The sequence below is a fragment of the Streptomyces sp. NPDC049813 genome (assembly GCF_044465085.1).
Classification (GTDB): domain Bacteria; phylum Actinomycetota; class Actinomycetes; order Streptomycetales; family Streptomycetaceae; genus Streptomyces.
In genome coordinates, this window is the sequence record NZ_JBITLI010000004.1 from 235071 (window position 1) to 290902 (window position 55832).

Consider the following 55832-nt stretch of genomic DNA (forward strand, 5'->3'; position numbering starts at 1 on the left):
CGAGGGTCATGCCGTGGTCTGGCGCATCGCCCCCGCCTCGCTGCGCCGCGCCCTCGACACCGGATGGAGTGCCGACGACATCCTCGAACGCCTCCAAGCCGTGTGCGCGAACGGCACCCGCCTCCCCCAGCCGCTCACATACACGATCAAGGACACGGCACGCACGCACGGCCGGCTCCGCGTCGTACGCAGCGCCTGCTGCATCCGCTCCGACGACACCGCACTGATCACCGAAATCACCCGGGCCAAAAGCCTTACCGCACTCGCACTGCGACGCATCGCACCCACCGTGGCCATCTCCACGGCCCCGCCGGAAACGACACTCAGCGCACTGCGCAAGGCCGGATACGCGCCCGTCCTCGAAGCGGAAACCGGCACCACGGTGATCGAACGCCCCCCGGCCGACCGCGCCACCAGCACCGTCCCGACCCTCGACCAGGCACACCCGCAATACGGGCAGCACGCGAAGGGGCTGCCGTCCAGTGCGGCAGGACTCACCCAGCAACTCATGGAGGTCACGGCTCGCCGGTGACACACGTACACGGCCTGGCCGGGGGGAATCACACCGCCACGAGCCGGACCCGCTCGCCGCACAGCTTGGCCATGTCGTCCCCATCGGAAGTCAGCATGACCACGGGGCGGTGCTGCCGCAGCGCGGCCTCGGCGACGGCCGCGTCGATCGCGTACTTGTGTCCGTGTAACCCGGCTTTCATCAGCACCTTCGAGGCAGCCCTCGCCTCCTCGTCACCGACCGGGACGACCCGCAGCCCGGAAAGCACCCGGTTCAGGCGTGACTTGTTCGTACGGGCGTGGACGGCCTCGATGACGGTGAGCGCACTGATCACGACCTCCATGCCGCGCGAGCGCGCCTCAGCGATCAGGGCCACCACCTGTTCTTCGTCAGCGAGCAGCTGCGAGAGTCCCTCGCCGTCGAGGACGAGCGTCCCCTCGTGACTCAGCCTGCGGCGGGCCACTCGGCCTCCTCGGCGAACACCTCGTCGAAGGCCTGCCGCGCCCGCTGACGAGCCGGCTCGGAGACCGGCCCCTTGCGGCTCTCGTAGTCCGCCAGGTACTCGTCCAGGACCTGCCCGCGTAGCTCACGCTCGACCGCCTCGGCGATGAACGCGGAGAACTCCCGCTTGCCCACCCGAGCCCGGATCGCCTCCGCGGTCCCCTCCGGCAGCGACAGGCTCACCCGCGTCGCCGGCCCTTCCCCGATGCTGTACGTCGCCTCGCCTATGCCCCCGATTGTGTCAAACGAGTAGGAAAAGCGCCACGTCCGCCTGCCTTCACAGCTCGGCCAGCGCCCCGCTCACACAAATCCCGGCACGGGCCCCCATCCCATCCCAAACGATCTCAGCTCGGTACGGATAACCAGGGATGGCGACAGGTGACGAGGGGTCAGCTATCCCAGCACCATCCCAGCACGGGATTCCCTGCAAAGTACAAGAAGTTCCAGAAGCGCCAAGGCTACGCATCACCGCCCGCTCCGGATACAGGCCGCGCAGCACTCCAGACGCTGTAATAGTTTCTGTACTAGACTTGCAGCCATGAAGTCACCCCGCCCCGGAGGCACGGAGAACATCTCCGTCTCGATGCCCGCGGAACTCCTAGGTGCTCTGCGCACACGTACCGGCAAGCGCGGCGTGTCCGCGTACGTTACGGCGGCGGTCCGGCATCAGCTCGCCATGGACGGCCTCGCCGAGATCGTGGCCGCCTACGAAGCCGAGCACGAGCCGCTGAGCGAGGCCGAAGTCCAGGCCGCGCAGAGCGAACTGTTCGGTGATGCACCGGCGCCCTATGCGTCGAACGACAGCGCAGCATGAAGGAGCCCGCGGCCAGGACCCTAGTCCTGGACTCCCAGGCGCTGTCGCTGCTCCTGCGCAACGACCGTCAGATGGTGACCCGAATCGAGGCCGCTCGGCGCGTGGGCGTGCCCGTCCTCGTGTCCGCCCTGACGGTCGTGGAGGCCGTCTACGGCAAAGCGGACACCGCCCGGCTGCGCTGGCTGCTCTCCCGCCTCCAGGTCCAGGACGTCACCCAGGCGGACAGCCTCACCGCGGTGCAGCTGCTGAGCGACGCCGGCGGCCTGCACGGCCACAAGTACGCCATCGACGCCCTCGTCGCCGCGATGGCACTTCGCTCCCCGGCGCCCGTCCTCGTACTGACCTCGGACCGCGACGACTGGTCGAAACTGTGCGGCGACCGCGTACAGATCAAGGACGTCTGACCTCGGCGTCTGCTCCGGTTAATTGTCTGCCACTGCCTCCGTGACGGCGGCCTGGAAGTCCTGTGGCTCCAGGAACTGCTTCTTGGAGTTCACCTTGGTTTGCTGGACCAGGGTCGGGTCAGCGAGCAGCAACTGCACGAGACCGGGTTCGGGTTCTCGTGCTTCGCAGCCAGCTCCCGTACCACCGCGCGGTCCGGCTCAAGTACGCAGTCGAGCCGCCGCAGGATCGTGACGGGAGGACCACAGTCCCTTACAGGTTGGGGCGATAAGGGCCCCGAAGCTGGTCAGCAATGGCCCAAATGAAGCTACCGAGCGCGCTCACTAGTTCCTCACGAGAATCGTCTAGCAGTACCGATCAATTTGCCAGAGCCAGCAGCCACCGTCCCACGGTTCAGCCACTCACCCGAGCAGAACCCAGCACCGGCACCACATCCACGTCCCAGCACAATCCCAGCACGGTACGGATGACCAGGGATGACGACAGGTGACGAGGGATCAGCTATCCCAGCACCATCCCAGCACGGGAAAGAACGAAGGGCCCGACTCCGAAGAGCCGGACCCCATCTGACCTGCACGTTTACCAGATCAGCGACGCGGTGTCGTATCACCCGTCACGCGTTGAAGCGGAACTCCACCACAACCCGTCTGACCTGCGGTTATATGGGCACATCCCAGCACCATCCCAGCACGGGATTCACTGCAATGCACAAGAAGATCCGGAAGCACCAAGACTACGCATCTCCGCCCGCCCCGGATACCGGCCGCGCAGCACTCCAGGCACTGTAATAGTTCCTGTACTAGACTTGTACCCATGAAGTCACCCCGCCCCGGCGGCACGGAGAACATCTCCGTCTCGATACCCTCGGAACTCCTCGGTGCTCTGCGCACACGTACCGGCAAGCGCGGCGTGTCCGCGTACGTGACGGCGGCGGTCCGGCATCAGCTCGCCATGGACGGCCTCGCCGAGATCGTGGCCGCCTACGAAGCCGAGCACGAGCCGCTGAGCGAGGCCGAAGTCCAGGCCGCGCAGAGCGAACTGTTCGGTGACGCACCGGCGCCCTACGCGTCGAACGACAGCGCAGCATGAAGGAGCCCGCGGCCAGGTCCCTGGTGCTCGACTCCCAGGCGCTGTCGCTGCTGCTGCGCAACGATCGCCAGATGATCACCCGGATCGAGGCCGCTCGGCGCGTAGGCGTGCCCGTCCTCGTATCGGCCCTGACTGTGGTGGAGGCCGTTTACGGGAAGACAGATACCGCCCGGCTGCGCTGGGTGCTCTCCCGCCTTCAAGTCCAAGACGTCACCCAGGCGGACAGTCTCACTGCGGTGCAGCTCCTAAGCGACGCTGGCGGCCTGCACGGCCACAAGTACGCCATCGACGCCCTCGTAGCCGCGATGGCGCTCCGCTCCCCGGCACCCGTCCTCGTACTGACCTCGGATCGCGACGACTGGTCGAAACTGTGCGGCGACCAAGTGCAGATCAAAGACGTCTGACCTCGGCGTTTACTCAGCTTAAATCCACCTGCTGATCGACTGCTGCTTCGTAGAAGGCATCCGCGAGGGCGACGATGATCGCGTTGATGGCTGGCCCGTCGGTGAAGAAGTAGTCGGCCATCGTGTTGTGGGCGTCCTGGTTATCTGCGACTGCCTCCGTGACGGCCGCTTGAAAGTCTGGTGACTCCAGGAACTGCTTCTTGGAGTTCGCCTTGGTCTGCTTGACCAGGTTTGCGTCATCGAGCAAGCGCTCGACGAGACCCTGCACGAACTCCCTGATCTGCGATGCGGTGAACGACTCGGCGCCGAAGAGGTCGTTCATCTTGTCTATGACGACCTGGAGCGCAACGTACTTCGGATCCTTCTTCGCACCTGTGCCGGCGGCGCTGATGCCCTTCAGTTGCCCGTCACCCACGAGTGAGATGTCGACCGCGATCGCCTTGTTGTGCTTGACCCCGACCAGCACCACGTCGGAAAGGTCTACGTCGGCCGCCCAAGCAGACTCGGCGATTACCTTCTCCAGCAGGCGCAGGAAGATCGAGAGCATCTCCATGTAGGGATCGCCGTAGTCGACGATCTGCGACATGAAGTCATAGAGACGTACGTAGGTGGCGACGTCCTTACGGAACAGGTCGAGCGCCTGGAGCGTGACCTTGTCCTCATCCTCGATCGCTCGCGCGTAGCGGCGCCGGAAGTCGTGCTGCGCCGGGCTGATCGCCGCCGAGAGCGCGTTGTTACCCTTCCGCGTCACCCACAGCTCGGCGACCTTGCGCACTTCGTCCTCGGTGTAGATCCCGGCCTGAGCAAGCTTGTTGGCCAGGTGGACGACGACGTACGGGTCGGTCTCGGTCTCCAGCGTCGCGTTCTTGAAGTACGGCTCAAAGGCCGCCTTGATGTCCTCGGGCTTGTTGGCGAAGTCGATGACGAACGTCTTGCGTTTCTGCTCCCCACCCGCGGTGCGGTGCGTACGGTTGAGCCGCGAGAGCGTCTGCACCGCGGCGACCCCTGACAGCTTCTTGTCGACGTACATCGCCGAGAGCAGGGGCTGATCAAAGCCGGTCTGGAACTTGTTGGCGACCAGCATGATTTTGTACGTATCGCCCTTGAACGCAGCCGCCAGATCAGCCCCGGAGCCGGGGTTCATGTTGGCCTCGGTGAACTCGTCATCCTTCGACGGCTGCGAGCCCCAGTCGCTGTGCCAGGTCTCGTCCTCTGCCATCGCTACCCCGGAGGAGAAGGCGACCAGGGTGCGGTAGTTGTACGAGGCGTCCTCGGCGCGACGCTTGGCGATGTAGGCGTCGATGGCCAGCTTGTACTTCACCGCGGACTTGCGCGAGTCGGTCACGACGATCGCCTTCGCCTTGCCTTCGAGGAGGTAGGCGACGTTGGCGTGGAAGTGCTCCACGATGATCTGCACCTTCTGGCTGATGTTCGTCGGGTGGAGCTGCACCCACCGCATCAGACCCTTGCGGGCGGCACCCTCCTCGACCTCCCCTCCGTCACCGCTCTCGGCCTTGCCGGCGATCTTCAACGCGGTGTCGTAGGACTGATAGCCCTTGAGCACGTCGAGGATGTAGCCCTCCTCGATCGCCTGCTTCATCGAGTACAGGTGGAACTCGCGCGGCTTTCCGTCGACCCCCTTGCGACCGAACAGCTCCAGCGTCTTGTTCTTCGGCGTCGCGGTGAAGGCGAAGTAGGAGATGTTCTCCGACTCGGCCCGCTCGGTCATCTCCGAGGCCAGCACCGCCTCCACATCGACCTCGCCGCCCTCCTCGATCTCCTTAATCTCTTCGGCCGTCAGCACCTGCTTCAGCTTCGAGGAGATCTGACCCGACTGGGAGGAGTGCGCCTCATCGGCGATGACAGCGAACCGCTTGCCCTTCAGGCCGGCGTCGGTGCGTATCTCGTCCAACGCATGCGGGAAGGTCTGCACCGTCACCGCGATGATCAGCTCACCGTTTTTCAAAGCCTGCGCCAACAGACCCGACTTCGACTTCGCACCGGCCTTGCGGACGTCTTCGGGGCTGATCGTCGCGACGATCTTGCCGGTGCCGTCGATCTGTCGGATCGCATCCTGCAGCTGTGAGTCGAGCACGGTGCGGTCCACAACCACGATGACCGAGTCGAAGACCTTCTTGTCCTCGACATGCAGCCGCGCCAGCCGGTGTGCCGTCCAGGCGATGGTGTTCGTCTTTCCCGACCCAGCCGAGTGCTCGATTAGGTACCGCTGCCCAACCCCCTCCTTCTTCACCGCCTCGACGATGCTCGTGACGGCCTCCCATTGGTGGAACCGCGGGAAGAGCATGCTCGTACGCCGCACCGATGTGCCGGTGGTGACGTCCCACTCCTCCTTGGTCTGCACGATCATCAGCCGCCCGATGATGTTCAGCCAGGCCTGCTTCTCCCAGACTCGTTCCCACAGGTACGCCGTGGCCGACCGTCCGTCCGCGCCGGGTGGGTTGCCAGCACCGTTGTCGAAGCCGACGTTGAACGGCAGGAAGTGGGTCTTCTTCCCTTCTAGCCTCGTGGTCATTGCCGCCAGGTCGTTCGAGACCGCGAAGTGCACCAGAGCCCTGTGACCGAACGACAGCAAGGGCTCCGGCCGCCCGTTCGTCAACGGATTGCGATCCTGCTTGTACTGGTTGACCGCTTTATCCAGCGACTGTTTGAACTCAGTCTTCAGCTCTACCGTGGCCACTGGGAGCCCGTTGACGAAGAACACCAGATCGATCTTGCGCTGGTCGGCAGTCGAGAAGTACACCTGTCGCACCACCCGCACCTGCATCGCCTCATAGTGCGTCGTGATGGCCGCGTTGAGCGAGGTCTCGGGACGGAACTGCGCCATCTTCAACCGGCCGCCACCGATGTACTGCACTCCGTTGCGGAGGATGTTCAGCGTCCCGCCGCCATGTTCCAGCGGCCTGTCGAGCGCTGCGGTCAGTACGTCGAGGAACTTCGCCTGCGATCCTGCTGCCTTCAACGCCTTCTCATACGCCGACTTCTGAGTCGCTTCCAGCCATGCGAACAGATCAGCGGGAAACAATGCCCGCTCCCGGTCGTATTTACCACCGTCACGGTCATTCTTCGAGTACAGCCAGCCGTTATCCCGCAGGTACTCGCAGATCTCCCTCTCGAAGGCGTCCTCATCGTCGTCGGCCATCACGCGACCCCTCGTACGTCGATCTGTCCCGTCACTGCCGCCGTGATCAACGCCGATCGGCGCTCCCGCGCCAGCTCGATGAACCGCTCGGTCTCACCGATCAGCATGTCAATCTTCGCAGTCTGCTCATCCAAGAAGGCTGCGACGCGACGCTGCTCATCGAGAGCAGGCATAGGCACAGGCATTCCCGCAATCATGGGTCGCCGCACTGAGGGCACCGTTGCCTGCGCTCCACCGTCACCTACTACGCGGATGAAGAAGGTCGAAAAGTACCAGAAGAGATAACGTGGATAGACGCCCTTGAAGTCACGCAAGACATACACACGCTGGTGGGCAGCGAACTTGCCCCGGTAGTGGTGAAACGAGCGACCGACCATCGCGCCGTCACCAGCAGTGATGATGGCCTCAGTTTCGAACTCGTAGTGGTCGAGCGCCAGAGGCTGATCTCCGCGGACGAAGAATGGATACCCCTCGTCCGCAGCGTCGGCTGAGTCGCTTGAACCGGTACCAATCGCGCAAACATGGCGCATCTGCACTCGCTTGATTCGCAGTTCGGGCAACCAAGGAATCGGCTCGTACGCGTCCTCGAGGCCCTCGCCATCGCCGCTCAGCGATGCGAACGCTTCAACCGCCGCAGCGGCGCGCCGCTCGCGAAGCATCTCGATCAGCTGCTGCTGCTCTTCGATGAGCATGTCAATGCGGGCTGTCTCGCGGTCGAGATAGGAGGCAATGGTTCGCTGCTCCTCGGCCGGGGGCAGTACTAGGGGAATACGAGCGAAGGTGTTCCAGTTGCGGAAGTCAACGCTGCGCTCGCGGACGTTCGGCGCCTGGGTGGCAAGGAAACCGGAGGTACCAAGATGGCGTAGCAGGCGAGCAAGGTAGGCAGGATGGTCGCCCGCCACAGGCTCACAGACGTGATAGACGGGCGAACCGTTGCCATGGCTATCCGAGACGCCGACGGCGCCGGCAAAACCGTCAAGAGCGTGGAAAACCAGGTCGCCGGGACAGATCTCCTGATACCCGTTCTCAGTATCAGAAAAAGTGTAGCCATCCTCACGTCGGTTCGAGCGCAGAGTGACTGCGCCATCTCGATAGGTGGTGATAACGCCGAGCCCCGACCGAGCAGGTCGGTCCAACTGTCGCAACACTCGCCGCACCGTTGTCTTACGCCAGTTGGGCGGTGGCGTGGCAATCACTGCTCCACCTCCCGCAGGAGATCGAGGATCTTGGCGACCTGTTTCTCCAGATCGGCATCGATCTCGGCGAGCGGGCGAAGCGGAACGTACTTGTAGAAGTGGCGCGTGAAGGGGATCTCGTAACCGGTCTTGGTCTTGGCCCAGTCGATCCAGGCATTAGGTACGTGCGGCTTCACCTCCGCATCGAAGTACGTCCGGATGACCTCCCGCTCCCCTGCCGCACCAGCGGTTGAGCCGCCGTAGGTGAACGGGACGTTCTCGGTGTCACGCTTCTTCGAGTTGGGCTTCGGGTTGCCCTTGCGGTCGACGATAGGGTTCCCGTCCTCGTCGAGCAGGGGACGCTCGACGGTGATGGTCCAGTAGCCGAACTCGTCGTTGCGCAGCACCTTCGAGAAGTCAGGATCGGCGTCCTCGAAGTCGGCGTACAGCCTCACGATCTCGGCGCGGTCATGGTCGCTGATCTCGCGTCCCTTGGACCCGAGGTTCTTGCGCATCTTGGTCCAGAACGACGTGCCGTCGATGAGCTGGACCTTGCTCTGGCGGTCGGGGTGCTTGGTGTTGTCGAGGATCCAGATGTAGGTGGCGATGCCGGTGTTGAAGAACATGTTGGTCGGCAGCGCGACGATCGCCTCGACCAGGTCGTTCTCTAGCAGCCACCTGCGGATGTTGGAGGGGCCGGATTCGGCGGCGCCGTTGAACAGCGGCGAGCCGTTCATGATGATGCCCACGCGACCACCGCCGTCCTCCGGAGCACGCATCTTGTGGGCCAAGTGGAGCAGGAAGAGCATCTGGCCGTCCGAGGTCGCGGGAAGTCCCGGCGCGAAGCGGCCGTAGGGGCCGGCGGAGTCACGCTCCGCCTTGACTGCCTTGGCGTACTGCTTCCAGTCCACCCCATAGGGCGGGTTGGACATGCAGTAGTCGAACTGGCGACCTTTGAAGGCGTCATCGGTGAGCGTGTTACCGAAGGCGATGTTGGTCGTGTCGTGGCCCTTGGCGAGCAGGTCAGACTTGCAGATGGCGTATGACTGCGGGTTGTACTCCTGGCCATACAGGGTCAACCTCGCATCAGGTTTCTGCTTGAGGAGGTGCTCCTCTGCCAGGGACAGCATGCCACCGGTGCCGGCCGTGGGGTCGTACAGCGTCCGGATGATCTCTTCTCCGGGGAACTCGACGCCCTTCTCCGCGAAGAGGAGATCAACCAGCAGCCGGATCGCGTCGCGCGGCGTGTAGTGGTCTCCAGAGGTCTCGTTCGCGGCCTCATTGAACTTGCGGATGATGTACTCGAACGCATCCCCCATGTCTGCGTTGGACACCACGTTGGGATGCAGGTCAACGGCGCCGAAGGACTTGACGATCTCGCGCAGGAGCCCGGACTTCTCCAGCGCCAGGGTCTCCTTCTTGAAGTCGAAGTATTCGAAGACGTCCACGTCGGGGGAGAACCGGTCGATGTACTCGGCGAGGTTGTCCGCCAGCCCGTCCGCATCGGCCAGTAGGTTCGCGAACTCGTAGTTGGAGGTGTTGTAGAACGTCCGCCCCGTGGCCTTCTTGACCTCAACCTTGAGCCGGTTCGGATTCTCGTGCCTCGCAGCCAGCTCCCGTACCACCGCGCGGTCCGGCTCGAGGATGCAGTCGAGCCGCCTCAAGATGGTGAACGGGAGAATCACAGTCCCGTACTGGTTGGGGCGGTAGGGGCCCCGAAGCTGGTCAGCGATTGACCAGATGAAGCTACCGAGCGTGCTCACAGGTTCCTCACGAGAATCGTCTAGCAGTAGCGATCACTTTGGCAGAGACAGCAGCCGCCGTCCCACGGTTCAGCCACGGCCCCTCGATCTGCTCTTCCGATCAGCCCGCCTGGCTGCCGGGCGCGGCAGACTGCGCTCCCCCCGGCGATCGAATCGTGATCACGGGCGATCACCGCAGTGGAATCCAGCACCGGCAGCCCATCCACATCCCAGCGCAATCCCAGCACGGTAGGGGTGATCAGGGGTGATGACAGGTGACGAGGGGTCAGTCATCCCAGCACCATCCCAGCACGGGAAAAACCAAGGGGTTCGACTCAAGAGAGTCGAACCCCTCCTGACCTGCATGTTTGTCAGATCAGCGACGTGGTGATATGTCAGCCGCTACACGTTGAAGCGGAACTCCACCACATCCCCGTCCTGCATCACATACTCCTTACCCTCCATGCGCGCCTTCCCCGCCGAGCGGGCCTCCGCGACCGAGCCCGTCTCCACCAGGTCGGCGAAGGAGATGACCTCCGCCTTGATGAAGCCCTTCTGGAAGTCGGTGTGAATGACGCCGGCCGCCTCGGGAGCCGTGGCGCCCTTCTTGATGGTCCAGGCGCGGGATTCCTTGGGGCCGGCCGTCAGGTAGGTCTGCAGGCCCAGGGTGTCGAAGCCGACGCGGGCCAGGGTCGCGAGGCCCGGCTCCTCGGCGCCGACCGACTCCAGGAGCTCCATGGCGTCGGCCTCGTCGAGCTCGGCGAGGTCCTGCTCCAGCTTGGCGTTGAGGAAGATCGCCTCGGCCGGGGCGACCAGCGCGCGCTGCTCGGCCTTGAAGGCGTCGTCCGTCAGCTCGTCCTCGTCGACGTTGAAGACGTAGAGGAACGGCTTGGTCGTCAGGAGGTGCAGGTCGTGCAGGAGCTCCTCGTTGCCGGAGCCCTGGACGATGCCCTTCGAGAAGAGGGTGTCGCCCTTCTCCAGGATCGCCTGGGCCTCCTCGATCGCCTTGACCTTCGGCAGGACGTCCTTCTTGATCCGCGACTCCTTCTGCAGGCGCGGCAGGACCTTCTCGATGGTCTGGAGGTCGGCGAGGATCAGCTCGGTGTTGATCGTCTCGATGTCGTCCTTGGGCGAGACCTTGCCGTCGACGTGTACGACGTTCTCGTCCTTGAAGGCGCGGATGACCTGGCAGATGGCGTCCGACTCGCGGATGTTCGCCAGGAACTTGTTGCCCAGGCCCTCGCCCTCGGACGCGCCCCGCACGATGCCCGCGATGTCGACGAAGTCGACCGTCGCCGGGAGGACCTTCTGCGAGCTGAAAATCTCCGCCAGCTTGGTGAGGCGGGTGTCGGGGACGCCGACCACGCCGACGTTCGGCTCGATCGTGGCGAACGGGTAGTTGGCCGCCAGCACGTCGTTCTTGGTCAGGGCGTTGAACAGGGTCGACTTGCCGACATTCGGCAGACCGACGATTCCGATCGTGAGCGACACGTTGCGACTTCCCGTACGAGAGGAGAGGTGGGGGCGGTCCACCAGTCTACGGCCTGGCCCCGCCCCGCCCGGCGACCTGTCGAACACCCGACCGCACCCGGCCGCCGCCGGACCAGAGACACCCGTGCCACCGGACCCGCCCACCGGCCCCGCCCGACAGTCAAGCTCGGCCAAAGTGCGTGTCCCACGGCCTATTCCGCACATAAGCCCACCTATGTTGGGCGGGTGGAGCAACCCAGGACGCGTCCCCCGCAGCCCCGCCCCCGCCGCACGGCCCCGCTGCCGCCGCAGGCGCAGGGCGGCAGAGCCGTGCGCGCCCGGGCCGGGACCGTCTACCGGGCCGCCCGGACCGGCCGCCGGGTGCCGCCTGTCCTGGTGGCGCTGCGCCGTTTCCCGAACCCGCGGCTGACCGGCCTGGGCAGTGGGCTCTTCTGCACGGCCGCGATGCTGGTGCTCGGCTTCCTGGACCAGCTGCTGCTCGACGGGGCCGCCGCCGTGTACGGCGTGCTCTTCGTCGTCGTCAGCGGCCTGACCGCGGGATGGGTGCGCAAGGCCGACCTCGTGACGGCGCCGGTCGCGCTGCCGATCGCGTTCGCCGTCGGCGCGCTGTCGATCGCCGACGGCGGGGGGCTCGGCGCGCGCCTGATGGGGGTCTTCACGGCGCTCGCCCTGAACGCCGGCTGGCTCTACGCCGGCACGCTCCTCGCCGCCCTGATCGTGGCCGCCCGCCGGGCCCGGCTGCTGCTGCGCCGAGCCGCCCAGCGCCGCGCCGGGCGGTCCAGGGGCCCGGCCGCCTCCCCCCGCGGCCGCACCGCGTAGAGAGAGCACCGACGGGTACGGAAGAAACCTGCGGCGGCGCGTGTCCTAGCCGCGCGACGCCGCCCTGGCCGCTCCCACGATCCCCGCGTTGTTCTGCAGCTGCGCCGGCACGATCTCCGCCTTGATGCCCTCGATCAGCGGCAGGAACTTATGGGCCTTGCGGCTGACGCCGCCGCCGATGACGAACAGGTCCGGGGAGAAGAGCATCTCGACGTGGGCCAGGTACTTCTGGACGCGGTGCGCCCAGTGCTCCCAGGACATGTCGTGGTCCTCCTTGACCTTCGTGGAGGCGCGGCGCTCGGCGTCGTGGCCGTCGAGTTCGAGGTGGCCCAGCTCCGTGTTGGGGACCAGGACGCCCTCGCTGAACAGGGCGCTGCCGATACCGGTGCCGAAGGTCAGCATGAGCACCGTGTCCTTGCGGCCGCGGCCCGCGCCGAACTCCATCTCGGCGACGCCCGCCGCGTCCGCGTCGTTCAGGACCGTGACGGGCAGCCCGTCCAGCTCCGCGCCGAGCAGGGCGCGCGCGTCGACGTCGACCCAGCTCTTGTCGACGTTGGCGGCGGTCCGGATCGTCGAACCGCCGGTGACGACGCCCGGGAACGTGATGCCGACCCGGTCGGGGCGGGCGCCGAAGCTGTCGACGACCTCCTTGACGCCCTTCGCGACCGCCTCGGGGGTGGCCGGGTGCGGGGTCAGCACCTTGTACCGCTCCTGGGCGAGATCGCCGCGCTCCAGATCGACCGGGGCGCCCTTGATCCCGGAACCGCCGATGTCCACACCGAAGATCTCCATGGGCACCACCGTACGACGACGGCGGCCGGGTTCACTTGCCGACGCGGGAACCTTCCAGCAGCGCGGCGGCCTCGGCGCGCAGGTCGCGGCGGAGCTCCTTGGGCAGCGAGAAGGTGATGGACTCCTCGGCCGCCTTGACGATCTCCACGTCCGCGAAGCCGCGCTGCGCCAGGTACTCCAGGACCTCCTCGACGAGGACGTCGGGGACGGAGGCACCGGAGGTCACGCCGACCGTGGTGACGCCCTCCAGCCAGGCCTCGTCGATCTCGGAGGCGTAGTCCACCAGGTGCGCGTCCTTCGCGCCGGCCAGCTTGGCGACCTCGACGAGCCGGACGGAGTTCGAGGAGTTGCGCGAGCCGACGACGATGACCAGCTCGGACTCGGCGCCCATCTGCTTCACGGCGAGCTGACGGTTCTGCGTGGCGTAGCAGATGTCGTCGCTGGGCGGCGAGACGAGGCCGGGGAACTTGGTCTTCAGGGCGTCGACCGTCTCCATCGTCTCGTCCACGGAGAGCGTGGTCTGGGAGAGCCAGACGACCTTGGAGGGGTCGCGGACCTCGACCTTGTCGACGTCCTCGGGGCCGTCCACCAGCGTGATGTGGTCGGGGGCCTCGCCGGAGGTGCCGATGACCTCCTCGTGGCCCTCGTGGCCGATCAGGAGGATGTCGAAGTCGTCGTTGGCGTAGCGGATCGCTTCCTTGTGGACCTTGGTGACCAGCGGGCAGGTCGCGTCGATGGTGGCGAGCTTGCCGCGCTCGGCCTCCTCGTGGACGGTCGGGGCGACGCCGTGCGCGGAGAACATCACGATGGCGCCCTCGGGGACCTCCTCCGTCCGCTCGACGAAGACGGCGCCCTTCCGCTCCAGGGTCTGCACGACGTACTTGTTGTGCACGATCTCGTGGCGGACGTAGATGGGCGCGCCGTACTGCTCCAGGGCTTTCTCGACGGCGATCACGGCACGGTCCACACCGGCGCAGTAGCCACGGGGGGCGGCGAGCAGGACGCGGCGGGAGCCAGTCGTAGCAGTCATGCCCCCATCGTAAGGCCGCATCCAGGAGGCCGGAGATCCCCCACATGGGGAGACTGGAGGCCCGCGTTCTACGGAGGCACGATGTCCGCACCAGCCGCCCCCGAGGTCCCGGACGGCGCGCTCCGCCGGGACCTGGGCTTCCGGGACCTTGTCGTCTACGGGCTGCTCTTCATCGCCCCCATGGCGCCGGTCGGCGTCTTCGGCACCCTGGACGCGAAGTCGCACGGCGCGGTCGCGCTCGTCTATCTCGTGGCGACGGTCGCCATGGCCTTCACTGCGTTCAGCTACGCGCAGATGGTGCGGGTCGCTCCCCGGGCGGGGTCGGTGTACGCCTACGCGCGCGTGGGGCTCGGGAAGGGGCCCGGGTTCATCGCGGGCTGGATGGCGATGCTCGACTACCTGCTGATCCCGGCGGTGGCGTACCTCTTCTCGGGGATCGCCATGAACGCGCTGGTGCCCTCGGTGTCGCGCTGGGTGTGGACGGCGCTCGCGGTGCTGATCACGACGCTGCTGAACCTGTGGGGCGTGCGCGCCGCGGCCCGGGTCGGTTTCGCGGTCCTCGCGCTGGAGATCGTGGTGCTGCTGGTCTTCGTGGTCTCGGCGGTCGTGGTGCTGGCGCGGGACGGCGCGCAGCGGGACTGGCTGTCGCCGCTGACCGGGGACGGCACGCAGGGCGCGTTCGCGCTGTCGGCGGTGGTCGGCGCGGTGTCGGTGGCCGTGCTGTCGTACCTGGGCTTCGACGCCATCGCCACGTTCGCGGAGGAGGTGACGGGCGGCTCGGCGAAGGTGGCGCGGGCGGTGCTGTTCTGCCTGGCGTTCACGGGTGTGCTGTTCGTGGTGCAGACGTACCTGGTGGCGCTGCTGGAGCCGACGACGTCGGCGCAGCTGGCGGCCGATCCCGGCAAGCAGGGGTCCGCGTTCTACGACGCCGTGGACGCGTCGGTCGGCGGGTGGCTGCACGACCTGGTGGCGGTGAGCAAGGCGATCGGCGCGGCGTTCGCGGCGCTGGCCGGGCAGGCCGCGGCGGGCCGGCTGCTGTTCGCGATGGCCCGGGACCGGCGGCTGCCGAAGGCGCTGTCGCGGACGAACGCGGGGGTGCCGCGCGCGGCGCTGCTCATCGCCGCGGTGATCACGCTGGTCGCGGCGGTGTGGGCGGCGCGGCGCGACGACGGGATGGACCACCTGGTGTCGGTCGTCGACATCGGCGCGCTGACGGCGTTCACGCTGCTGCACGCCAGCGTGGTCGGCTATTTCGCGGTACGCCGCCGGGGCGAGGCGCTGAGCTGGTGGCGGCACCTGCTGGTACCGGTGCTGGGCGCGGCGATCACGGTCGCGGTGATCGTGGAGGCGTCGGGCGCGGCGCAGGTGGTGGGCGCGGTGTGGCTGGTCGTGGGGCTCGTGGTGCTGGTGGCGCAGCGGGGGCGGGCGGCGGACCCGGCGTGAGGGAGCCGCGGCCCGCCCCGGGGGGGGCTGCGTGTCAGCGGTGAGGTCCCGGCCCGGACTGGGCTGGGACGGTCCTGGCCGGGGTCAGCGGTGGCGGCCGTTCCTGCGCAGGCGGGTGAGGGCGACGATGCCGGTGCCGGTGGCGACGAGGGCCGCCGCGATGCCGCCGAGGATCTGCGTGGCGTGCCGGTCGGCGCCGGTGTCGGCGAGTCCGGGGCCGGTCGGGCTGGGGCTGCCGGGCCTGGTGGGGGCCGGGCGCGTGGGCGTGCCCGTGTGGCCGGTCGGTGTCGGCTCGGTGGGCGTCGGCGTGGGGGTCGCCGTCCAGTCGTCCGACGATTTCGTGGGGGTGGGGGTCGGCGTCGGCGTGGGCGTCGGTTCGTCCTCGCACCGGACATTCCCGTCGAACGGGTGGTAGTGGATCTCCCCCGCGTTCGTCGTGTTGCCCCCGACGGCCGCGGTCGAGCCCTGGACCAGGGACTTCACGATGACGTCGCCCTCGATGTTCGACGGGTCCAGGTCGATGAACTCCGCGCTGGGCGCGTAGATGGTGCCCTCGATCTCGTCGCCGTCGGGGTTGGTGATCCGGGTGGCGTCCGGGAAGTCCCACAGGATGTGCGTCTGGGAGTTCCCGACCCCGGCCATGGTCGGCGCGTGCCACGTGTAGTCGCCGCCCTCCGCGTCGGTGTCCACGACGAACACCAGCGGCGCGGCGGCCGTGGGCTGGTTGAGCAGCGTCAGGGTGGAGATGTTGTCGAGCATCTCGCCGGTGAGGTGCAGCACGTTGGTACGGCCGGGGTCGAGCCGCAGTTTGATCTGGGAGCCCGGGGCGATGGTGGTCTGGTCGGGCAGCGGATCGCCGTTGCCGTCGAGCAGGGTGACGTTGTTCGCGCAGGTTGCCATCGCGTGGGCGCGGTCCCGGTACGTGCTGAAGAGGCCGGGGAAGTCCATCAGGTTCGCGGGGCCGACCTTCGCCGCGGCCTCGTGCGTCGTCAGTTCGATCCGGGGTGTGGCGTCGTAGGGGTCGCCGGCGGCGTCGACGTGCGTGTTGACGGAGGCTCCGTTGGAATCGGTGTCCAGGGCGTGGCCGCCGGTCATGTCGCCGATCTTCACGTAGCCGTTCTGGAGGACCTTGAGGACACCGGCCGGGTCGCTCTCGTCGTAGCGCACCTGGCCGCCGACGAGCAGGGCCGTGGGGCGAGAGTCGCCGGGGGCGGTGAAGGTGCCGGGGGTGTTCAGGGAGACGTTGTAGCCCGCGCCGAAGCGCAGGTCGCCGCCGACGGCGACGGGGCCCTCGGACTCGGTGCTGCCGAGGTAGGCGTCCTCCTCGGTGACGACGCCGAAGCTGTTGTTGCCGGCGACCGGGTTGCCCAGCGAGACGGCGGCCCGCGGGGCGGCGACGGGCGCGGAGTTCACCGGCCCCGCGGTCAGCAGCAGTCCGCCCGCGCAGACGGCGCAGGTCGCCGCGACCGGAATTGCTGTTCTGATCACTTTTGTCATACCGGCAGACGCTAGGGACGTCGTCGCCTCGGGCCGGGGAGTCACGCCGCGGACCGGGGCCAGAAGTACCCGAGTGCCCCACATGGCCGCCGAGTGCCCCGCCTGGCTGTCGGTGGCGGCGACTACCCTCGCGGCATGGCTGCCAACACGTCCCCGGACGCCCCGCTCCCCGTGGGCGAGGTCTCCCGTCTCATCGGCGGATGGATCGACCGGCTCGGCGCCGTGTGGGTCGAGGGCCAGATCACCCAGCTGTCCCGCCGGCCCGGCGCCGGTGTGGTGTTCCTGACGCTGCGCGATCCGTCGTACGACATCTCGGTCGCGGTCACCTGCTACCGGCAGGTGTTCGACGCGGTGGCGGACGTGGTGCGGGAGGGTTCCCGGGTCGTCGTGCACGCGAAGCCGGAGTGGTACGCGCCGCGGGGGCAGCTCTCCCTGCGCGCCGCCGAGCTCCGCCCGGTCGGCGTCGGCGAGCTGCTCGCGCGGCTGGAGCAGCTGAAGAGGTCGCTGGGCCAGGAGGGGCTCTTCGCCGCCGACCGCAAGAAGGCGCTGCCGTTCCTGCCGCAGCTCATCGGCCTGGTCTGCGGCCGCGCGTCGGCCGCCGAGCGGGACGTGCTGGAGAACGCGCGGCACCGCTGGCCCGCCGTCCGCTTCGAGGTGCGCAACGTGCCGGTGCAGGGGGTGCACGCCGTGCCGCAGGTCGTCCAGGCCGTCAAGGAGCTGGACGCGCTCGACGACGTCGACGTGATCGTCGTCGCGCGGGGCGGCGGCAGCGTGGAGGATCTGCTGCCCTTCTCCGACGAGCAGCTGATCCGGGCGGTCGCCGCGTGCCGGACGCCGGTGGTCTCCGCGATCGGCCACGAGCCGGACACGCCGCTGCTCGACCTGGTCGCCGACCTGCGCGCCTCGACGCCGACCGACGCGGCGAAGAAGGTGGTGCCGGACGTCGGCGAGGAGTACGAGCGGGTGCGCTGGCTGCGCGACCGGGCCCGGCGCAGTGTCGAGGGGTTCCTCGACCGTGAGGAGCGCGGGCTGACCGCGGCGCTGTCGCGGCCGTCGATACAGGACCCGCACCGCATGGTCGAGGCGCGCGAGGAGCAGGTCGCGGCGCTCGCCGGACGGGCCCGCCGCACCCTCGGCCACCTGCTGGACCGCGCCGAGTCCGACCTGACGCACACGCACGCGCGCGTGGTCGCCCTCTCCCCCGCGGCCACGCTCCAGCGCGGGTACGCGGTCCTGCAGAAGGCGGACGGCCACGTGGTCCGCGCCCCGTCCGAGGCCCCGCCCGGCGAGCGGCTGCGGGCCCGGGTCGCGGAGGGCGAGCTGACGGTGGAGGTGACGGACCACGACGATGCCGCCCTGCCGGGCGCCGATCCCGGGACGACCGCCACCACGGCCCCGAAGGTCGGCGCGCCCTCGGCACCCGGCACCGCCACGCCGGAGGCCGGCGCACCCGTCGAGGCCGACACCACCACGACGGACGACGGCACGCCCGTCGAGGCCGACACCGCCACGACGGATGACGGCATCCCGGAGGGCGCCGTAGCCCCGGCGGGCGACGTCGCTACCGGAGACGGCGCCGACCCGGCCGACGGCACCACCCCGGAAGGCGCCGCAGCCACGGCGGACGACATCGCCACGGGGCACGGCGCCAACCCGGCGAACGGCACCACCACGCCGGAGGCCGGCACGCCCGTCGAGGCCGACACCGCCACGACGGATGACGGCATCCCGGAGGGCGCCGTAGCCCCGGCGGACGACGTCGCTACCGGAGACGGCACCAACCCGGCGAACGGCACCACCCCTGAAAGCGCCGCAGCCCAGGAGGGCGGCGTCGCCGCAGGAGACGACGCCACTCCGCCGGACGGCGCCGCCAGGACCGATCACGGCACCACCCCGGCGGACACCCCCGTCGCGCCCCCCGGCGGAGACCCAGCAGACCCCACCGGCACCCCCGCGCAGGAGCGCGTGGGTGCCGGTGCCGACGAGATCCGGCACGACCGGGCGTGAGGACGGACGACACCACGATGGCGACGACGAAGACGGCCGACGAGGCCCTCGGCTACGAGCAGGCGCGGGACGAACTGATCGAGGTCGTCCGGCGGCTGGAGACCGGCGGCACCTCCCTGGAGGAGTCGCTCGCCCTGTGGGAGCGGGGCGAGGAGCTGGCGAAGGTGTGCCGGCGCTGGCTGGACGGCGCGCGGGCCCGGCTCGACGCGGCGCTGGCCCAGGAGGGCGACGGTGAGGCGGCCCCCGAGGAGGAGTGAGGCGGGAGTGAAGAGGGTCACCCAGGGTTTGGTTGAAAGTTGAACCTCATCCGCGTACTGTCGTCCCAGCGGCCGATCCGGACGGATCGGATCACCCCGGCCGCCACGTCCGTACCGAGAAGGTTGATCGATGTCCCTCGTTCTTGACCCCGCCGCCCAGGACCTGCTCTTCCGCGAGGCCCGCACCGCGAACACGTTCACCGACGAGCCGGTGACCGACGAGCAGGTCCAGGCGATCTACGACCTGGTCAAGTTCGGCCCGACCGCCTTCAACCAGTCGCCGCTGCGCGTCACGCTGGTCCGCTCCCCCGAGGCCCGCGAGCGCCTCGTGCCGCTCATGGCCGAGGGCAACCGGCCGAAGACCGCCGCCGCCCCGCTGGTCGCGATCCTCTCCGCGGACAACGAGTTCCACGAGGAGCTCCCGGCCCTGCTCCCGCACTTCCCGGCCGCCAAGGACGCCTTCTTCTCCGAGCGCCCGGTCCGCGAGCAGGCCGCGCTGGTCAACGCCACGCTCCAGGCCGGCTACTTCATCGTCGGCGTGCGCGCCGCCGGTCTGGCCGCGGGCCCGATGACCGGGTTCGACTTCGCCGGCGTCCAGAAGGAGTTCCTGGACGACGACCACACCCCGCTGATGATCATCAACATCGGCAAGCCGGGCGAGGACGCCTGGTTCCCGCGCTCCCCGCGCCTGGAGCTCGACCAGGTCATCACGACCGTCTGAGGTCCCCCGCACACGAGAAGGCCCCGGCAGCGACCGCCGGGGCCTTTCCCGTGCGCCCGCGGCTCCACAGGAGCCGCGAGGGCCCGCCACGGCTACGAGGCGTCGCCGCCCGCGTCCCGCTTCAGCTCCAGCGCCTCGGCCATCTTCGTCAGCTGACCGAAGCCCGCCGTGCCGGTCACCAGCGTCGTGGAGCCCTTGCTCTTCAGTACCAGCGCGTCGTACTTGTCGCCCTCGTAGCGCTGCCACGTACGGCCGTCGATGGTCTGCGTGCGGCTGGTCTCCTCGGCGCCCTGGCTGGCGTCGTCGATGAACCGGACCGGCTTGTCGGTCGACTGCTCGATCGCGACGTACTCGGTGTCCGGGTCGAGGAAGCCGAGGTGCCAGGCCTCGTTCGGCTCGCCCTGGTAGCGCACGGACGTCGGCTTCCAGCTCTTCGGCAGCCCCGTGGGGGCGGCCACCGGGTACGAGGCCGCGCGCCGGGCCGTCAGCAGCTCGATGCGGTAGTCCACGCGCTTGACCGGCGTCTCCTTGGAGGCGTCGTGCGGGATGAACGCGTACGCGACTCCGGCCGCGACGACGCAGACGCCGAGCGAGAGGACCAGGCTGCCGACCGTCTTCTTGCCATTTCTTCCTGCCACGCGCCCCATCGTCGCAGGTGTCCCGACGATCAGTGGCGGGAGGTCCCGGAACCCGCCGCCGGGCCCGCACCGGTCCGCTCATCCGTGGGGTGGTCTGCTCAGATTGTCATACGGACGATAGAGTCCCCTCCATAACCCTCATCCGGCCGTCGTCGTATCCCGGTGGAACGCCGGAACAGAAAGGTGCGTCTCGATGACCGAGCAACACCAGCTTCCGTCCGAACTCGAGGTCCCCTCGGAGGCCCCGGACCGCAACCTCGCCCTGGAGCTCGTCCGCGTCACCGAGGCCGCGGCGATGGCCGCCGGCCGCTGGGTCGGGCGCGGCGACAAGAACGGCGCGGACGGCGCGGCCGTGCGGGCCATGCGCACCCTCGTCTCCACCGTGTCGATGGACGGCGTCGTCGTCATCGGCGAGGGCGAGAAGGACGAGGCGCCGATGCTGTTCAACGGCGAGCGGGTGGGGGACGGGACGGGCGCCGAGTGCGACATCGCCGTCGACCCGATCGACGGCACGACGCTCTGCGCGAAGGGCATGCCGAACGCGATCGCGGTGCTCGCCGCCGCCGACCGCGGCACGATGTTCGACCCGTCGGCCGTCTTCTACATGGACAAGCTGGTGGCCGGGCCCGAGGCCGCCGACTACGTCGACATCAACGCGCCGGTCTCGGTCAACATCCGCCGGGTCGCCAAGGCGAAGAAGGCCTCGCCCGAGGACGTCACCGTCGTCATCCTGGACCGGCCGCGCCACGAGGGCATCATCAAGGAGGTCCGGGAGACCGGCGCCCGGATCAAGCTGATCTCCGACGGCGACGTCGCGGGTTCGGTGCTCGCGGTGCGCGAGGACTCCGGCGTCGACCTGCTCCTGGGCATCGGCGGCACCCCCGAGGGGATCATCTCGGCCTGCGCGATCAAGTGCCTGGGCGGCACGATCCAGGGCAAGCTGTGGCCGAAGGACGACGCGGAGCGGCAGCGGGCGCTCGACGCCGGGCACGACCTGGACCGGGTGCTCTCCACGGACGACCTGGTCTCCGGGGAGAACGTGTTCTTCGTCGCCACCGGCATCACCGACGGCGAGCTGCTGCGCGGGGTGCGCTACAGCTCCGAGACGGCGACCACGTCGTCCCTGGTGATGCGCTCCAAGTCCGGCACGATCCGGCAGATCGACTCCCAGCACCGGCTGAGCAAGCTCCGGGCGTACAGCGCGGTCGACTTCGACCGGGCCAAGTAGGACGCCTCCGACGCCGCCACGCGCGTACGTGATCGGCGCCGCCACGCGCAGACGTGATCGGGGGCGCCCCGGCCCAGGGCGCCCCCGATCACGTACGCGTACCGGCTATCCGGCGGCCGCCACCGTGGGGGCCGCCGCCTTCTGCAGTTCGACCTCGCGGCGGCGCCTGCGGGCCAGGACGACGCGGCGCTCGGCGGCGGTGAGGCCGCCCCACACACCGTACGGCTCCGGCTGGAGCAGGGCGTGCTCGCGGCACTCGACCAGGACCGGGCAGCGGGCGCAGACCCGCTTGGCCGCCTCCTCGCGGGAGAGCCGCGCGGCGGTCGGCTCCTTGGACGGGGCGAAGAAGAGGCCCGCCTCGTCGCGCCTGCACACGGCCTCCGTGTGCCACGGTGCGTCCTGGTCCCTGTCCCCCACGGGCACTCGCTGGGGCGGTACGGCGGCGACCTGCAGGGACTGATGCGGCGGATGCAGCACGGTCTACTCCTGACGACGGCTTACGACGGCTTTCGCGAGCGAGAGACGATGCAGCAAGCTCTACCCGCTGTGTCGGCGCCTATGCACTGAGTTCCGAAGCGCGGAAGTACGCACGTGCACAGGGGAGTTGCACAGGGGAGTTCGCCGTCGGCGCGGTCCGGTCAGTCGAGGTGCTTGCGCAGCTGCTTGTCGACATACCGGCCGACGTAGCGGTGCAGATCCTGGATGATCTTCCCGCGCTTGGGGCGCGCCTCGATGTTGCCGAGGACGGCGACGCCCTCGACGTGGACGACCGGTGCCGCGGGGTCCGCCGCCTCCAGGGTGTCCACCTCGAAGTTCCCGAGGACGCCGCCGCCGCTGCCGCGCAGCGAGATGTTCTGGGGGACGCGGATCTCCACGTTCCCGAAGACCGAGACCGCGCGGATGTAGACCTGCGGGTGCTCGAAGATGGCCTCGCTGAGGTCGATCTCGATGTTGCCGAACACGGCGTACGCGTGCGTGCGGCGGCCCACCCGCCAGCGGCCCTTGCGGGTGGTGGCGCTGAACACCGCCACCAGGTTCTCGCCGGGGACGGCCGGGATCGTGCCGGGCGCCGCCGGGCGGGGCGCGGGGCCGGCCGCCGCGGAGCGGGCCGCGTGCGCGCCGGGCAGGTCCCGGACCAGGGGCTCCAGCTCGCCCAGCGTCTTGGCACGGTAGACGCCGTCGATCCGCTCGGCGTGCTCCTGGGCGTCGAGCCGGCCCTCGGCGAGCGCCTCGCGCAGGATGTCCGCGATGCGGTCGCGGTCGGCGTCGGAGGCGCGCAGGTCGGTCGGCTCCGCCGCGGGGGCGCTTGGCTGGGGGCGCTTCTCAAGGTCCACGACAGCAGCGTACCCAAACGCGATAGATCGCGACTAGGGGCCGTGGCGTTCGATCCGGGTCGACTGAGCCTTACCTCACAGACCCGGCGCTCCGGCCGGGTTCTACGCTGGACGCGCGCTGCCGATGAATGCCAGCCGCTGTCTGCCGAGTGAGGAATGGGCGAGATGCCTGAGTTCGCGTACACCGATCTGCTCCCCCAGGGCGAGGACACCACGCCCTACCGCCTGGTGACCGCCCAGGGCGTCACCACCGCCGAGGGGCCGGACGGCCGTACGTTCCTGAAGGTCGAGCCGGAGGCGCTGCGCAAGCTCGCCGAGGAGGCCGTCCACGACATCCAGCACTACCTGCGCCCGGCCCACCTCGCGCAGCTGCGCCGCATCGTGGACGACCCGGAGGCGTCGGGCAACGACAAGTTCGTCGCGCTGGACCTGCTGAAGAACGCCAACATCGCGGCGGCCGGCGTGCTCCCGATGTGCCAGGACACCGGCACCGCCATCGTGATGGGCAAGCGCGGCCAGAACGTGCTCACCGAGGGCGAGGACGAGAAGGCGCTCTCCAAGGGCATCTACGACGCCTATCAGAACCTGAACCTGCGCTACTCGCAGATGGCCCCGCTGACCATGTGGGACGAGAAGAACACCGGCTCGAACCTGCCCGCGCAGATCGAGCTGTACGCGACCGACGGCGGCGCCTACAAGTTCCTCTTCATGGCCAAGGGCGGCGGCTCGGCCAACAAGTCGTTCCTGTACCAGGAGACGAAGGCCGTCCTGAACGAGGCCTCCATGATGAAGTTTCTGGAGCAGAAGATCCGTTCGCTCGGCACGGCCGCCTGCCCGCCGTACCACCTGGCGATCGTCGTCGGCGGGACGAGCGCCGAGTACGCGCTGAAGACCGCCAAGTACGCCTCCGCGCACTACCTGGACAACGTCCCGGCCGAGGGCTCCGAGCTGGGCCACGGCTTCCGCGACAAGGAGCTGGAGGAGAAGGTCTTCGAGCTGACGCAGAAGATCGGGATCGGCGCGCAGTTCGGCGGCAAGTACTTCTGCCACGACGTGCGCGTGGTGCGCCTGCCCCGGCACGGCGCCTCCTGCCCGGTCGCCATCGCCGTCTCCTGCTCGGCCGACCGCCAGGCCGTCGCGAAGATCACCGCAGAGGGCGTCTTCCTGGAGCAGCTGGAGACGGACCCGGCGCGCTTCCTGCCGGAGACCACCGACGAGCACCTCGACGAAGCGGGCGACGTCGTCTCCATCGACCTCAACCAGCCGATGGACGCCATCCTCGCCGAGCTGACCAAGCACCCCGTCAAGACCCGGCTCTCCCTGACCGGCCCGCTGGTCGTGGCCCGCGACATCGCGCACGCCAAGATCAAGGAGCGCCTCGACGCGGGCGAGGAGATGCCGCAGTACCTGAAGGACCACCCGGTGTACTACGCGGGCCCGGCCAAGACGCCCGAGGGCTACGCCTCGGGCTCCTTCGGGCCGACCACGGCCGGCCGCATGGACTCCTACGTCGAGCAGTTCCAGGCCGCCGGTGGCTCCAAGGTGATGCTCGCCAAGGGCAACCGCTCGCAGCAGGTCACCGACGCCTGCGCCGCGCACGGCGGCTTCTACCTCGGCTCCATCGGCGGCCCGGCCGCCCGCCTCGCGCAGGACTGCATCAAGAAGGTCGAGGTCGTCGAGTACGAGGAGCTCGGCATGGAGGCCGTCTGGAAGATCGAGGTCGAGGACTTCCCGGCGTTCGTCGTCGTCGACGACAAGGGCAACGACTTCTTCCAGAACCCGGCGCCCGAGCCGACGTTCACGCACATCCCGGTGCGCGGCCCCGGCCTCGCCTGACCGCGGCCGGACGGGTCCCGCGGCGCGGGACCCGTCCGGCGCAGCTCCGGGAACACCTCGCCGCGGCCCCGTGCTGTACGAGGTATGACTGACTACCGGATCGAGCACGACTCCATGGGCGAGGTGCGGGTGCCCGCCGACGCGAAGTGGCGGGCCCAGACCCAGCGCGCCGTGGAGAACTTCCCCGTCTCGGGGCAGCGCCTGGAGCGCGCCCACATCGAGGCGCTGGCCCGCATCAAGGCGGCGGCCGCCCAGGTCAACGCGGAGCTCGGCGTCCTGGACGAGGACATCGCGCGGGCCATCGCGGAGGCAGCCGCCGAGGTCGCCGAGGGGCGCTGGGACGAGCAGTTCCCGGTAGACGTTTTTCAGACAGGATCCGGCACCTCGTCCAACATGAACACCAACGAGGTGCTCGCCACGCTGGCCACCGAGCGCCTCGGCCGGGACGTCCACCCGAACGACCACGTCAACGCCTCGCAGTCGTCGAACGACGTCTTCCCGTCGTCGATCCACATCGCGGCGACCGCCGCCGTGACCCACGACCTGATCCCCGCCCTGGAGCACCTGGCCGCCGCCCTGGAGCGCAAGGCGGCCGAGTTCGCGGACGTGGTGAAGTCCGGGCGTACGCACCTGATGGACGCCACGCCGGTGACGCTCGGCCAGGAGTTCGGCGGATACGCGGCGCAGGTCCGCTACGGCGTGGAGCGGCTCACCGCGTCCCTGCCCCGGCTGGCCGAACTCCCGCTGGGCGGCACGGCGGTCGGCACCGGGATCAACACCCCGGCCGGTTTCTCCGCCGCCGTCATCGCCGAGGTCGCGCGGGCCACGGGCCTGCCGCTGACCGAGGCCCGCGACCACTTCGAGGCGCAGGGCGCGCGCGACGGGATCGTGGAGACCAGCGGGCAGCTGCGCACCATCGCGGTCGGCCTGACGAAGATCGCCAACGATCTGCGCTGGGCGGCGTCCGGCCCGCGCACCGGGCTCGCCGAGATCAGCCTGCCGGACCTGCAGCCCGGTTCGTCGATCATGCCGGGCAAGGTCAACCCGGTCATCCCCGAGGCCACGCTGATGGTCGCCGCGCAGGTCATCGGGAACGACGCGACGGTCGCCACGGCGGGCGCCGCCGGCAACTTCGAGCTGAACGTGATGCTGCCGGTCATCGCGAAGAACGTCCTGGAGTCGGTCCGGCTGCTCGCGAACGTGACCCGGCTGCTCGCCGACCGCACCGTCGACGGCATCACCGCCAACCGCGAACGGGCCCGCGAGTACGCCGAGTCCTCCCCGTCCGTCGTCACGCCGCTCAACAAGTACATCGGCTACGAGGAGGCCGCCAAGGTCGCCAAGAAGTCGCTCGCCGAGCGCCGCACGATCCGCGAGGTCGTCCTGGAGGGCGGGTACGTGGAGCGCGGCGACCTGACCGAGGAGCAGCTCGACGAGGCGCTGGACGTGCTGCGGATGACCCGCCCGTGACCCCGGGGGCACCGGGTGGCCGGATGACGTGTTTCGTGACCCGGACCGCAGCGTCGTATGCCAACGGCACCTAATATCTGCCCATGACAGACGCGGGCCGGACCGACGGCGAGGGTGGCGGGCGATGGGTGCCCGGGAAGCCGATCCTGTGGCGCTATCGCGCCAACGGGAGCACGGACTTCCACATCTGTCGGCCCGTCACGGTCGTCCAGGACACCGCCGACCTGCTCGCCGTGTGGATGGCGCCGGGCACCGAGTGCGTGAAGCCGGTCATGGCCGACGGCTCCCCGGTGCACCGCGAGCCGCTCGCCACCCGCTACACCCGGCCGCGCGCCCTGCGCCGCGGCCGCTGGGCCGGGGCCGGGGTGCTCAAGCTGGCGCGGCCCGGCGAGCCCTGGTCGGTGTGGCTCTTCTGGGAGCCGGACTGGTCCTTCCGCAACTGGTACGTGAACCTGGAGGAGCCGCGCACCCGGTGGTCGGGGGGCGTCGACTCCGAGGACCACTTCCTCGACCTGTCGGTGTACCAGGACCGCAGCTGGCGCTGGCACGACGAGGACGAGTTCGCCCAGGCGCAGGCGGTTGGGCTGATGAGCGCCGAGCGGGCCGCCGGGGTGCGGGCGGCGGGGCGCCGGGCGGTCGCGGTGATCGAGGCGTGGGGGCAGCCGTTCTCGGACGGCTGGGAGCACTGGCGGCCCGATCCGGCGTGGCCGGTCCCCGAACTGCCCACCGACTGGGACCGTACGCCCGCGCACGTGTCCTCATGAGACCCTTGATGCGCCCCCGGGGGGAAAACGTAGGATCGTCCTCCGCAACAGCGCACAGTGCCGCGAAGAGATGCAGGAAAACGCTGTCCGACCGCAACTCTTCGCGTCTCCAATACGTCTGACATAGGTCTGACACGATGTCACCGAGGTCATCGAGGGGCGGCTGGACCGTGAACGTGGGTGGAGCGCACAGGCCGGGCGGGGCGGACGGGTCCGGACCCGCGCGTCCCGCGGCCGCCGTGCCCACCGCCGCCGGCCGGTGGCCGGTTGCCGCTGCCCCCGGCCGGGACCGGACCGGCCGACCGGGAAATTCCGTTCCCGGGGCACAGGATGCGGGTATCCGGTCTCCTGCGGGACGAACCGCGCCAGGTCGTGCGCGACGCGGACTTCGAGATCACCGGGGAGGAGACGGACGCGTACGCTCCCGCGAGCGCCGACGCCTCACCCGAGCACGAGCTGTTCCTCAACTGCCGACGCACCGGCCAGTGACACGGCGCGCAGCCCCGGACGGACGGATTCGACACGCGTGACGGAGCACCCGACCTCCCACGAAGGCCGCCACCACGGCACGGCGGCCCGCCCCGCCGATCCCCGCGGGGCCCTGCGGCGTACCCCGGGGGCCTCCGTGGCCCCCGCGGGCGACGGTCTGCCGCAACAGCCGCGCCGCTCCCCCGCGCCCTCCCCGGCCCCGGCCGACGCCGAGCACACCCAGCCGCAGTCGCCCTCGCCCGAGCCGGTGCGTCCCTCGGGCCCGCCGGAGGGCGGTGAGCGGCGCACCGGCCTGCCGCGTCCGGCCGGACAGCCCACGGCGATGCGCCGCGACGGCGACCGGCTGCGCTTCGTCGGCGCCGCCACCCGCCGGATCGCGCGCGGCATCGACCTCGACGAGATCGTGATGGGGCTGTGCCGGGCGACGGTGCCGACGTTCGCGGACGCCATCCTCGTCTACCTGCGCGAGCCGCTGCCGGTCGGCGACGAGCGCCCGACCGGGCCGATGGTGCTGCGGCTGCGCCGCACCGACCGGGTGCCCGACGCCATGGACGACACCGACACGGACGGCGTGCCGGCCGCGACGGTCGTCGTGCCGCCGATCGAACTGGCACCGGACAGCGCGGAGTTGTGCGAGGTGCGGGCCGGCGGCGCGCTGGCCGAGGTGCTGCGCGGCGTGCGGCCGGTCTTCGCCGACTCGCCCGCGGCGCTCGCCGCCCTGCCCGAACTGCTGGGCGGGGAGCGGGCGGTGCCGACCGGGCGCCGCGCGATCCTGGCGCCGCTGCGGGGGCGGCGGCGGGTGATCGGCGCGGCGGTCTTCCTGCGCCACCCCAACCGCCCGGCGTTCGACGGCGACGATCTGCTCGTCGCCGGCCAGCTGGCCACGCACAGCGCGCTCGGCATCGACAAGGCCGTCCTGTACGGGCGCGAGGCGTACATCGCGGATGAGTTGCAGCGCACGATGCTCCCCGAGACGCTGCCGCGCCCGACCGGGGTGCGGCTCGCCTCCCGCTATCTGCCCGCGGCGGAGACGGCCCGGGTCGGCGGCGACTGGTACGACGCGATCCCGCTGCCGGGCAGCCGGGTCGCGCTGGTCGTCGGGGACGTCATGGGCCACTCGATGACCTCGGCGGCGATCATGGGTCAGCTGCGCACCACCGCGCAGACCCTGGCCGGGCTCGACCTGCCGCCGCAGGAGGTGCTGCACCACCTCGACGAGCAGGCGCAGCGGCTCGGCACGGACCGGATGGCGACGTGCATGTACGCCGTGTACGACCCGGTCTCGCACCGCATCACCATCGCCAACGCCGGGCACCCGCCGCCGGTCCTGCTCCATCTCGGCGGGCGCGCCGAGGTGCTGCGGGTGCCGCCGGGGGCGCCGATCGGCGTGGGCGGTGTCGACTTCGAGGCGGTCGAGCTGGACGCCCCGGCGGGCGCGACGCTGCTGCTGTACACCGACGGGCTCGTCGAGTCGCGGCTGCGGGACGTGTGGACCGGCATAGAGCAGCTGCGCGAGCGGCTCGCCGCGACCGCCCAGCTGACCGGCCCCGACCACCCGCCGCCGCTGGAGGCGCTCTGCGACGACGTCCTCGACATGCTGGGCCCCGGGGACCGGGACGACGACATCGCGCTGCTGGCGGCCCGCTTCGACGGGATCGCGCCGAGCGACGTCGCGTACTGGTTCCTGGACCCGGAGGACGCGGCGCCCGGCCGGGCCCGGCGGCTGGCCCGCAGCGCGCTGTCGCGCTGGGGCCTGGAGGAGATGACCGACTCCGTCGAGCTGCTGGTGAGCGAGGTCGTCACCAACGCGGTGCGGTACGCCTCGCGTCCGGTGACGCTGCGGCTGCTCCGGACCGACGTGCTGCGCTGCGAGGTCGGCGACGACGTGCCGCAGCTGCCGCGCCAGCGCCAGGCCCGGGCCACCGACGAGGGCGGCCGCGGCCTGTTCCTGGTCAACCGGCTGGCCCGGCGCTGGGGAGCGACCCGGCTGAGCACGGGCAAGGTCGTCTGGTTCGAGCTGGCACGGCCGGGCGGCGGGGCCTGAGCCGGCTCCGTGAGGAACGGCGCCGGGCGCCCCCGCCGCACCGGCGGTGACGCGCTAAGGCCGGTTGTCGCCTCTACCGTCGTCAAGGCCTTCCGCCGGGTTCTCCGGAATGCCCCAGGTGGGCGAACCCGAGCCGGTGGGCGGCGCCGGGGTGTCCGAAGGGCCGCCGGACGGCGACTCGCTCGTCGGGGTCTGGGACGGGGTCGTCGGGGTGGAGGGCGGGGGCGTGGAGGACGGCGTGCGGCTCGGCGGGGCCGAGCTGGTGGGCGGCGTCGTCGGCGGGGCCGGCGCTGTCGTCGTCGGCTGGACCGCGGCACCCATGTCGGTGTCCAGGTCGAACTTGGCCGAGGCGCTGGACGCGTTGAAGGTGTAGGCGGCCCAGATCCGGGCGGGGAAGCTGCCGCCGTCGACGCGGCCGCCGCCCGCGGCGCCCTGCATCGAGACGTGGCCGCCCTTGCCGACCTTCACCGGCTTGTCGGTCCCGCACTGCGTGGTGCCCGCCTCGGCGGCCTCACCGAACAGACCCACGGAGGTGACGAGGTCCGGGGTGTAGCCGGTGAACCAGGCCGACCTGTTGCAGTCGGACGTACCCGTCTTGCCCGCCACCTTCTGACCGGCGCGCGCCGGGTTGTTGCGTACCGACTCACGCGCCGTGCCGTCGTCGACCACTCCGGTGAGGACCGAGGTGACCGAGTCGGCGGCGCCGCGGCTGATGACCTGCTCGGCAGCCGGCTTCGGCAGCGGGATGTCCTCGCCTTGCTTGGTCACGGACTTCACGATCCTCGGGGTGACCTGCTTGCCGTGGTTGTCCAGGGTCGCGTAGACCCCGGCCATCTCCAGCGGGCTCGCGCCCATGGTGCCCAGGGTCTGCGCCGCATACGGCTTGAGGTCGCCGTCGTCCATGCCGAGCTTGTTCGCCGTCTCCATAACCTGCTCCATCCCGACATCGGCGCCCATCTGGGCGAAGACGGAGTTGATGGACTTGTTCATGGCGGTCTGCACGGTGACGTCGCCGTAGCTGTGGTCGTCCTCGTTCGGCGGGGCGAAGCCGACCTTCTTGCCGTCGGCGACGACGGGGCGCCTGTTGGTGCCGTCGTAGACGGTGCTCGCCTTGATCGACTGGTAGTTCTGCGTCTTGGCGTTGTTCTCCAGGGCGGCCGCGAGGATGACCGGCTTGAAGGTGGAGGCGGGCTGGTAGTCGGTGCGCGTGGCGTTGTTGGTCCAGTGCTCGCTGACGCCTCTGCCGCCGTACATGGCGAGGATCCTGCCGGTCTTCGGATCGACGGAGACGGCGCCCGCCTGGACAGCCGCGTCGGTCTTGTCGCTCTTGGGGTGCAGCTTGTCCGTCAGCTGCTGCGCGACCGACTTCTCCAGCTGCTTCTGCTTCTTGCGGTCGATGTTGAGGGTGACGGTGTAGCCGCCCGCACCGAACTGCTCGTCGGTGAGGTTCAGCTCCTTCTTGACCTCTTCCTTGGCCGCCTCGTAGAGGTAGCCCTCCTGGCCCTGGAGCCCGGCGGCGGCCTTCGGCTGCTTCGGCACGGGGAACTTCATGCCCTGGCGGTCGCTCGCGCTGATCCAGTGCATGTCGACCATGTTGTCCAGGACGTAGTTCCAGCGCTGCTTGGCCAGCTCCTTGCCGGTGTCGGAGGCGAGCGCCCAGTCGTACTGGTTCGGGGCCTGGAGCAGCGCGGCGAGGTAGGCGCCCTGCTCGACGGTGAGCTTCGAGGCGTCGACGTGGTAGTAGGCCTGGGCGGCGGCCTGGATGCCCCAGGAGCTGCGGCCGTAGAAGCTGGTGTTGATGTAGCCGGCGAGGATCTCGTCCTTGGACTTCTTGCGGTCGACCTTGAGCGAGATGACCAGTTCCTTCAGCTTGCGCGTGACGGTCTGGTCCTGCGTGAGGTAGTAGTTCTTCACGTACTGCTGGGTGATGGTCGAGCCGCCCTGCTTGCCCTTGCCGGTGACCGTGTTGAGGACGCCGCGGGCGGTGCCCTTCAGGTCGACGCCCTTGTCCTTGTAGAACGTCTTGTTCTCGGCCGCGACGAAGGTGTGCTGGACCTCCTTGGGCACGTCGGACAGGTCGACGATCTCCCGGTTCACGTCGCCGACGCGGGCCAGGGTCGTGCCGTCGCTGTACTTGTACACGTTGCTCTGCATCGTGGCGTCGGAGTTGCCCTCCGGCACGTCGATCACCATGTACAGCACGACGAACGCGCCCATGATCAGCAGTACCAGCCCGAAGAACGCTCCGAGGAGCTTCTTCCAGGTGAAGAAGCGGCGTATGCCCGACGGCCGCGCCGCGCGCTTGCGCGCATTTCTCGCATCCGCTCGGCCCATGACCTCAGTTGCTCCGCTTCTCGTTCGTGACCAGGTCTCGTTTCCGTGCACTTCCGTGCCGAATCAGCTCATGAAGCTAACACCGCGACTTAAGGCAAAACCGTGCCCTTCCGGTCATTTCCGGACGTGACAATCAGCACCTACCCCATGGGAACCGACGATCCAGGGGTGCGGATGGTTGCCGGGCGCGCTAAAGTGATATCACTTTGCTAGACAGGGTCCGGGGCCCGACGGCCACGAACCTCCAGCTCACAGAGACGGGGACCGCCATGTCCGAGACCGACGCCACACCAGACGTCCCGACCATGCCCGCGGCGCGTGTGCGCGAGTTCACGGCGCACAGCATCGGCGGCGGGCTCGCGCTGCTGCTCGGACTGCTCGGCCTGATCGTCGGCGTGGGCCTGGTCGTCCTGGGCGCCACGCTCACCTCGACCAGCGGCGCCGTGCAGGCCGTCCTCGTCGCGCTCGGCATCCTGACCGGGATCGCCTCGCTCTTCGCGATGGGCGGCCTGAACATGGTGGCGCCCGGCCAGGCCCGCGTCGTGCAGCTCTTCGGCCGCTACCGGGGCACGATCCGCGAGGACGGGCTGCGCTGGGTCAACCCGCTCACCTCGCGCACCAAGATCTCCACGCGTGTACGCAACCACGAGACGGCCGTCCTCAAGGTGAACGACGCCTACGGCAACCCGATCGAGCTGGCCGCGGTCGTCGTCTGGAAGGTCGAGGACACCGCGCAGGCCACGTTCGAGGTCGACGACTTCCTGGAGTTCGTCTCCACGCAGACCGAGGCGGCCGTGCGGCACATCGCCATCGAGTACCCCTACGACGCGCACGACGAGGGCGGGCTCTCGCTGCGCGGCAACGCCGAGGAGATCACCGAGAAACTCGCGGTCGAACTGCACGCGCGGGTCGAGGCCGCGGGCGTGCAGATCATCGAGTCCCGGTTCACGCACCTCGCCTACGCGCCCGAGATCGCCTCGGCGATGCTCCAGCGGCAGCAGGCCGGGGCCGTGGTCGCCGCCCGCCGGCTGATCGTGGACGGCGCGGTCGGCATGGTCGAGGACGCCATCGCCCGGATCAGCGAGCAGGACTTCGTCGCGCTCGACGAGGAGCGCAAGGCGGCGATGGTCAGCAATCTGCTGGTCGTGCTCTGCGGGGACCGGGCCGCGCAGCCGGTGGTCAACACGGGGACGCTCTACCAGTGACCCCGCCACCGCCTCCGGCGCGCAAACAGGTGCTGCTGCGGCTCGATCCCGCGGTGTACGAGGCGCTGGCCCGCTGGGCCGGGGACGAGCTGCGGTCCGCCAACGCGCAGATCGAGTTCGTCCTGCGCAGGGCTCTCGCCGAGGCGGGGCGGCTCCCCGGGTCGGCGGGGCCGATCCCTCGGCGTGGGCGGCCGCCCACGAACTCGGCCGAGAACGACCCGTCGGCGGCCGACCGCTGAGTCGGGCTGGTCGCGCAGTTCCCCGCGCCCCTGAAAGGCATGCGGCTTCGCCGCTGCCTCAGGGGCCCGTTAGCCCACGGCCGATGAGATGGCGCACGTAGTGCGCATCTCGGGGGCGCGGGGAACTGCGCGAGCAACCACGACGGCGCCGCAGACGACGTCTTTCAGGGGCGCGGGGAACTGCGCGAGAAGCCCCACCGGACCGCAGCCGACGACGAAAGCACTCTGCGAAGCAGTCCGGGCCGCTATACACACCAGGTATACACACGGTGTACAGTCCCACCCATGTCCATCGGTCACACCCTCCTGGGTCTCCTGGAGTCCGGTCCCCGCCACGGCTACGACCTCAAGCGCACCTTCGACGAGACGTTCGGCCACGACAAGCCGCTGCACTACGGGCAGGTCTACTCGACCATGTCCCGCCTGCTGAAGAACGGCCTCGTCGAGGTCGACGGGCTCGAACCCGGCGGCGGCCCCGAACGCAAGCGGTACGCGATCACCGAAGCCGGCGTCACGGACGTGCAGCAGTGGCTCGCCACCCCGGAGAAGCCGGAGCCGTACCTCCAGTCGACGCTCTACACCAAGGTCGTCCTGGCCCTGCTCACCGAGCGGAACGCCGCCGGGATCCTCGACAGCCAGCGCGCCGAGCACCTGCGTCTGATGCGCATCCTCACGGACCGCAAGCGCAAGGGCGACCTCGCCGACCAGCTGATCTGCGACCACGCCCTGTTCCACCTGGAAGCCGACCTGCGCTGGCTGGAACTGACCGCCGCGCGTCTCGACAAGCTCGCCGCGGAGGTGCGCCCCTCATGACACCCGCCGGATCCCTGCTCGCCGCCCACGACCTGCACAAGGCGTACGGGCCGACGCCCGCCCTGGACGGCGCCTCGTTCACCATCCACCCCGGCGAGATCGTCGCCGTCATGGGCCCCTCGGGCTCGGGCAAGTCGACGCTGCTGCACTGCCTCGCCGGCATCGTCACCCCGGACTCCGGGACGATCACTTACGACGGCCGCGAGCTGACCACGATGTCCGACGGCGAGCGCAGCGCCCTGCGCCGCACCGAGTTCGGCTTCGTCTTCCAGTTCGGCCAGCTGGTCCCCGAACTGACCTGCGTCGAGAACGTGGCGCTCCCGCTGCGGCTGACCGGCGTCAAGCGCAAGGAGGCCGAGCGCCGGGCCACGACCTGGCTGGAGCGCCTGGAGGTCGACGGCATCGCGGGCAAGCGGCCCGGCGAGATCTCCGGCGGCCAGGGCCAGCGCGTCGCCGTGGCCCGCTCGCTGGTCACCAACCCGCGCGTGCTCTTCGCCGACGAGCCGACCGGCGCCCTGGACTCGCTCAACGGCGAGCGCGTCATGGAGCTGCTGACGGACGCCGCCCGGGGCTCGAACACCGCCGTCGTCCTGGTCACGCACGAGACCCGGGTGGCCGCCTACTCGGACCGCGAGATCGTCGTACGGGACGGCAGGTCGCGGGAGATGGAGTTCACCCGATGAGACTCCTCGACGACGCCGCCACCGACACCACGAGCGCCCCCGCGGCGGCGCCCTCCCCCGCCGGCCCGCCGGGCGCCCGCGGCCGGCTGCGCGACCTCGGCCTCGGCATCCGCTTCGCCGCGTCGGGCGGCCGCGAGGGCTGGGTCCGTACGCTGCTGACCGCGCTCGGCGTCGGCCTCGGCGTGGCCCTGCTGCTCGGCGCGGCCTCCATGCCGACGCTGCTGCACCAGCGCGACGTGCGCGCCGACGCCCGCCAGCTCGGCGTCGGCCAGGACGGACAACTGGAACGCGGCGACCGCACGCTGCTGACCGTGGACGCCTCGTCCGACTTCCGGTCCAGCTCGATCGGCGGGTACCTGGTGCGCCCCGAGGGCGAGCACCCGCCGCTGCCGCCCGGCGTCGACCGGCTGCCCGGCCCCGGCGAGATGGTCGTCTCGCCCGCCCTGAAGGAGGCGCTCGACGCCTCCGGCAACGAGCTGCTCAAGGAGCGTTACCCCTACCGCATCGTGGGCACGATCCACGAGCCGGGCCTCGGCGACCCCTTCGAGCAGTACCTGTACATCGGCAGCGACACCCTCAGCACCGACCGCGGCGCCAGCCGCATCGACCACTTCGGGATGACATACCCGAGCCAGCCGCTCGACCCGGTGCTCATCGTGCTGATCGTGCTGGCCTGCGTCGTGCTGCTCGTGCCGGTCGCCATCTTCATCGCGACGGCCGTCCGGTTCGGCGGGGAGCGGCGCGACCGGCGCCTCGCCGCGCTGCGCCTGGTCGGCGCCGACGCGCGGATGACACGCCGGATGGCCGCGGGCGAGGCGCTGTTCGGCACGCTGCTCGGCCTCGTGTGCGGCGCCGTCCTCTTCCTCGCCGGGCGTCAGCTGCTGGGCATGGTGAAGATCTGGCGGCTCTCCGCGTTCCCCTCGGACCTGACGCCGGTCCCGGCGCTCGCCGTACTCATCCTCCTCGCCGTGCCGCTCGCGTCGGTCGCCGTGACGGTGTTCGCGCTGCGCTCGGTGACGATCGAGCCGCTGGGCGTCGTGCGCAGCGGCCGCACCCGCAACCGGCGCCTGTGGTGGCGGCTGCCCGTGCCCCTCGTCGGCGCGCTGCTCCTGCTCGCCTCGGGTCCCTCGGACGCGCTGGGCACGTCGGGCGTCATCCAGATCTCGGCGGGCATCACCCTGACGCTGCTCGGTCTGGTCCTGCTGATGCCGTGGATCGTGGAGGCGGCCGTGCACCGGCTGCACGGCGGTTCCGTGCCGTGGCAACTGGCCGTGCGCAGGCTCCAGCTGACCAGCAACGCGGCGAGCCGCGCGGTGGCCGGCATCACCATCGCGGTGGCCGGCGGCATCGCCCTGCAGATGTTCACCACCGGCATCGAGGCCGACTTCAGCAAGACGACGGGCCAGGACCCCAAGCGGGCCCAGATCGCCGCGAACACCGGTGTCGGCGACGGGGAACTCGCCGAACGGATGGTGCGGGAGTTCGGGGCGACCAAGGGGGTCCGGTCGGTGATCGGCACCGTGGACACCTGGGCGGAGTCGGCGCATGCCTCGCCGGACGACGACATCGCGCACACCGTGTCGGTCTCGGTCGGCTCCTGCGCCACCCTGCGGGAGCTCGCGAAGCTGCCGTCCTGCCGGGAGGGCGACGCCTTCCGGGTGACCGGGTCCGACTACGCCGAGAGCGACAAGGAACTGGCGGACATCGCCAGGCCCGGCAGCAAGCTCCTGCTCGGCGACGCGGCGACCGACCGCTGGACGCTGCCCGCCGGTACCCGGCTGGTGCAGTCCCGGCGCGACCCCGGCGGCACCCGCTTCGGCGGCATCCTCGCCACCCCGAAGGCCCTGGACGTCACGAAGCTGGAGTCCGCGTCGACGTCGGCCCAGATCCAGATCGACGAGTCGGTACCGGACGCCGCCGACCTTGTGCGCAACACCGCGTTCCGGCTCGACCCGGGGATGCACGTGTGGACCTACCGCACGGTGGAGCGCGACAGCGAGTACGCGAGCATCCGCCGGGCCCTGTTCAGCGCGGCCGCGGTGACGATGGCGCTGATCGCGGCCTCCATGCTCGTCTCGCAGATCGAGCAACTGCGCGACCGCAGGCGGCTGCTGTCCGTCCTGGTCGCATACGGCACGCGGCGCTCGACGCTCGCCTGGTCGGTGCTGTGGCAGACGGCGATCCCGGTCGTCCTCGGCCTCGCCGTCGCGATCGGTGGCGGACTCGTCCTGGGCACGCTGATGCTGCGGCTGGCGGACAAGCCGGTCACGGACTGGCTGCTGTTCCTGCCGCTCGCGGGGGTCGGGGCGGCGGCGATCGGGGTGGTGACCCTGCTGAGCCTGCCGCCGCTGTGGCGGATGATGCGGGCGGACGGTCTGCGGACGGAGTAGGTGCCCGGCGTCGGGGCGGGGTTCGCGGGCGCGGCCCGTGCTCCTCGTCCCGGCGTCAGCGCGGAGGTCGCGGGGCTCCGGCCCCGGGCCCGCTCCTCGATCGCCGGAGGGGCTTGATCCGGGTCACCGGCGGGGCTTATCCGGAGGCGTCGGTGGGACTTATCTTCACCGGCAGGCCCTGGAGCGCCATCCGCAGGGACGCGGCCAGCTCCTCGTACTCGGCCGCGCGCGCCGCCCCCGTCCGCATCGCCAGAGCGACGCGCCGGGTGGGCGCCGGGTCGGCGAAGTACCCGGTCAGCAGCTGGCTGCTGCGGCTGGTCTCGACCGCGACGGCCGTCCGGGGCAGCAGCGTCACCCCGAGGCCGCCGGCCACGAGCTGGACGAGCGTGGCGAGACCGGCCGCGGTCGTGGTGACCGGCGCGTCGCTGCGGCCCGCCTCCCGGCAGATGTCCAGCGCCTGGTCGCGCAGGCAGTGCCCCTCGTCGAGCAGCAGCAGGTTCAGCTCGCGCAGCGCCTCGCGCGGAATGCCCTCGCGCCCGCCGAGCCAGTGATCCAGCGGGGTGACGAGGACGAAGTCCTCGTCGAAGAGCGGCAGTTCGGTGACGCCCGGCACGCCGAGCGGCACCGCGAGCAGCAGCAGGTCGAGCCGTCCTGCCGTCAGCCCCTCGATCAGCGACGCGGTCTGCTCCTCGTGCACCTGCGGGTCCAGCTCCGGATACGCGTCGTGCACGAGGCGCAGCACCGTCGGCAGCAGGTAGGGCGCCACGGTGGGGATCACCCCGAGCCGCAGGGCCCCGGTGAACGGCGCCCGCACCGCCTCGGCCTCCTCCAGGAGCGCGCCGACCTCGTCCAGCACCGCCTTGGCCCGCACCGCGATCCGCTCGCCGGCCGGCGAGAGCAGCACCTTGCGCGTCGTACGCTCGAGGAGGGTCACCCCGAGCGTCTCCTCCAGGGCGGAGACCGCGCCGGACAGGGCGGGCTGGCTCATCCGGATCGCCGCCGCCGCGTCCCGGAAGTGCAGGTGCTCCGCGACCGCCGCGAACGCCCGCAGCTGCGCCAGGCTGGGCTGCCGCTTGCGCGTGCCCGCGGGCTTTCCGTTCTGTACGGCCACTGATAGCCACCTCCGATCAACACGACCGAGTCTAGCTATTTCCGTAATCAATGCACTCTGTGCCACGATCTGGAGCAGTCCAACCCATGGAAACAGCCCCAAAAGGGATGTTTCTCGCTGCAAGGAGTGCGTGTGCTCACTGTCGGTGACAAGTTCCCCGAGTTCGACCTGACCGCCTGTGTCTCCCTGGAGAAGGGCGCGGAGTTCGAGCAGATCAACCACAAGACCTACGAGGGCAAGTGGAAGATCGTCTTCGCGTGGCCCAAGGACTTCACCTTCGTGTGCCCCACCGAGATCGCCGCCTTCGGCAAGCTGAACGAGGAGTTCGCCGACCGCGACGCGCAGGTCCTCGGCTTCTCCGGTGACTCCGAGTTCGTGCACCACGCCTGGCGCAAGGACCACCCGGACCTGACCGACCTGCCCTTCCCGATGCTGGCCGACTCCAAGCACGAGCTCATGCGTGACCTCGGCATCGAGGGCGAGGACGGCTTCGCCCAGCGCGCCGTCTTCATCGTCGACCAGAACAACGAGATCCAGTTCACGATGGTGACCGCCGGTTCCGTGGGCCGTAACCCCAAGGAGGTCCTGCGGGTCCTCGACGCGCTCCAGACGGACGAGCTGTGCCCGTGCAACTGGAGCAAGGGCGACGAGACCCTGGACCCGGTCGCGCTGCTCTCGGGCGAGTGAACGGAAAGGCACTGACATGGCTCTCGACGAACTGAAGTCCGCCATACCGGACTACGCCAAGGACCTGAAGCTCAACCTGGGCTCGGTCATCGGCAACTCGGACCTCCCGGCGCAGCAGCTGTGGGGCACGGTCCTGGCCTGCGCCATGGCCTCCCGCTCCCCGCGCGTGCTGCGCGAGCTGGAGCCCGAGGCGAAGGCGAACCTGTCGCCGGAGGCGTACACGGCCGCCAAGTCGGCCGCCGCCATCATGTCGATGAACAACGTCTTCTACCGCACCCGCCACCTGCTCTCGGACAACGAGTACGGGACGCTGCGGGCGGGGCTGCGGATGAACGTCATCGGCAACCCGGGTGTCGACAAGGTCGACTTCGAGCTGTGGTCGTTCGCGGTCTCCGCGATCAACGGCTGCGGGATGTGCCTGGACTCGCACGAGCAGGTGCTGCGCAAGGCGGGCGTCTCGCGTGAGGTCGTCCAGGAAGCGTTCAAGATCGCGTCGGTTCTGCAGGCTGTCGCGGTGACCCTGGACGCGGAGGCTGCGCTCGCTTAGTGCGGTTGTGCGTGGACGAGTGCGGGGCCGGATGTATGTCCGGCCCCGCACTCGTGTCCCGTCACGGGGCTCCGCCCCGGACCCCGCTCCTCAATCGCCGGAGGGGCTGGATGTGGGTGGGCTTGATTCGGGGCGGGGTGGTTCTACCGGGGCCAGTTCTGCCGCTGTCGCGCCGTGTGGGGGCGGGGTCTGTTTCATCGCGGTCTCCTGGGACCAGGAGCGCAGGTAGACGACGACCGTGTTGGTCACGGCGACCAGCGGCACCGCCACCACCGCCCCGCCGATCCCGGAGACCATCCCGCCCGCGGCCACCGAGAGGACGACGGCCAGCGGGTGCACGCGCACCGCGCGGCCGAGGATGAACGGCTGCAGGATGTGGCCCTCGATCTGCTGCACCGCGAGGACGACCACCAGCACCATCACCGCGGTGAACACGCCCTGGGTCACCAGCGCCACGACCACCGCGAGCGCGCCGGAGACGACGGCGCCCACCAGCGGGACGAACGCGAACAGGAAGATGAACACCGCGAGCGGCACCGCCATCGGCACCCCGAGGAAGAAGATGCCGAGGCCGATGAAGATGGCGTCGATCAGCGCGACGATGACCGTGCCGCGCACGTACGCGGTCAGCGTGCGCCAGGCCCGCGGACCCGCCCCCGCGATCCCGGGACGCGCCTGCGCCGGGAAGAGCTTGAGCGTCCACTCCCAGATCCGCTTGCCGTCGTAGAGCAGGAACAGCGTCGAGAACATCGCGAGCAGGATGCCGGTCATCGCCTCGACGATGACGGTGACGCCCTCCAGGCCGGCCGAGGTTATCTCGTCGGTGTTGGCCCCGACCGCGTCCCGCAGCGACTTGGCGATGTCGTTGATCTGGTCCTCGGTGACGTGGAACGGGCTGTTCAGCAGCCACTTGCGCAGCTCGTCGATGCCGTCCTGGACCTGGCTGGAGAGGTTGTCGATGTTCTCCTGGACCTGCCAGACCACGAACCAGCCGACGAGCCCCATGATGACGAAGCCGAGGATGGCGGTGAGGGCGGTGGCGAGCCCCCGGGGCACGCCGTGGCGGCGCAGCCGGGCCACCGTCGGCTGGAGCAGCGCCGTGATGAGCAGGGCCGCGACGAACGCGAACACCACCAGCTGCACCGAGGCGATGACCTTCATCAGGACCCAGACCGTGCCGGCCAGCACCAGGAGCCGCCAGGCGGCCTCCGCCGCGACCCGCAGCCCCCAGGGCACGGCCACGGCCGGCTCCGGGCGGGCCGACACGGCCGGCGCGTACGCGGGCGGCGGGGGCACCTGGTCGTGCGGCGGTTCCTCGGTGGTCGTCTTCTCGCTCACCGCTCGCTCCGCCTCGGCCCGGCGCTCGTCAAGGCGCTCGCCCACTCTGCTGATTCCCGCACCGACTCTGCCGAGCCAGCCTGGCACACGCTCCATGATCCGTCCTTTCCCCCGTGCGCTCCCCGCACTCCCCCCGGGCGCCGCCGGTTCACGACGGTACCCCGGGACACGCCGAAGCCCCTCACCGCGGACGGGGAGGGGCTTCGCCGGATTCGAGCGGTGCGCGGCTCAGTACCAGTGGTTGGCCTGCCAGAAGCCCCAGGCCTCGCACGGGCTGCCGTAGCGGCCGTTCATGTAGTTCAGGCCCCACTTGATCTGCGTGGCCGGGTTGGTCTGCCAGTCGGCGCCCGCCGAGGAGTACTTGGAGGCGGGCAGGGCCTGGAAGAGACCGTAGGCGCCGGAAGAGGCGTTGGTGGCCGTGTAGTTCCAGCTCGACTCGTGGTTCACGATGTTGCTGAAGCACTGGAACTGGCCGGACGGCACCATCTGACGTGCCATCGCCTGGATCTGCGCGGTGGAGTACGACGACTGGACCGAGAAGCTGGACGCGTCGCGGGTGGCCGAGCGGCTGGCGGCCTGCTTCTTGGCCTCCTCGCGCTCCTTCGCCTCCTGCTCCGCCTTCTCCTTGGCGGCCTGCGCGTCCTTCTGCTTGGCGATGGCGTCCTCGGCGGCCTGCTTGCGGGCCGTCTCCTCCGCCGTCTTCTGTGCCGCGTTGTCGGCCGCGATGGCCTGCGTCTGCGCCTGCTGGGTCAGCGACGCGGTCTGCACCTGCGCCTGCTGACCCGCCGGGATGTCCGCGAGGAGGGTCGCGTCGCCGACCATGGCCTCAGCCTCGTTCGAGGGCTGAGCGGTGCTGCCCGAGGCAACACCCACGACGGCGCCGACAGTGGTGACCGCGGTGGCCGAAGCCACTGCGAATCCCCGGACCGAGATCCGGCTCACACGGTTTCCTTCCAGCATCGTCCGCTGGAGTGTGACCCTCGCGGACGCAATCGTGCCCTTGACACTGGCCTCCCAACTGACGGGTCACGGGAGGCACGGGCCCGGTGGACAACTCCCGCTCGGGGAGCGCCGCGTGGTGCTCGGGCGGCATACGACGACCACTATGAAGTTCAGGTGCAGCCGGGGCTGCGGTGATGCCGTACCGCTGGGGGTACACGAGTGTCGTATGCGGGGCCTGACGGAACCGAGACTCTGCCGTATGCGGACGTCGCAAGGCAATTCTGTGCCGGGTGTGAAAGGTCACATGCCGTTTGCCTCAGGGGTTTCACGGAAACGCCCCCACGCCGAAGCGCCGCCCGGCTAAGCTCTCTGGCTTCGCCGGACGGCGCCAAGTGGGGCCAACTACCTTAGATCTGGCCGTCCTCCAGCATTTCGGTCACGAGTGCCGCGATCTGCGAGCGCTCCGACCGGGTGAGCGTGACGTGCGCGAAGAGCGGGTGTCCCTTCAGCTTCTCGACGACGGCGACGACACCGTCGTAGCGGCCGACCCGGAGGTTGTCGCGCTGGGCGACGTCGTGGGTGAGGACCACCCGCGAGTTGGCCCCGATCCGGGACAGCACCGTCAGCAGGACGTTGCGCTCCAGGGACTGGGCCTCGTCCACGATCACGAACGCGTCGTGCAGGGAGCGGCCGCGGATGTGGGTGAGCGGCAGCACCTCCAGCATGCCGCGGGACGTGACCTCCTCGATGACCTCGCGCGAGGTGACCGCCGAGAGGGTGTCGAAGACGGCCTGCGCCCACGGCCCCATCTTCTCGGCCTCGGAGCCCGGCAGATAGCCCAGCTCCTGCCCGCCGACCGCGTACAGCGGCCGGAAGACCATCACCTTCTTGTGCTGGCGCCGCTCCAGGACGGCCTCCAGGCCGGCGCAGAGGGCGAGCGCGGACTTGCCGGTGCCCGCCCGGCCGCCCATCGAGACGATGCCGACGTCCGGGTCGAGGAGCAGGTCGAGGGCGATCCGCTGCTCGGCGCTGCGCCCCTTGAGGCCGAACGCCTCCCGGTCGCCGCGCACCAGGCGGACGTTGCCCTCGGGCGTGACCCGGCCGAGGGCCTTGCCGCGCTCGGAGTGGATCGTCAGGCCGGTGTGCACGGGAAGGCCGGCGGCCTCGGGAACGTAGAGCGTGTCCTCCTCGAAGAGCAGGTCGACCTGGACCGCGGGCAGGGTCAGTTCGGACATGCCGGTGAATCCGGAGTCCGTGATGGCGAGCTCGGCGCGGTACTCCTCGGCGAGGAGACCGACCGAGGACGCCTTGATCCTGAGCGGCAGATCCTTCGACACGACCGTGACGTCGAACCCCTCGGCCTGCAGGTTGCGGGCGACCGCGAGGATGCGGGAGTCGTTGTCCCCGAGGCGGTAGCCCGAGGGCAGGACGCTGGGGTCGGAGTGGTTGAGCTCGACGCGGAGCGTGCCGCCCAGGTCCCCGGTGGGGATCGGGGCGTCGAGCCGCCCGAAGCGGATGCGGTAGTCGTCCAGCAGGCGCAGCGCCTGCCGGGCGAAGTACCCCAGCTCCGGGTGGTGCCTCTTGGCCTCCAACTCCGTGACCACGACGACGGGCAGCACCACTTCGTGCTCGTCGAAACGGGTCATGGCGTTCGGGTCGGCCAGCAGGACGCTGGTGTCGAGAACATAGGTGCGCCGGTCTGGCTTGTGGCGCTTGTTGCTGGTCACCACGGAAGGACGTACCCCCTCGGAAGAGGTCGGGGAGCGACGGAGGGAATGCAGGGCCGGAAGGGCGGCCGAGAACTGCCGGTCGTCGACCCCTGTGCGCGGGCCGAGAGCCGGCCCTCCCAGTCGTCGCCCGTACCGGCCTGCGTACGGTCCACCTGGTGCAAAGGGCCTCCCGGGCGGACGGCCCCGTGCCGTCCGCTGAGAACCGGCGTCCGTGGTTCGGACACCGACCTGGAAGGCTTATTCCCTCGAACACGCGCAGCCATGCCACGGCGGCGGGCGGCGCGTGCGTCAGGGCCTGTCTCCCAGATCCCTCCGTCCGCCCGGAGGGCGGGCCTCGCGGCGTCTGGTGCGTGCTCTCGGCGTGCCGGGTGCAAGGCCTCGTACTGGACGTACTCGGCCTTGTGCCCGGTGCGGCGAGTGGGGGCACCTCCCAGCGGTAGCTGGGGGAGCGTGCCAGGCGTCGCGAGGCAGGAGGGATCTGGGAGACAGGCCCTGACTCCTGATGACCCTCTTACTGCTCAGCCCCGCCGTGCCGGGGCCGTGACGCGGGATCAGCCGCCGAAACGGCGGTGCCGGGCGGCGTAGTCGCGCATCGCCCGCAGGAAGTCGACCTTGCGGAAGGCCGGCCAGAAGACGTCACAGAAGTAGTACTCCGAATGCGCCGTCTGCCACAGCATGAAACCGGACAGCCGCTGCTCGCCGCTGGTGCGGATGACGAGGTCGGGGTCGGGCTGCGCGCTGGTGTAGAGGTGCTTGCCGATCAGGTCGATGGTGACGTCGTCGGCGACCTGCTCCAGGGAACTGCCCTTGTCGGCGGCGTCGAGGAGCATCGAGCGGACGGCGTCGGCGATCTCCTGGCGGCCGCCGTAGCCGATCGCCACGTTGACCAGTATCCCGGGGCGGTCGGCGGTGGCCTCCTCGGCCTCCTTGAGGGCCGTCTGCATGCCGGAGGGGAGGATGTCGGCGGCGCCGACGTGGTGCACGCGCCAGCGGCCGTCGGTGGCGAGGGCGCGGACGGTGTCCTCGATGATGCCGAGGAGCGGGACCAGTTCCTCCTGCGGCCGGTCGAAGTTGTCCGTCGACAGCAGCCACAGGGTGACGACCTCGACGTCCGTCTCGCTGCACCAGCCGAGGAACTCCTCGATCTTGGCGGCGCCCGCCTGGTGGCCCTGTGCGGCGGTGGAGCCGGCGGCCTTCGCCCAGCGTCGGTTGCCATCCATGATGACGCCGATGTGCTTGGGTACCTGGTCGTGGTCCAGGTGGCCTTCCACCCGGCGTGCGTACAGCCCGACCAGCAGGCCGCGCAGCCTGTCGCGCAGGTTCACGGTGTTGTCAGCCTCTCCGTGCAGACGGCGGTCCCCGAGGGCGAAAGCCTACCTCCGTGCGAGTACCCCTCCCGCCGTACCCCCGGGCCGCCGCGGACACCGTCTGTCAGGTACTCACTAGGGCAGTTCAGCGGACTGACGTAGTTTCGTCCTCATGAACGACACCTCTCCCTACGTCGCCTCCGGCGACCGGTACGCGTCCATGGAGTACCGGCGGACGGGCCGCAGCGGCCTGAAGCTGCCCGCGATCTCGCTGGGCCTGTGGCACAACTTCGGTGACGACCGCACGCTCGACTCGCAGCGCGCGATCCTGCGCCGCGCCTTCGACCTGGGCGTCACCCACTTCGACCTGGCCAACAACTACGGCCCGCCGGCCGGTTCCGCCGAACTGAACTTCGGCAAGATGTTCGCCCAGGACTTCGCCCCGTACCGGGACGAGTTGGTCATCTCGACCAAGGCGGGCTACCTCATGCACCCCGGCCCGTACGGCGAGTGGGGCAGCCGCAAGTACCTGCTCTCCTCGCTCGACGCGTCCCTGGCGCGGATGGGCCTGGACTACGTCGACATCTTCTACTCGCACCGCTTCGACCCGGACACCCCGCTCGAGGAGACGATGGGCGCGCTCGCCTCCGCGGTGCAGCAGGGCAAGGCGCTGTACGTCGGCGTCTCCTCGTACACCAGCGAGCAGACGGCCGAGGCCGCGCGGCTGCTCAAGGAGATGGGCGTGCCGGCCCTGATCCACCAGCCGTCCTACTCGATGATCAACCGCTGGACCGAGGACGACCGGCTGCTCGACACCCTGGAGGCGGCCGGGATGGGCTGCATCTCCTTCGTGCCGCTCGCCCAGGGCCTGCTCACCGGCAAGTACCTGAAGGGCATCCCGGAGGGGTCGCGGGCCACGCAGGGCAAGTCGCTCGACCCGGGACTGCTCAGCGACGAGGTCGTGCGGCGCCTCAACGGCCTGAACGACATCGCGCAGCGCCGCGGCCAGTCCCTCGCGCAGCTCGCGCTGAGCTGGGTGCTGCGGGACGAGCGGATGACGTCGGCGCTGATCGGTGCCTCCAGCGTGAAGCAGCTGGAGGAGAACGTGGCGGCGCTCGCGGCGCCGAAGCTGACGGACGAGGAGCTGACCGAAATCGACTCGTTCGCCGTCTCCACCCCGGGCACCAACATCTGGGCCGGCCGGAGCTGATCCGGCGGGCGGCGGCGGGCCCCTGAGCGGGGTCTGCGCCGCCCGCCCGCGCGCCGCCGCGCGGGCAGAAAAAACGGGCCGGTCCGTGGGGGGGGATACGGACCGGCCCGAGGGGGGGTTTCCACCATAACCCTTCGTAAGTGAAGACGCGTGCATCGGCGCGCCCCCACTACTCTCCGAAGTCGCCCGGCTGCGGTCCGAGGGCCGTTTCCGGCCGCCGAACACCGGGCTCAGGCGCCTCCCGGGCCTCGCGTCCACCGTCCTCACAGGGGGTCGCCGGGGGTCCGGGGTCCCTCTCCCGTGTCACGCACGTGGTTGACGTGCGTGGGGTCGGGCAGCGGGCTCTCGCGGATATGGCGCAATCCCGGCCGCTGCCGGGGCCGGGCGCGGGCGGCGGGCCCGGACGCGGACATGCGGCACCGCGCGGCCCCCTCCACCGCGCGGTACCGCCGCGCAGCTTTGCTCACGCGAATTGCCGTTGGTACGAACTTACGTGAGGTGTACGTGAGGATCGAGTGCGTATCGGTAACGATGCGGAATCGGTTGGCCGGCCCGGGGCCGCGGGCTCACGCCGGACGCCTGCGGGCCTCGATCAGGTGCCGGGTGCTGTGGGCGACGAAGGGGCCCTCGCGCTCGATCCGCTCGTGCAGCGCGCGGAGTTGGGGCCGGTAGGCCTCGGCCGTGAACCCCGGGACCATCCAGACGACCTTGCGCAGGAAGTGGACGACCGCGCCGACGTCGTGGAACTCCATGCGCAGCCGCTGCGTCCGCAGGTCGACCACCTCCAGGCCCGCCGCCTCGGCCTGTGCCGCCTCCGCCTGCGGGTCCCGGGCCCGGCGCACCTGTGGCGGCTGCGGGCCGAGGAAGTACTCGACGACCTCGAAGACGCTGCCGGGGCCCACGTGCTGGGCGAAGTACGTGCCGCCGGGGCGCAGCACCCGGGCGATCTCCGGGAACGGCGCCTGCACCGGGTGGCGGCTGGTGACCAGGTCGAAGGCGGCGTCGGCGAAGGGCAGCGGGGCGTCCTCGGGGGAGGCGACGACGACCACGCCCCGGGGGCCGAGCCGCCGGGTGGCCTCCGCCACGTTCGGCGGCCAGCCCTCGGTGGCGGCGGTCAGGGCGGGCAGTACGGGCGCCTGCGCGAGGACCTCGCCGCCGCCGGTCTGCAGGTCCAGGGCGGCCTCCGCGCGGGCCAGCCGCTCCCCCATGGCGCGGGCGTACCCCCAGGCCGGGCGCTCCTCGGTGGCCCGCCCCTCGAACCAGGAGAAGTCCCAGCCCTCGGTGGGCGCGGCGACGGCCTCCGCCACGAGTGCGTCGAAGGTGCGGTGGTGCGGTGTCTGTGCGTCCTCGCTCATGCCTCCCATGATCCAGGGAACCGGGGCGCCGTTCATCTCCATTTGTCCGGGCGCCGTTGACGGCCCCGGTGGGGGTGGCACCAGGGCCGATCCGGGGGCGGCCCCTCTTCCGTGGGGGCCGGTGCACGCACGTACCCTGGGCGGACCCCCGCACCCCGTCACCACCACGGCCCCCCACGTACCGTCCCCGTACCCGTAGGCCCGTCCGTCCCACGCCGAGATGCGAGCACATGTCCGTACGTTCCGCGATAGCGACCTGGCTGACCCGTCTCTACTTCTCCCGGCTGCGGAGAAAGGGCACCGGCCTCGATCTGTCCGTGCTGGCGAGACTGCCGGACGGTGCCCTGCTGCCGCTGCGCCGTACGGGGCTCGACCCGGTCCCCGAGATCGGCGCACTGCGCGACCGCGAACCCGTCAGCAGACTGCCGATCCCCGGCATGACGGTCTGGCTCGTCTCCGGCTACGACGAGGCGAAGGAGGTCCTCGGGAACGCCGGGGCGTTCAGCAACGACTTCCGGCACCTGGTCGGGGTGGGCGGTGCGGGCGCCGACCAGAACCCGGGCGGCCTCGGCTTCTGCGATCCGCCGGACCACACGCGGCTGCGGCGGCTGCTGACCCCCGAGTTCACGATGCGCCGGCTCGCCCGGCTGACCCCGCGCATCCACTCCATCGTCGAGGAGCAGCTGCGCCACCTGGAGAAGGCGGCGCAGGAGTCGCCGGACGGGTCGGCCGACTTCGTCGAGCACTTCGCGATGCCCGTACCGGCGCTGGTGATATGCGAGTTGCTCGGGGTCCCCTACGAGGAGCGCGACGCCTTCCAGCAGTTCTCGGTCGCCCGCTTCGACGTGCTGGGCGGGGCGGGCGCCTCGTTCGGCGCCGTCTCGCAGTCCCTGGACTATCTGCGCGGGGTCGTCGCCGAGCAGCGGCGCGACCCGGGCGAAGGGCTCCTCGGCATGCTGGTGCGCGAGCACGGCGACACCATCACCGACGAGGAGCTGACGGGCCTGGCCGACGGCGTGCTGACCGGGGGCCTGGAGACCACCGCCAGCATGATCGCGCTCGGCACCCTGATCATGCTCCAGGACCGGGCGCACTTCGACGCGCTGCGGGACGGCGCGGACCCGGCCGCCGTCGCGGCGCCCTTCGTCGACGAACTCCTGCGCCATCTCACCGTCGTACAGACCGCGTTCCCCCGCTTCGCCCGCGAGGACACCGTGATCGGCGGGGTCCCCGTCGCGGCCGGCGACATCGTCATCGTCTCGCTGAGCGCGGCGGACCGCGACCCGCGCCTGGGCGTCGCCGGCGACGACATGGACGCCTTCCTGCCCGCGCGCCCGTCGGCCGCCTCGCACCTCGCGTTCGGCTACGGCATCCACCGCTGCATCGGGGCCGAACTCGGCAAGATGGAGCTGCGGGCGGCGTTCCCGCAACTGGCGCGCGCCTTCCCGGGGTTGCGTCTGGCGGTACCGGCGGCGGAGCTGGAGTTCCGCAAGCTGTCGATCGTCTACGGCGTCGACGCCCTGCCGGTCCGCCTGGACGAGCCGGACGCCTGACGCGTCTCGCGGCGCAGGCCGATGAGTTCGGCGACGGCGTCCAGCCAGCGCGCGGTGCGCGTCTCGCCCTCCGGGTCCGCGCCGGTGGCCTGCGCGGCCGTCTCCAGCCAGCCGCGCACCACCCCGGCCGCGGCGGGGCCGGGCAGCGGCTCGGCGAGATCGGCGGCGTACCGGACGCCGCCGGCCCGCACGGTCCTGGCGACGAAGGAGACCGAGCGCGGCAGGACGCCCAGCCGGTCCAGGGTGACGGCCGCGGCGATGGCGCCGTCACCGAAGAGGGCGGTGGTGAAGGCCGCGCGGGTCTGCGGGTTCAGGCCGTACCTCAGCAGCGAGGCGATGTCGGTCGCGGCCAGGAGCTGGTCGTCGGTGCGCGGGGCGGGCGTGGCGGGGGGCATGGGGACCTCGGTTCCGGTCAGCGGACCGTGACGGTGAAGACGTAGAAGGCGGCCCGGGCGCCCGGGGCACCGGCGGCCGTCGGGTAGGGGGAGAGGGACGCCGAGGGGGCCGGGGACGGGGTGGCGGTCGACGCGGTAGAGGCTGTGGGCGTGGGGTAAGGGGTGCCCTCGCTGGGCCCGTGGCAGGTGTTGGTCGGGCAGTACAGGAGCCGGATTGTGGTGCGGCCCTTCGCGCGGGCGGTGTAGTCGAAGGACTGGGTGCCGTCGGCGCCGCCGTCGACGGGGCTGCCGTCGGTGTCGCGGCGCTCGCCGCGGTACTTCAGGACGCGGCTGTCGGGGGCCGGGTCGGTGAGGTACCAGGCCTGGTTGAAGGACGGGTTGGCCGGGACGGTGAGGGTGAACTCCTCGCCCGCCGCCACTCGCACGTCCCGGTCCCGGGGGCCGAAGGCGGTGCCGCCGCCGGAGTCGCCGCACGCGGCGAGGGGCAGGGCGAGCAGGGCGGTGAGGGCCGTGGCGCGCAGGGTCTGCTTCGTCTTCATGGAGATCAGTCCTGGGGTACGTGGACGGCGTAGGCGTCCGGCAGGTCGTTGTCGCTGGCCTTCGCCATGCCTCCGTCGACGAAGTCGTCCTCGCTGATCCAGGTGGTCGTGCCCCACGGGTTGTAGACCTGGAGCATGTCGCCCTCCTGACCGACGATCATCACCGCGTGGCCGGAGCGGTCGCCGTCGTCGTAGCCCTCGATGCCGACGGGCACCGGCCTGCCCTCGGCCACCGCCCGCTCGATGTCCGGCAGGACGTCACGCCGGTCGTCGGCGCTCTTGACCTCCTTGAAGTCGTAGCCGCTGCCGGTGTGCGGGCTGATCTCCTTGTTCACGACCTCGGTCTTGCCGTCGTTGTCCATGCCGTCGGGGACGTCCGTCCAGAAATGCGTGTGGTCGCCGTCGCCCTCCTCGTGGACCCGGTGCTGCTCGTCCACCAGCCGCTCGCGGAAGGCCGCCGCGTCGTTCTCCTGCCCGCTGGGGCCGCCGGTCAGTTCGAGGGCGTACACCGGATCGACCATGGCGCGGGCGGTGACGGTCGACGACGCGACGCACGAACCCTCCTGGCCGTCGCCGCCCTGGGTCCAGCCCTGGCCCTCGAAGCCCTGGCTGTCGGTGTTCGTGTTCGAGCCGTCGGGGTTGCGGCCCTCGTCGTCCATGCTGTCGGCCTCGGTGGTGACGGGCGCGAGGTGCTCCTGGAGCCACAGCGGGTCCTTGCCGTGGATCTTCCCGCCGAACGTCTCGACGTCGTCCACGGAGTGCCCCGACGCGAGGGCCTTCATGAGGTACGCCTTCTCCTGCGGGGAGGAGGCCCCCGCCAGCAGCTGCTCCATGCGCGTGCGGTCGGCCGGGGAGAGGTCCTCCATGGCGCGCCCGGAGCGCTCCAGGTCGTTGGCGCTGAGGATCTCGTTCCACTCCGGGTCGCCGCCGACGTTGCTCGTGTCGGCGAGCGCGAGCCGGTCCACGGCGGTGAGTTCGTCGGTGCCCAGCTTCCCGGCGCGGGCCTCGGCCGCGTACTTGTTCAGGTCGCGGGCGGCCGCCCGGGCCGCGTCGTCGGCGGCGACCGCGGCGTCGTACAGCTCGTCGACGCCGGTCGTGGCGAGGGCCCGGGCCTTCTTGCGGGCCGCCTCCTCGCCGTCGTCCTCGTGCCAGGTGTCGAAGAAGCCGTCCTTGTCGCCGAGTTGGCCGCGGGCGTCGCGCAGTTTGGTGCGGCCCGCGCCGTCCGTGGTCTGCGCCGCCTCCAGGGCGTCGGAGAGGGCGAGCAGGGCGGTGCCGCCGCCGCGCAGCGCGTCGGCCATCTGCTCGGCGGCGCGGGTCGCGGCGTCCACGGCGGTGGTGGCGAGCACCGAGGTGTCCCCGACCCAGACGGCGGGCAGCCCCGAACGGGACACGGCGTCGGAGCGGTCACGGACCTTCATCGCGTCCTCGGCCTGGCCGCGGCAGCGCTTGCCGAGCGCTTCGATGGTGGCGGGGTCGCCCTCCGGCGCGGCCACGCCGAGGGCGTCGTCGATCGCGTCGATCAGGTCGTTCTTGCTGTCGGCGCCGGAGATGGAGCCGCGCAGCCCGGCGAGGCGCTTGCGGCGGTCGGTGGTGGATTCGGTCACGGTGGATCGGCCCCTCGGGGTGGTCGGCGAAGTGACGTCTCGGGTGCGCGGCGGGCTGCCCGGGCGCCGGTCAGTAGTCGGTCAGGGCGGAGGGGCGCTCGCCCTGGACCGGGTTGGTGCCGACGGGCGCGGTGCCGAGGGCGGCGGGCCGGGCCGCACGGACCGGGTTGGTGCCGATCCGGGCGCTGCCGGACGTACCGTGCGCGGCATCGGCGCGGACGGCGCCGCCGACGGTGACGCGCTCCGCGTTGGTGCGCACGAGCCCGTCGGAGCCCGCGTAGGCGCCCTTGGACGCGCGCACCTTGCCCGCGAGTTCGTGCAGCGCGTCCTCCAGGGTGCGGGCCTCCGCGGTCCAGGCCGTGGCGTACGCGGCGAAGGCGGGGCCCGAGTCCGAGCCGCCGAGCACCTCCGACGGATAGCAGGGCGTGGCGCCCATCACCTTCCGTACGGCGCCGGCGTCGTCGCCCGCGCCGTCCAGCTCGCGCGCCTGGCTCTTCATGCCGGCGTGCTCGACGAGATACCCGTCGCTCGTACCCATTGGCGCTCCCCCGAGACGTCTCAACGCAGCTGCCGGGCCGACAGGTTGACTGCGCGATGCGCAGGTAATGATCGCCCAAAGACACTCCGCCGACAACTTCCGTCACACGGTGCGCACGAGTCGCCATCACCCTTCACCTTGGCCACCGGATCGGGCCCGCTTAGGCTGCTCCCGTCGCGTGTGATCACCGGTCGTCTCCGGGGGACGCGGGGCGGGGGGAGACAATGATGAACGGAGCCACCGGGGTGTTCGAGCCGCTGGCGGCGGAGGACCCGCGGACGGTGGCCGGGTACCGGCTCGCGGCGCGCCTCGGCGCGGGCGGCATGGGCCGCGTCTACCTCTCGCACACGCAGGGCGGCCGCCCGGTGGCGATCAAGGTCGTCCGTCCCGAGCTGGCCGACGACGCCGGCTTCCGGCTCCGCTTCCGCCGCGAGATGGACGCGGCGCGGCGGGTGCGCGGCGCCTACACCGCCGAGCTGATCGACGGCGACGCGGACGGCGTCCCGCCCTGGCTCGCCACGCTCTACGTGCCCGGGCCCTCGCTCGCCCAGGCGGTGGCCCGGCGCGGACCGCTGCCGGTGCCCGCGCTGCTGTGGCTGACCGCCGGGGTGGCCGAGGCCCTCCAGGCGATCCACGCCACGGGGATCGTGCACCGGGACCTGAAGCCGTCGAACGTGCTGCTGGCCGCCGACGGCCCGCGCGTCATCGACTTCGGCATCTCGCTGGCCTTCGACGGCACCGCGTACACCGCCACCGGCGCCACCGTCGGCACCCCGCAGTTCATGGCGCCCGAGCAGGCCTCGGGCAGCCCGGTCACGGCGGCCACCGACGTCTTCTCCCTCGCCCAGACGGTGGCCTTCGCGGCGCTGGGCGAGCCGCTGTACGGGGACGGGCCCGCGGTCGGCGTGCTCTACCGGATCGTGCACGACACCCCCGACCTGTCCCGGCTCCCGGCGGGGATCCGGCCGCTGCTCGCCCGCTGCCTCGTCGCCGACCCCGCGCGGCGGGCCACGCTCGCCGAGATCGTGGCGTGGTGCCGCGACGCCCTCGGCCGGGACGCGGACGCCGGTCCGCCCGACTGGCAGGAGGCGATGGGCCCGGAGGTCGCGGTGCCCCCGCCGGTCCCCGCGGCCGGCACCCCGGCCCCCACGCACCCCTTCGGGACGCAGGCGCTGTCGCCGTGGCGCGCCCCGGACCCGCTGGAGACGCGGCCCACGCCCGAACAGGCCCGCAGGCGAAGGCGGCGCGTGGCGCTGGCCGGGGTCGCGGGGGCGACGGCGGCGGTGCTGGCGCTGGGCGGGCTCGGCTGGCGGCTGTGGGACGCGCGGGAGGGGTCCGCGGGGCGGGACGCGACGGCGGCCGGGTCCGCTGACTCCGGCGGGGGCCCGGCATCCGGCACCTCGGCCACCTCTGACAGCTCGGACAGCTCGGGCGGCCCGGCTTCCGCCGCGGACGGATCCGGTACGGCGGCGGGGGCGGGGGGCGCCGGGCGCGGCTCGGGCTCCGGCAGCGGCACCGGTACGGGGGCGGGCGCCGCCGCGTCTCCGGTGGCCACCCCGTACCCGATGCAGATGCTGACCGAGAAGAACTCGCTCGACATCACCGACGGCGTCGAGCACAAGGACCGCACGGGAGACATCCGCTTCACCTGCGCCAAGGAGTTCAGCTGCGCGCTGGAGACCACCGACCGCGGCACCGTCATCGCCCCGGTCTACGGCGATCCCGGCACCGGCCTCGACGACTGCCGCGCCTGGCTCAAGGGCAAGGGGGCCGACACGCGCCTGCCCCTCGCCATCATCACGACCGGCAGCGAGATCTGCTTCCAGCACCCCGACGGGTACGTCGGTCTGTTCGTGGTCCAGGCGAAGTCGACGGCGCTGCCGAAGAGCGGTTCGAGCTTCCTGAGCGGGTCGCTGACGGTGTGGCGGACGGGGAAGGCGGGGCGGTGAGGTCAGCCCGTCACTCCCCCTTCGGGAACGACACCTCCACCCGGCGGTTCTTCTTGCGGCCCTGTTCCGTGGTGTTGTCCGCGATCGGATAGTCCTCGCTGTAGCCGCGGACCTGGAACGTGAGGTTCCCGCCCTTCGCCCCGAGCGCCGCGCTCAGCTCGTCGTGGACGGCTTCCGCGCGCTTCTTGGAGAGGGTGAGGCCGTGGGCGTACGAGCCCAGGTTGTCCGTGAAGCCGAACACCCGTACCGCGCTCGCCTTCTGCGTGTTGATCTCGTCGGCGATGGCCTGGATGCGGGAGCGGGCGTCGGGGTTGAGCCGGGCGCTGTCCTTGGGGAAGAGGACCTCGGCCTGGAGGGCGAAGGTGATGTTCTCGTTCGTGTCGGAGCGGCGCTCGTCGCCGGAGAGGTCCTCGACGACCGACTTGATGTCGAGGACCCGGGCGGGGGCGAGGGTGGCGCCGTCGGCGAGCTTCAGGCCGGGGCTGTTCGCGTCGACCCGCGGCGGCGGGGAGCTGGTGGTCGACCCGGGGGGTGCGGAGGGGGTGGGGTCGTCCGCGTGGGCCGGGGCCGTCGGGGCCGCCGAGAGGATGACGGCCGTGGCCGCCGTGCACACCGCGACCGCGGTCAGAGGGCGTCGCGGCATCGTCATTCGCCCTCGGTGAGGTCGATCGGGGCGGGGGGCATGGCGCCGACCTGGAAGGAGAGGGAGTCGGTGCCTTGGGGAGGGGCGGGGAACTGGGCGTACCAGGTGGCGGTCTCGCCGGACCTGAGGCGGCTGAACTTCGTGCACAGGCAGCGGCCCGTGGTGTCGCGCAACACCAGGTACTTCTTCTTCCCCTGCTGGTCCACCAGGCTGGCGCCGGACAGCGAGCCGCCGTTGACCGCGAGCTCGCGCTCGTCGCTCTGCCAGTTCGCGGCCATCCAGGAGCCGCTCCCGTCGTTGCGGACCGTCCCGGTCACGCTGACGAAGCCACCTTCATCACGGGTCGCCGTGAGGATCGAGACGGTCACGTCACCATCCTTGGACTCGGCGATGGGCTGGGCGCCCGGGTCCGCGGACCGGGACGGCTCCGCACTGTCCTCCTTGCCTGCCGACGCGGAGGCCGAGGGGTCCTTGGGCTTTCCGTCGCCCTCGTCCCCGCCCCCGCCGCAGCCGGTCATGGTGAGGACCAGGCCGGCCGTGAACGCCGCGGCGGCCAGCGCCCGGCGGGCCGTCGTTGTACGCCGAAAACTCATCGCTGCGGCTTCCCTCTCTCGTCTGTCACGCTTCAGTCGGCCAGGTGGACGGAGAACAGGTCGGACGCGTCCGGCAGGTCCGCGGGGTCGAAGTCCTCGGGGTCGATGGTGAGCGCGCCCACGCCGTCGCAGTCGAGTTCGAGGGGCTTGTCGGGGTCGGCGTCCGCGTCGAAGTCGCAACGGGGTTCGAGCACGGCGGTGGCGTGCGCCGTCGCGTGCATGGACTCCGTGCCCGGGATGATCGTGTCCCCGACGGTGGAGAGCGTCTCGACCCCGACCTCGTAGCCGGGGTAGCCGCCCACCTCCGTCTCGGTCGGGCCGCTCACCACCTTGGCGTCGTTCTGCGCCGCCAGGTCGCTCGCCGCGGCCGCGGCGCCGTCCCCGAGCCCGGCGAGGCCGTCCAGGTCGAGCAGCACGTCCGTCCAGTCGTCGTCCGTCCCCACGGCCTCGCCCAGATCGCGCAGCAGCT

Annotated in this window: 51 protein-coding genes and 1 pseudogene (2 of these 52 cut by a window edge); 26 read left to right on the plus strand and 26 right to left on the minus strand. The window is 70.6% G+C overall.

Annotation, left to right across the window (positions count from 1 at the left end; translation table 11 throughout):
- Positions 1-532 carry the 3' portion of a helicase-associated domain-containing protein gene (locus ACIBW6_RS11450; RefSeq protein ID WP_399059021.1) on the plus strand. Its footprint begins 2351 nt before the window's first position, so only the last 532 of its 2883 coding nucleotides appear in the window; the start codon falls outside the window, past its left edge; the stop codon is at positions 530-532.
- A gap of 28 nt (positions 533-560) precedes the next feature.
- Here ACIBW6_RS11450 and ACIBW6_RS11455 read toward each other — a convergent pair whose 3' ends face one another.
- Entirely contained in the window at positions 561-974 is a 414-nt protein-coding gene (locus tag ACIBW6_RS11455) for a PIN domain-containing protein (RefSeq protein WP_399059022.1), read from the minus strand.
- The gene (locus ACIBW6_RS11460; protein ID WP_399059282.1) at positions 956-1240 is read right to left on the minus strand and encodes a hypothetical protein; all 285 of its coding nucleotides are present in this window, start codon (positions 1238-1240) and stop codon (positions 956-958) included. Before ACIBW6_RS11460 ends, ACIBW6_RS11455 begins: the two co-directional genes overlap by 19 nt.
- Positions 1241-1550: 310 nt before the next feature.
- On the opposite strand from ACIBW6_RS11460, the gene ACIBW6_RS11465 reads away from it, so the two are divergent.
- From ACIBW6_RS11465 to ACIBW6_RS11480, 4 genes are all read left to right on the plus strand, one after another.
- Positions 1551-1826 carry a hypothetical protein gene (locus ACIBW6_RS11465; RefSeq protein WP_399059023.1) on the plus strand — a complete coding sequence of 92 codons (276 nt, stop codon included), beginning with the start codon at positions 1551-1553 and terminating at the stop codon, positions 1824-1826.
- Positions 1823-2230, plus strand: a complete 408-nt coding sequence (locus ACIBW6_RS11470; protein ID WP_399059024.1) for a PIN domain-containing protein — start codon at positions 1823-1825, stop codon at positions 2228-2230. Before ACIBW6_RS11465 ends, ACIBW6_RS11470 begins: the two co-directional genes overlap by 4 nt.
- Before the next feature lie 811 nt (positions 2231-3041).
- Positions 3042-3317, plus strand: coding sequence for a hypothetical protein (locus ACIBW6_RS11475; protein ID WP_399059025.1), 276 nt, complete (start codon positions 3042-3044; stop codon positions 3315-3317).
- Positions 3314-3721: a PIN domain-containing protein gene (locus ACIBW6_RS11480; protein WP_399059026.1), complete on the plus strand. Its 408-nt coding sequence runs from the start codon at positions 3314-3316 to the stop codon at positions 3719-3721. Before ACIBW6_RS11475 ends, ACIBW6_RS11480 begins: the two co-directional genes overlap by 4 nt.
- A gap of 13 nt (positions 3722-3734) precedes the next feature.
- On the opposite strand, the gene ACIBW6_RS11485 is transcribed toward ACIBW6_RS11480, so the two are convergent.
- The 4 genes from ACIBW6_RS11485 to ychF form a co-directional block, all read right to left on the minus strand.
- A complete protein-coding gene (locus ACIBW6_RS11485) occupies positions 3735-6881 on the minus strand; it encodes a type I restriction endonuclease subunit R (protein ID WP_399059027.1) in 3147 nt (1048 codons plus the stop codon).
- A complete protein-coding gene (locus ACIBW6_RS11490; RefSeq protein WP_399059028.1) occupies positions 6881-8077 on the minus strand; it encodes a restriction endonuclease subunit S in 1197 nt (398 codons plus the stop codon). Before ACIBW6_RS11490 ends, ACIBW6_RS11485 begins: the two co-directional genes overlap by 1 nt.
- On the minus strand, positions 8074-9819 hold the full coding sequence (locus tag ACIBW6_RS11495; protein WP_399059029.1) for an N-6 DNA methylase: 1746 nt from the start codon (positions 9817-9819) through the stop codon (positions 8074-8076). Before ACIBW6_RS11495 ends, ACIBW6_RS11490 begins: the two co-directional genes overlap by 4 nt.
- Positions 9820-10200: 381 nt before the next feature.
- Positions 10201-11289 carry a redox-regulated ATPase YchF gene (ychF, locus tag ACIBW6_RS11500; RefSeq protein ID WP_399059030.1) on the minus strand — a complete coding sequence of 363 codons (1089 nt, stop codon included), beginning with the start codon at positions 11287-11289 and terminating at the stop codon, positions 10201-10203.
- Between the two features lie 225 nt (positions 11290-11514).
- Here ychF and ACIBW6_RS11505 point away from each other — a divergent pair, with 225 nt between their 5' ends.
- Entirely contained in the window at positions 11515-12108 is a 594-nt protein-coding gene (locus tag ACIBW6_RS11505) for a DUF6542 domain-containing protein (RefSeq protein WP_399059031.1), read from the plus strand.
- Positions 12109-12153: 45 nt separating this feature from the next.
- On the opposite strand, the gene ppgK is transcribed toward ACIBW6_RS11505, so the two are convergent.
- Positions 12154-12900, minus strand: coding sequence for a polyphosphate--glucose phosphotransferase (gene ppgK / locus ACIBW6_RS11510; RefSeq protein ID WP_399059032.1), 747 nt, complete (start codon positions 12898-12900; stop codon positions 12154-12156).
- Positions 12901-12931: 31 nt separating this feature from the next.
- Positions 12932-13930, minus strand: coding sequence for a 4-hydroxy-3-methylbut-2-enyl diphosphate reductase (locus ACIBW6_RS11515; RefSeq protein WP_399059033.1), 999 nt, complete (start codon positions 13928-13930; stop codon positions 12932-12934).
- 81 nt (positions 13931-14011) lie between these two features.
- Between ACIBW6_RS11515 and ACIBW6_RS11520 the strand changes: the two genes are divergently transcribed.
- Positions 14012-15373, plus strand: a complete 1362-nt coding sequence (locus ACIBW6_RS11520) for an APC family permease (RefSeq protein WP_399059034.1) — start codon at positions 14012-14014, stop codon at positions 15371-15373.
- An 84-nt stretch (positions 15374-15457) separates the two neighbouring features.
- On the opposite strand, the gene ACIBW6_RS11525 is transcribed toward ACIBW6_RS11520, so the two are convergent.
- On the minus strand, positions 15458-16870 hold the full coding sequence (locus ACIBW6_RS11525) for a collagen-binding domain-containing protein (RefSeq protein WP_399059035.1): 1413 nt from the start codon (positions 16868-16870) through the stop codon (positions 15458-15460).
- 135 nt (positions 16871-17005) lie between these two features.
- Between ACIBW6_RS11525 and xseA the strand changes: the two are divergent.
- The 3 genes and pseudogenes from xseA to ACIBW6_RS11540 all read left to right on the plus strand — a co-directional run.
- A pseudogene (gene xseA / locus ACIBW6_RS11530) lies at positions 17006-18205 on the plus strand (exodeoxyribonuclease VII large subunit); the annotation flags it as partial.
- A gap of 689 nt (positions 18206-18894) precedes the next feature.
- A complete protein-coding gene (locus ACIBW6_RS11535) occupies positions 18895-19134 on the plus strand; it encodes an exodeoxyribonuclease VII small subunit (RefSeq protein WP_399059283.1) in 240 nt (79 codons plus the stop codon).
- Positions 19135-19264: 130 nt separating this feature from the next.
- Positions 19265-19855 carry a malonic semialdehyde reductase gene (locus tag ACIBW6_RS11540; RefSeq protein WP_399059036.1) on the plus strand — a complete coding sequence of 197 codons (591 nt, stop codon included), beginning with the start codon at positions 19265-19267 and terminating at the stop codon, positions 19853-19855.
- Between the two features lie 92 nt (positions 19856-19947).
- Here ACIBW6_RS11540 and ACIBW6_RS11545 read toward each other — a convergent pair whose 3' ends face one another.
- Positions 19948-20493, minus strand: coding sequence for a DUF4245 domain-containing protein (locus ACIBW6_RS11545; protein WP_399059037.1), 546 nt, complete (start codon positions 20491-20493; stop codon positions 19948-19950).
- A 193-nt stretch (positions 20494-20686) separates the two neighbouring features.
- Between ACIBW6_RS11545 and glpX the strand changes: the two genes are divergently transcribed.
- Entirely contained in the window at positions 20687-21721 is a 1035-nt protein-coding gene (gene glpX / locus ACIBW6_RS11550; protein WP_399059038.1) for a class II fructose-bisphosphatase, read from the plus strand.
- Between the two features lie 105 nt (positions 21722-21826).
- On the opposite strand, the gene ACIBW6_RS11555 is transcribed toward glpX, so the two are convergent.
- Positions 21827-22198: a WhiB family transcriptional regulator gene (locus tag ACIBW6_RS11555; RefSeq protein ID WP_399059039.1), complete on the minus strand. Its 372-nt coding sequence runs from the start codon at positions 22196-22198 to the stop codon at positions 21827-21829.
- Between the two features lie 161 nt (positions 22199-22359).
- A complete protein-coding gene (locus ACIBW6_RS11560) occupies positions 22360-23055 on the minus strand; it encodes a DUF1707 domain-containing protein (protein ID WP_399059040.1) in 696 nt (231 codons plus the stop codon).
- A 165-nt stretch (positions 23056-23220) separates the two neighbouring features.
- Here ACIBW6_RS11560 and ACIBW6_RS11565 point away from each other — a divergent pair, with 165 nt between their 5' ends.
- The 5 genes from ACIBW6_RS11565 to ACIBW6_RS11585 all read left to right on the plus strand — a co-directional run bounded on the left by ACIBW6_RS11565 (position 23221) and on the right by ACIBW6_RS11585 (position 29658).
- A complete protein-coding gene (locus ACIBW6_RS11565) occupies positions 23221-24891 on the plus strand; it encodes a fumarate hydratase (RefSeq protein WP_399059041.1) in 1671 nt (556 codons plus the stop codon).
- Positions 24892-24975: 84 nt separating this feature from the next.
- On the plus strand, positions 24976-26361 hold the full coding sequence (locus tag ACIBW6_RS11570) for a class II fumarate hydratase (protein WP_399059042.1): 1386 nt from the start codon (positions 24976-24978) through the stop codon (positions 26359-26361).
- 83 nt (positions 26362-26444) lie between these two features.
- Positions 26445-27125 (plus strand): DUF402 domain-containing protein, encoded by a 681-nt coding sequence (locus ACIBW6_RS11575; protein ID WP_399059043.1) that lies wholly within the window; start codon positions 26445-26447, stop codon positions 27123-27125.
- A 330-nt stretch (positions 27126-27455) separates the two neighbouring features.
- Positions 27456-27614, plus strand: a complete 159-nt coding sequence (locus ACIBW6_RS11580; protein ID WP_399059044.1) for a hypothetical protein — start codon at positions 27456-27458, stop codon at positions 27612-27614.
- Positions 27615-27651: 37 nt separating this feature from the next.
- Positions 27652-29658, plus strand: coding sequence for a SpoIIE family protein phosphatase (locus tag ACIBW6_RS11585; protein ID WP_399059045.1), 2007 nt, complete (start codon positions 27652-27654; stop codon positions 29656-29658).
- Between the two features lie 54 nt (positions 29659-29712).
- Here the strand turns inward: ACIBW6_RS11585 and ACIBW6_RS11590 are convergent, their stop codons facing one another.
- A complete protein-coding gene (locus tag ACIBW6_RS11590) occupies positions 29713-31992 on the minus strand; it encodes a transglycosylase domain-containing protein (RefSeq protein WP_399059046.1) in 2280 nt (759 codons plus the stop codon).
- Between the two features lie 269 nt (positions 31993-32261).
- Here ACIBW6_RS11590 and ACIBW6_RS11595 point away from each other — a divergent pair, with 269 nt between their 5' ends.
- From ACIBW6_RS11595 to ACIBW6_RS11615, 5 genes are all read left to right on the plus strand, one after another.
- Positions 32262-33197: an SPFH domain-containing protein gene (locus ACIBW6_RS11595; protein WP_399059047.1), complete on the plus strand. Its 936-nt coding sequence runs from the start codon at positions 32262-32264 to the stop codon at positions 33195-33197.
- Positions 33194-33436 carry a hypothetical protein gene (locus tag ACIBW6_RS11600; RefSeq protein ID WP_399059048.1) on the plus strand — a complete coding sequence of 81 codons (243 nt, stop codon included), beginning with the start codon at positions 33194-33196 and terminating at the stop codon, positions 33434-33436. The genes ACIBW6_RS11595 and ACIBW6_RS11600 overlap by 4 nt, the downstream gene beginning before the upstream one ends.
- 285 nt (positions 33437-33721) lie before the next feature.
- On the plus strand, positions 33722-34249 hold the full coding sequence (locus ACIBW6_RS11605) for a PadR family transcriptional regulator (protein ID WP_399059049.1): 528 nt from the start codon (positions 33722-33724) through the stop codon (positions 34247-34249).
- Positions 34246-34932 (plus strand): ABC transporter ATP-binding protein, encoded by a 687-nt coding sequence (locus ACIBW6_RS11610; protein WP_399059050.1) that lies wholly within the window; start codon positions 34246-34248, stop codon positions 34930-34932. Before ACIBW6_RS11605 ends, ACIBW6_RS11610 begins: the two co-directional genes overlap by 4 nt.
- Positions 34929-37322: an FtsX-like permease family protein gene (locus tag ACIBW6_RS11615; RefSeq protein WP_399059051.1), complete on the plus strand. Its 2394-nt coding sequence runs from the start codon at positions 34929-34931 to the stop codon at positions 37320-37322. Before ACIBW6_RS11610 ends, ACIBW6_RS11615 begins: the two co-directional genes overlap by 4 nt.
- A 136-nt stretch (positions 37323-37458) precedes the next feature.
- On the opposite strand, the gene ACIBW6_RS11620 is transcribed toward ACIBW6_RS11615, so the two are convergent.
- Entirely contained in the window at positions 37459-38433 is a 975-nt protein-coding gene (locus tag ACIBW6_RS11620; RefSeq protein ID WP_399059052.1) for a hydrogen peroxide-inducible genes activator, read from the minus strand.
- Positions 38434-38565: 132 nt separating this feature from the next.
- Here ACIBW6_RS11620 and ACIBW6_RS11625 point away from each other — a divergent pair, with 132 nt between their 5' ends.
- Both ACIBW6_RS11625 and ACIBW6_RS11630 read left to right on the plus strand, forming a co-directional pair.
- Positions 38566-39120 carry a peroxiredoxin gene (locus tag ACIBW6_RS11625; RefSeq protein WP_356489321.1) on the plus strand — a complete coding sequence of 185 codons (555 nt, stop codon included), beginning with the start codon at positions 38566-38568 and terminating at the stop codon, positions 39118-39120.
- 16 nt (positions 39121-39136) lie between these two features.
- Positions 39137-39667: an alkyl hydroperoxide reductase gene (locus ACIBW6_RS11630; RefSeq protein WP_399059053.1), complete on the plus strand. Its 531-nt coding sequence runs from the start codon at positions 39137-39139 to the stop codon at positions 39665-39667.
- A 90-nt stretch (positions 39668-39757) separates the two neighbouring features.
- On the opposite strand, the gene ACIBW6_RS11635 is transcribed toward ACIBW6_RS11630, so the two are convergent.
- From ACIBW6_RS11635 to ACIBW6_RS11650, 4 genes are all read right to left on the minus strand, one after another.
- Positions 39758-41101: an AI-2E family transporter gene (locus ACIBW6_RS11635; RefSeq protein WP_399059054.1), complete on the minus strand. Its 1344-nt coding sequence runs from the start codon at positions 41099-41101 to the stop codon at positions 39758-39760.
- Positions 41102-41233: 132 nt separating this feature from the next.
- The gene (locus ACIBW6_RS11640; protein WP_399059055.1) at positions 41234-41965 is read right to left on the minus strand and encodes a lytic transglycosylase domain-containing protein; all 732 of its coding nucleotides are present in this window, start codon (positions 41963-41965) and stop codon (positions 41234-41236) included.
- A gap of 389 nt (positions 41966-42354) precedes the next feature.
- Complete coding sequence (locus ACIBW6_RS11645; protein WP_399059056.1) at positions 42355-43677, minus strand: PhoH family protein; 1323 nt, start codon at positions 43675-43677, stop codon at positions 42355-42357.
- Between the two features lie 551 nt (positions 43678-44228).
- Positions 44229-45002, minus strand: a complete 774-nt coding sequence (locus tag ACIBW6_RS11650) for an isoprenyl transferase (RefSeq protein ID WP_399059057.1) — start codon at positions 45000-45002, stop codon at positions 44229-44231.
- A gap of 154 nt (positions 45003-45156) precedes the next feature.
- Here ACIBW6_RS11650 and mgrA point away from each other — a divergent pair, with 154 nt between their 5' ends.
- Entirely contained in the window at positions 45157-46194 is a 1038-nt protein-coding gene (gene mgrA, locus ACIBW6_RS11655; RefSeq protein WP_399059058.1) for an L-glyceraldehyde 3-phosphate reductase, read from the plus strand.
- A gap of 566 nt (positions 46195-46760) precedes the next feature.
- On the opposite strand, the gene ACIBW6_RS11660 is transcribed toward mgrA, so the two are convergent.
- Positions 46761-47549: a class I SAM-dependent methyltransferase gene (locus ACIBW6_RS11660; protein WP_399059059.1), complete on the minus strand. Its 789-nt coding sequence runs from the start codon at positions 47547-47549 to the stop codon at positions 46761-46763.
- Positions 47550-47779: 230 nt separating this feature from the next.
- On the opposite strand from ACIBW6_RS11660, the gene ACIBW6_RS11665 reads away from it, so the two are divergent.
- Positions 47780-49102, plus strand: coding sequence for a cytochrome P450 (locus tag ACIBW6_RS11665; protein ID WP_399059060.1), 1323 nt, complete (start codon positions 47780-47782; stop codon positions 49100-49102).
- Here the strand turns inward: ACIBW6_RS11665 and ACIBW6_RS11670 are convergent.
- From ACIBW6_RS11670 to ACIBW6_RS11685, 4 genes are all read right to left on the minus strand, one after another.
- The gene (locus ACIBW6_RS11670) at positions 49054-49497 is read right to left on the minus strand and encodes a hypothetical protein (RefSeq protein ID WP_399059061.1); all 444 of its coding nucleotides are present in this window, start codon (positions 49495-49497) and stop codon (positions 49054-49056) included. The two genes, ACIBW6_RS11665 and ACIBW6_RS11670, sit on opposite strands and share 49 nt — an antisense overlap.
- A 17-nt stretch (positions 49498-49514) precedes the next feature.
- Positions 49515-50036, minus strand: a complete 522-nt coding sequence (locus ACIBW6_RS11675) for a protease inhibitor I42 family protein (RefSeq protein WP_399059062.1) — start codon at positions 50034-50036, stop codon at positions 49515-49517.
- Between the two features lie 5 nt (positions 50037-50041).
- The gene (locus ACIBW6_RS11680; RefSeq protein WP_399059063.1) at positions 50042-51640 is read right to left on the minus strand and encodes a peptidoglycan-binding protein; all 1599 of its coding nucleotides are present in this window, start codon (positions 51638-51640) and stop codon (positions 50042-50044) included.
- A gap of 70 nt (positions 51641-51710) precedes the next feature.
- Positions 51711-52178, minus strand: coding sequence for a hypothetical protein (locus ACIBW6_RS11685; RefSeq protein WP_399059064.1), 468 nt, complete (start codon positions 52176-52178; stop codon positions 51711-51713).
- 227 nt (positions 52179-52405) lie between these two features.
- On the opposite strand from ACIBW6_RS11685, the gene ACIBW6_RS11690 reads away from it, so the two are divergent.
- A complete protein-coding gene (locus ACIBW6_RS11690) occupies positions 52406-54127 on the plus strand; it encodes a serine/threonine-protein kinase (protein WP_399059065.1) in 1722 nt (573 codons plus the stop codon).
- 10 nt (positions 54128-54137) lie between these two features.
- Here the strand turns inward: ACIBW6_RS11690 and ACIBW6_RS11695 are convergent, their stop codons facing one another.
- The 3 genes in view from ACIBW6_RS11695 to ACIBW6_RS11705 are tightly spaced (at most 32 nt apart) and all read right to left on the minus strand, a layout consistent with a single transcriptional unit that may run on beyond the window.
- A complete protein-coding gene (locus tag ACIBW6_RS11695) occupies positions 54138-54776 on the minus strand; it encodes an OmpA family protein (protein WP_399059066.1) in 639 nt (212 codons plus the stop codon).
- Entirely contained in the window at positions 54773-55363 is a 591-nt protein-coding gene (locus ACIBW6_RS11700; protein ID WP_399059067.1) for a hypothetical protein, read from the minus strand. The genes ACIBW6_RS11695 and ACIBW6_RS11700 overlap by 4 nt, the downstream gene beginning before the upstream one ends.
- 32 nt (positions 55364-55395) lie before the next feature.
- Positions 55396-55832, minus strand: the 3' portion of a protein-coding gene (locus ACIBW6_RS11705; RefSeq protein WP_399059284.1) for a pilus assembly protein TadG-related protein. The gene runs 184 nt beyond the window's last position; only the last 437 of its 621 coding nucleotides appear in the window; the start codon falls outside the window, past its right edge; its stop codon occupies positions 55396-55398.

What these genes read in the sequence shown, in the direction of transcription:
- glpX (WP_399059038.1), top strand. Translation starts at nt 20,687, where the DNA reads ATGACCGAGCAACACCAGCTTCCGTCCGAACTCGAGGTCCCCTCGGAG.
- ACIBW6_RS11630 (WP_399059053.1), top strand. Translation starts at nt 39,137, where the DNA reads ATGGCTCTCGACGAACTGAAGTCCGCCATACCGGACTACGCCAAGGAC.
- ACIBW6_RS11670 (WP_399059061.1), bottom strand. Translation starts at nt 49,497, where the DNA reads ATGCCCCCCGCCACGCCCGCCCCGCGCACCGACGACCAGCTCCTGGCC.
- ACIBW6_RS11595 (WP_399059047.1), top strand. Translation starts at nt 32,262, where the DNA reads ATGTCCGAGACCGACGCCACACCAGACGTCCCGACCATGCCCGCGGCG.
- ACIBW6_RS11540 (WP_399059036.1), top strand. Translation starts at nt 19,265, where the DNA reads ATGTCCCTCGTTCTTGACCCCGCCGCCCAGGACCTGCTCTTCCGCGAG.
- ACIBW6_RS11605 (WP_399059049.1), top strand. Translation starts at nt 33,722, where the DNA reads ATGTCCATCGGTCACACCCTCCTGGGTCTCCTGGAGTCCGGTCCCCGC.
- ACIBW6_RS11525 (WP_399059035.1), bottom strand. Translation starts at nt 16,870, where the DNA reads ATGACAAAAGTGATCAGAACAGCAATTCCGGTCGCGGCGACCTGCGCC.
- ACIBW6_RS11480 (WP_399059026.1), top strand. Translation starts at nt 3,314, where the DNA reads ATGAAGGAGCCCGCGGCCAGGTCCCTGGTGCTCGACTCCCAGGCGCTG.
- ACIBW6_RS11640 (WP_399059055.1), bottom strand. Translation starts at nt 41,965, where the DNA reads ATGCTGGAAGGAAACCGTGTGAGCCGGATCTCGGTCCGGGGATTCGCA.
- ppgK (WP_399059032.1), bottom strand. Translation starts at nt 12,900, where the DNA reads ATGGAGATCTTCGGTGTGGACATCGGCGGTTCCGGGATCAAGGGCGCC.
- ACIBW6_RS11675 (WP_399059062.1), bottom strand. Translation starts at nt 50,036, where the DNA reads ATGAAGACGAAGCAGACCCTGCGCGCCACGGCCCTCACCGCCCTGCTC.
- ACIBW6_RS11615 (WP_399059051.1), top strand. Translation starts at nt 34,929, where the DNA reads ATGAGACTCCTCGACGACGCCGCCACCGACACCACGAGCGCCCCCGCG.
- ACIBW6_RS11520 (WP_399059034.1), top strand. Translation starts at nt 14,012, where the DNA reads ATGTCCGCACCAGCCGCCCCCGAGGTCCCGGACGGCGCGCTCCGCCGG.
- ACIBW6_RS11660 (WP_399059059.1), bottom strand. Translation starts at nt 47,549, where the DNA reads ATGAGCGAGGACGCACAGACACCGCACCACCGCACCTTCGACGCACTC.
- ACIBW6_RS11575 (WP_399059043.1), top strand. Translation starts at nt 26,445, where the DNA reads ATGACAGACGCGGGCCGGACCGACGGCGAGGGTGGCGGGCGATGGGTG.
- ACIBW6_RS11700 (WP_399059067.1), bottom strand. Translation starts at nt 55,363, where the DNA reads ATGAGTTTTCGGCGTACAACGACGGCCCGCCGGGCGCTGGCCGCCGCG.
- ACIBW6_RS11580 (WP_399059044.1), top strand. Translation starts at nt 27,456, where the DNA reads ATGCGGGTATCCGGTCTCCTGCGGGACGAACCGCGCCAGGTCGTGCGC.
- ACIBW6_RS11570 (WP_399059042.1), top strand. Translation starts at nt 24,976, where the DNA reads ATGACTGACTACCGGATCGAGCACGACTCCATGGGCGAGGTGCGGGTG.
- ACIBW6_RS11665 (WP_399059060.1), top strand. Translation starts at nt 47,780, where the DNA reads ATGTCCGTACGTTCCGCGATAGCGACCTGGCTGACCCGTCTCTACTTC.
- ACIBW6_RS11475 (WP_399059025.1), top strand. Translation starts at nt 3,042, where the DNA reads ATGAAGTCACCCCGCCCCGGCGGCACGGAGAACATCTCCGTCTCGATA.
- ACIBW6_RS11515 (WP_399059033.1), bottom strand. Translation starts at nt 13,930, where the DNA reads ATGACTGCTACGACTGGCTCCCGCCGCGTCCTGCTCGCCGCCCCCCGT.
- ACIBW6_RS11610 (WP_399059050.1), top strand. Translation starts at nt 34,246, where the DNA reads ATGACACCCGCCGGATCCCTGCTCGCCGCCCACGACCTGCACAAGGCG.
- mgrA (WP_399059058.1), top strand. Translation starts at nt 45,157, where the DNA reads ATGAACGACACCTCTCCCTACGTCGCCTCCGGCGACCGGTACGCGTCC.
- ACIBW6_RS11685 (WP_399059064.1), bottom strand. Translation starts at nt 52,178, where the DNA reads ATGGGTACGAGCGACGGGTATCTCGTCGAGCACGCCGGCATGAAGAGC.
- ACIBW6_RS11695 (WP_399059066.1), bottom strand. Translation starts at nt 54,776, where the DNA reads ATGACGATGCCGCGACGCCCTCTGACCGCGGTCGCGGTGTGCACGGCG.
- ACIBW6_RS11470 (WP_399059024.1), top strand. Translation starts at nt 1,823, where the DNA reads ATGAAGGAGCCCGCGGCCAGGACCCTAGTCCTGGACTCCCAGGCGCTG.
- ACIBW6_RS11590 (WP_399059046.1), bottom strand. Translation starts at nt 31,992, where the DNA reads ATGGGCCGAGCGGATGCGAGAAATGCGCGCAAGCGCGCGGCGCGGCCG.
- ACIBW6_RS11635 (WP_399059054.1), bottom strand. Translation starts at nt 41,101, where the DNA reads ATGGAGCGTGTGCCAGGCTGGCTCGGCAGAGTCGGTGCGGGAATCAGC.
- ACIBW6_RS11535 (WP_399059283.1), top strand. Translation starts at nt 18,895, where the DNA reads ATGGCGACGACGAAGACGGCCGACGAGGCCCTCGGCTACGAGCAGGCG.
- ACIBW6_RS11465 (WP_399059023.1), top strand. Translation starts at nt 1,551, where the DNA reads ATGAAGTCACCCCGCCCCGGAGGCACGGAGAACATCTCCGTCTCGATG.
- ACIBW6_RS11565 (WP_399059041.1), top strand. Translation starts at nt 23,221, where the DNA reads ATGCCTGAGTTCGCGTACACCGATCTGCTCCCCCAGGGCGAGGACACC.
- ACIBW6_RS11485 (WP_399059027.1), bottom strand. Translation starts at nt 6,881, where the DNA reads ATGGCCGACGACGATGAGGACGCCTTCGAGAGGGAGATCTGCGAGTAC.
- ACIBW6_RS11690 (WP_399059065.1), top strand. Translation starts at nt 52,406, where the DNA reads ATGAACGGAGCCACCGGGGTGTTCGAGCCGCTGGCGGCGGAGGACCCG.